52 protein-coding genes, 1 other RNA gene and 1 pseudogene are annotated in these 57,671 nt (G+C 50.2%); 38 read left to right on the top strand and 16 right to left on the bottom strand.

Annotation, left to right across the window (positions count from 1 at the left end; translation table 11 throughout):
* Window positions 1–102: 102 nt before the first annotated feature.
* The 3 genes from FAY32_RS03100 (at window position 103) to FAY32_RS03090 (ending at window position 2,068) form a co-directional block, all read left to right on the top strand.
* On the top strand, window positions 103–705 hold the full coding sequence (locus FAY32_RS03100; RefSeq protein ID WP_143462007.1) for a DJ-1/PfpI family protein: 603 nt from the start codon (window positions 103–105) through the stop codon (window positions 703–705).
* Between the two features lie 217 nt (window positions 706–922).
* Window positions 923–1,420, top strand: coding sequence for a hypothetical protein (locus FAY32_RS03095; protein ID WP_143462006.1), 498 nt, complete (start codon window positions 923–925; stop codon window positions 1,418–1,420).
* Between the two features lie 162 nt (window positions 1,421–1,582).
* The gene (locus tag FAY32_RS03090; protein WP_143462005.1) at window positions 1,583–2,068 is read left to right on the top strand and encodes a hypothetical protein; all 486 of its coding nucleotides are present in this window, start codon (window positions 1,583–1,585) and stop codon (window positions 2,066–2,068) included.
* A gap of 3 nt (window positions 2,069–2,071) precedes the next feature.
* Here the strand turns inward: FAY32_RS03090 and FAY32_RS03085 are convergent, their stop codons facing one another.
* Both FAY32_RS03085 and FAY32_RS03080 read right to left on the bottom strand, forming a co-directional pair.
* On the bottom strand, window positions 2,072–2,266 hold the full coding sequence (locus tag FAY32_RS03085) for a hypothetical protein (protein ID WP_143462004.1): 195 nt from the start codon (window positions 2,264–2,266) through the stop codon (window positions 2,072–2,074).
* Window positions 2,267–2,425: 159 nt separating this feature from the next.
* Window positions 2,426–2,704, bottom strand: a complete 279-nt coding sequence (locus tag FAY32_RS03080) for a hypothetical protein (RefSeq protein ID WP_143462003.1) — start codon at window positions 2,702–2,704, stop codon at window positions 2,426–2,428.
* A 326-nt stretch (window positions 2,705–3,030) separates the two neighbouring features.
* On the opposite strand from FAY32_RS03080, the gene FAY32_RS03075 reads away from it, so the two are divergent.
* Both FAY32_RS03075 and FAY32_RS03070 read left to right on the top strand, forming a co-directional pair.
* On the top strand, window positions 3,031–3,858 hold the full coding sequence (locus FAY32_RS03075; RefSeq protein ID WP_143462002.1) for a hypothetical protein: 828 nt from the start codon (window positions 3,031–3,033) through the stop codon (window positions 3,856–3,858).
* A 146-nt stretch (window positions 3,859–4,004) separates the two neighbouring features.
* Window positions 4,005–4,808 carry an aminoglycoside N(3)-acetyltransferase gene (locus FAY32_RS03070; RefSeq protein ID WP_143462001.1) on the top strand — a complete coding sequence of 268 codons (804 nt, stop codon included), beginning with the start codon at window positions 4,005–4,007 and terminating at the stop codon, window positions 4,806–4,808.
* A gap of 131 nt (window positions 4,809–4,939) precedes the next feature.
* Here the strand turns inward: FAY32_RS03070 and FAY32_RS03065 are convergent, their stop codons facing one another.
* Window positions 4,940–6,112, bottom strand: a complete 1,173-nt coding sequence (locus FAY32_RS03065) for an MFS transporter (RefSeq protein ID WP_143462000.1) — start codon at window positions 6,110–6,112, stop codon at window positions 4,940–4,942.
* 247 nt (window positions 6,113–6,359) lie between these two features.
* Between FAY32_RS03065 and FAY32_RS14785 the strand changes: the two genes are divergently transcribed.
* Entirely contained in the window at window positions 6,360–7,313 is a 954-nt protein-coding gene (locus FAY32_RS14785) for a hypothetical protein (RefSeq protein WP_191988138.1), read from the top strand.
* Between the two features lie 754 nt (window positions 7,314–8,067).
* Complete coding sequence (locus FAY32_RS03055; protein ID WP_143461999.1) at window positions 8,068–10,062, top strand: KUP/HAK/KT family potassium transporter; 1,995 nt, start codon at window positions 8,068–8,070, stop codon at window positions 10,060–10,062.
* 134 nt (window positions 10,063–10,196) lie between these two features.
* Here FAY32_RS03055 and yjeM read toward each other — a convergent pair whose 3' ends face one another.
* Both yjeM and FAY32_RS03045 read right to left on the bottom strand, forming a co-directional pair.
* Window positions 10,197–11,705: a glutamate/gamma-aminobutyrate family transporter YjeM gene (yjeM, locus tag FAY32_RS03050; RefSeq protein ID WP_143462135.1), complete on the bottom strand. Its 1,509-nt coding sequence runs from the start codon at window positions 11,703–11,705 to the stop codon at window positions 10,197–10,199.
* A 41-nt stretch (window positions 11,706–11,746) separates the two neighbouring features.
* Window positions 11,747–13,162 (bottom strand): C69 family dipeptidase, encoded by a 1,416-nt coding sequence (locus FAY32_RS03045; protein WP_143461998.1) that lies wholly within the window; start codon window positions 13,160–13,162, stop codon window positions 11,747–11,749.
* Between the two features lie 279 nt (window positions 13,163–13,441).
* On the opposite strand from FAY32_RS03045, the gene FAY32_RS03040 reads away from it, so the two are divergent.
* From FAY32_RS03040 to glpK, 3 genes are all read left to right on the top strand, one after another.
* Window positions 13,442–14,329 (top strand): YitT family protein, encoded by an 888-nt coding sequence (locus FAY32_RS03040; RefSeq protein ID WP_143462134.1) that lies wholly within the window; start codon window positions 13,442–13,444, stop codon window positions 14,327–14,329.
* A 72-nt stretch (window positions 14,330–14,401) separates the two neighbouring features.
* Window positions 14,402–14,590, top strand: a complete 189-nt coding sequence (locus FAY32_RS03035; RefSeq protein WP_048736130.1) for a 2-hydroxymuconate tautomerase — start codon at window positions 14,402–14,404, stop codon at window positions 14,588–14,590.
* A gap of 173 nt (window positions 14,591–14,763) precedes the next feature.
* Window positions 14,764–16,266, top strand: a complete 1,503-nt coding sequence (glpK, locus tag FAY32_RS03030; protein WP_143461997.1) for a glycerol kinase GlpK — start codon at window positions 14,764–14,766, stop codon at window positions 16,264–16,266.
* Window positions 16,267–16,366: 100 nt separating this feature from the next.
* On the opposite strand, the gene FAY32_RS03025 is transcribed toward glpK, so the two are convergent.
* Window positions 16,367–16,882: a hypothetical protein gene (locus FAY32_RS03025; protein WP_143461996.1), complete on the bottom strand. Its 516-nt coding sequence runs from the start codon at window positions 16,880–16,882 to the stop codon at window positions 16,367–16,369.
* A 141-nt stretch (window positions 16,883–17,023) separates the two neighbouring features.
* Between FAY32_RS03025 and FAY32_RS03020 the strand changes: the two genes are divergently transcribed.
* Window positions 17,024–18,178 (top strand): ArgE/DapE family deacylase, encoded by a 1,155-nt coding sequence (locus FAY32_RS03020; protein ID WP_143461995.1) that lies wholly within the window; start codon window positions 17,024–17,026, stop codon window positions 18,176–18,178.
* 56 nt (window positions 18,179–18,234) lie between these two features.
* Here FAY32_RS03020 and FAY32_RS03015 read toward each other — a convergent pair whose 3' ends face one another.
* Window positions 18,235–19,047 (bottom strand): Cof-type HAD-IIB family hydrolase, encoded by an 813-nt coding sequence (locus FAY32_RS03015; RefSeq protein WP_143461994.1) that lies wholly within the window; start codon window positions 19,045–19,047, stop codon window positions 18,235–18,237.
* Window positions 19,048–19,264: 217 nt separating this feature from the next.
* On the opposite strand from FAY32_RS03015, the gene FAY32_RS03010 reads away from it, so the two are divergent.
* The gene (locus FAY32_RS03010) at window positions 19,265–20,623 is read left to right on the top strand and encodes an RsmB/NOP family class I SAM-dependent RNA methyltransferase (RefSeq protein WP_143461993.1); all 1,359 of its coding nucleotides are present in this window, start codon (window positions 19,265–19,267) and stop codon (window positions 20,621–20,623) included.
* Window positions 20,624–20,722: 99 nt separating this feature from the next.
* Here the strand turns inward: FAY32_RS03010 and fni are convergent, their stop codons facing one another.
* From fni to mvk, 4 genes are read right to left on the bottom strand one after another with little or no spacing between them, the layout of a single operon-like run.
* Window positions 20,723–21,763, bottom strand: a complete 1,041-nt coding sequence (gene fni, locus FAY32_RS03005; protein WP_143461992.1) for a type 2 isopentenyl-diphosphate Delta-isomerase — start codon at window positions 21,761–21,763, stop codon at window positions 20,723–20,725.
* A 16-nt stretch (window positions 21,764–21,779) separates the two neighbouring features.
* The gene (locus FAY32_RS03000; RefSeq protein WP_143461991.1) at window positions 21,780–22,853 is read right to left on the bottom strand and encodes a phosphomevalonate kinase; all 1,074 of its coding nucleotides are present in this window, start codon (window positions 22,851–22,853) and stop codon (window positions 21,780–21,782) included.
* A gap of 48 nt (window positions 22,854–22,901) precedes the next feature.
* Window positions 22,902–23,876 carry a diphosphomevalonate decarboxylase gene (gene mvaD / locus FAY32_RS02995; protein WP_143461990.1) on the bottom strand — a complete coding sequence of 325 codons (975 nt, stop codon included), beginning with the start codon at window positions 23,874–23,876 and terminating at the stop codon, window positions 22,902–22,904.
* Window positions 23,873–24,820, bottom strand: a complete 948-nt coding sequence (gene mvk / locus FAY32_RS02990; protein ID WP_143461989.1) for a mevalonate kinase — start codon at window positions 24,818–24,820, stop codon at window positions 23,873–23,875. Before mvk ends, mvaD begins: the two co-directional genes overlap by 4 nt.
* Before the next feature lie 670 nt (window positions 24,821–25,490).
* Here mvk and FAY32_RS02985 point away from each other — a divergent pair.
* The 4 genes from FAY32_RS02985 (at window position 25,491) to FAY32_RS02970 (ending at window position 30,909) form a co-directional block, all read left to right on the top strand.
* Complete coding sequence (locus FAY32_RS02985; RefSeq protein ID WP_143461988.1) at window positions 25,491–28,331, top strand: helicase C-terminal domain-containing protein; 2,841 nt, start codon at window positions 25,491–25,493, stop codon at window positions 28,329–28,331.
* Window positions 28,332–28,379: 48 nt separating this feature from the next.
* Window positions 28,380–28,883, top strand: a complete 504-nt coding sequence (locus FAY32_RS02980; protein WP_143462133.1) for a cell wall elongation regulator TseB-like domain-containing protein — start codon at window positions 28,380–28,382, stop codon at window positions 28,881–28,883.
* A 24-nt stretch (window positions 28,884–28,907) separates the two neighbouring features.
* Window positions 28,908–30,083, top strand: coding sequence for a pyridoxal phosphate-dependent aminotransferase (locus FAY32_RS02975; RefSeq protein ID WP_143461987.1), 1,176 nt, complete (start codon window positions 28,908–28,910; stop codon window positions 30,081–30,083).
* Between the two features lie 121 nt (window positions 30,084–30,204).
* Window positions 30,205–30,909: a DnaD domain-containing protein gene (locus FAY32_RS02970; RefSeq protein ID WP_143461986.1), complete on the top strand. Its 705-nt coding sequence runs from the start codon at window positions 30,205–30,207 to the stop codon at window positions 30,907–30,909.
* Window positions 30,910–31,073: 164 nt separating this feature from the next.
* On the opposite strand, the gene FAY32_RS02965 is transcribed toward FAY32_RS02970, so the two are convergent.
* Both FAY32_RS02965 and recU read right to left on the bottom strand, forming a co-directional pair.
* Entirely contained in the window at window positions 31,074–33,383 is a 2,310-nt protein-coding gene (locus FAY32_RS02965) for a transglycosylase domain-containing protein (RefSeq protein WP_143461985.1), read from the bottom strand.
* Between the two features lie 52 nt (window positions 33,384–33,435).
* A complete protein-coding gene (gene recU / locus FAY32_RS02960; RefSeq protein ID WP_143461984.1) occupies window positions 33,436–34,038 on the bottom strand; it encodes a Holliday junction resolvase RecU in 603 nt (200 codons plus the stop codon).
* Window positions 34,039–34,918: 880 nt separating this feature from the next.
* On the opposite strand from recU, the gene FAY32_RS02955 reads away from it, so the two are divergent.
* From FAY32_RS02955 to FAY32_RS02910, 10 genes are all read left to right on the top strand, one after another.
* Window positions 34,919–35,488 (top strand): DUF1273 domain-containing protein, encoded by a 570-nt coding sequence (locus FAY32_RS02955; RefSeq protein WP_143461983.1) that lies wholly within the window; start codon window positions 34,919–34,921, stop codon window positions 35,486–35,488.
* Window positions 35,489–35,543: 55 nt separating this feature from the next.
* Window positions 35,544–35,897: a cell division regulator GpsB gene (gene gpsB / locus FAY32_RS02950; RefSeq protein ID WP_143461982.1), complete on the top strand. Its 354-nt coding sequence runs from the start codon at window positions 35,544–35,546 to the stop codon at window positions 35,895–35,897.
* 19 nt (window positions 35,898–35,916) lie between these two features.
* An RNA gene (rnpB, locus tag FAY32_RS02945) (RNase P RNA component class B) lies at window positions 35,917–36,296 on the top strand.
* 232 nt (window positions 36,297–36,528) lie between these two features.
* Entirely contained in the window at window positions 36,529–37,671 is a 1,143-nt protein-coding gene (locus FAY32_RS02940; protein WP_143461981.1) for a THUMP domain-containing class I SAM-dependent RNA methyltransferase, read from the top strand.
* A gap of 5 nt (window positions 37,672–37,676) precedes the next feature.
* A complete protein-coding gene (locus FAY32_RS02935; RefSeq protein WP_143461980.1) occupies window positions 37,677–38,051 on the top strand; it encodes an HIT family protein in 375 nt (124 codons plus the stop codon).
* Between the two features lie 404 nt (window positions 38,052–38,455).
* Entirely contained in the window at window positions 38,456–39,799 is a 1,344-nt protein-coding gene (locus FAY32_RS02930) for an ammonium transporter (protein WP_143461979.1), read from the top strand.
* A 114-nt stretch (window positions 39,800–39,913) separates the two neighbouring features.
* The gene (locus FAY32_RS02925) at window positions 39,914–40,105 is read left to right on the top strand and encodes a hypothetical protein (protein ID WP_143461978.1); all 192 of its coding nucleotides are present in this window, start codon (window positions 39,914–39,916) and stop codon (window positions 40,103–40,105) included.
* Window positions 40,106–40,267: 162 nt separating this feature from the next.
* Window positions 40,268–41,395 (top strand): acyltransferase family protein, encoded by a 1,128-nt coding sequence (locus FAY32_RS02920; protein WP_158727529.1) that lies wholly within the window; start codon window positions 40,268–40,270, stop codon window positions 41,393–41,395.
* Window positions 41,368–41,826, top strand: coding sequence for an 8-oxo-dGTP diphosphatase (locus FAY32_RS02915; protein WP_143461976.1), 459 nt, complete (start codon window positions 41,368–41,370; stop codon window positions 41,824–41,826). The genes FAY32_RS02920 and FAY32_RS02915 overlap by 28 nt, the downstream gene beginning before the upstream one ends.
* A gap of 118 nt (window positions 41,827–41,944) precedes the next feature.
* A complete protein-coding gene (locus FAY32_RS02910; protein WP_143461975.1) occupies window positions 41,945–42,289 on the top strand; it encodes a hypothetical protein in 345 nt (114 codons plus the stop codon).
* Between the two features lie 58 nt (window positions 42,290–42,347).
* Here FAY32_RS02910 and FAY32_RS02905 read toward each other — a convergent pair whose 3' ends face one another.
* Window positions 42,348–43,013 carry a CPBP family intramembrane glutamic endopeptidase gene (locus tag FAY32_RS02905; protein ID WP_143461974.1) on the bottom strand — a complete coding sequence of 222 codons (666 nt, stop codon included), beginning with the start codon at window positions 43,011–43,013 and terminating at the stop codon, window positions 42,348–42,350.
* A 214-nt stretch (window positions 43,014–43,227) separates the two neighbouring features.
* Here FAY32_RS02905 and FAY32_RS02900 point away from each other — a divergent pair, with 214 nt between their 5' ends.
* The 8 genes from FAY32_RS02900 to FAY32_RS02865 all read left to right on the top strand — a co-directional run bounded on the left by FAY32_RS02900 (window position 43,228) and on the right by FAY32_RS02865 (window position 51,310).
* A complete protein-coding gene (locus tag FAY32_RS02900) occupies window positions 43,228–43,758 on the top strand; it encodes a TetR/AcrR family transcriptional regulator (protein ID WP_143461973.1) in 531 nt (176 codons plus the stop codon).
* Between the two features lie 255 nt (window positions 43,759–44,013).
* Window positions 44,014–45,516: a carboxypeptidase M32 gene (locus tag FAY32_RS02895; protein ID WP_143461972.1), complete on the top strand. Its 1,503-nt coding sequence runs from the start codon at window positions 44,014–44,016 to the stop codon at window positions 45,514–45,516.
* Between the two features lie 102 nt (window positions 45,517–45,618).
* Window positions 45,619–46,221: a nitroreductase family protein gene (locus tag FAY32_RS02890; RefSeq protein WP_143461971.1), complete on the top strand. Its 603-nt coding sequence runs from the start codon at window positions 45,619–45,621 to the stop codon at window positions 46,219–46,221.
* Window positions 46,222–46,548: 327 nt separating this feature from the next.
* Window positions 46,549–47,679, top strand: a complete 1,131-nt coding sequence (locus tag FAY32_RS02885) for a helix-turn-helix domain-containing protein (protein ID WP_143461970.1) — start codon at window positions 46,549–46,551, stop codon at window positions 47,677–47,679.
* Window positions 47,672–47,881 (top strand): PLD nuclease N-terminal domain-containing protein, encoded by a 210-nt coding sequence (locus FAY32_RS02880; RefSeq protein ID WP_143461969.1) that lies wholly within the window; start codon window positions 47,672–47,674, stop codon window positions 47,879–47,881. The genes FAY32_RS02885 and FAY32_RS02880 overlap by 8 nt, the downstream gene beginning before the upstream one ends.
* Window positions 47,882–48,799 carry an ABC transporter ATP-binding protein gene (locus FAY32_RS02875; protein WP_143461968.1) on the top strand — a complete coding sequence of 306 codons (918 nt, stop codon included), beginning with the start codon at window positions 47,882–47,884 and terminating at the stop codon, window positions 48,797–48,799.
* Entirely contained in the window at window positions 48,784–49,548 is a 765-nt protein-coding gene (locus FAY32_RS02870; RefSeq protein ID WP_143461967.1) for an ABC transporter permease, read from the top strand. The genes FAY32_RS02875 and FAY32_RS02870 overlap by 16 nt, the downstream gene beginning before the upstream one ends.
* Before the next feature lie 637 nt (window positions 49,549–50,185).
* The gene (locus tag FAY32_RS02865; protein ID WP_143461966.1) at window positions 50,186–51,310 is read left to right on the top strand and encodes an NAD(P)/FAD-dependent oxidoreductase; all 1,125 of its coding nucleotides are present in this window, start codon (window positions 50,186–50,188) and stop codon (window positions 51,308–51,310) included.
* Here the strand turns inward: FAY32_RS02865 and FAY32_RS02860 are convergent.
* A complete protein-coding gene (locus FAY32_RS02860; protein ID WP_143461965.1) occupies window positions 51,286–51,693 on the bottom strand; it encodes a ribonuclease HI family protein in 408 nt (135 codons plus the stop codon). The two genes, FAY32_RS02865 and FAY32_RS02860, sit on opposite strands and share 25 nt — an antisense overlap.
* 39 nt (window positions 51,694–51,732) lie before the next feature.
* On the opposite strand from FAY32_RS02860, the gene FAY32_RS02855 reads away from it, so the two are divergent.
* Window positions 51,733–52,143 (top strand): EbsA family protein, encoded by a 411-nt coding sequence (locus FAY32_RS02855; RefSeq protein WP_143461964.1) that lies wholly within the window; start codon window positions 51,733–51,735, stop codon window positions 52,141–52,143.
* Between the two features lie 5 nt (window positions 52,144–52,148).
* On the top strand, window positions 52,149–53,804 hold the full coding sequence (locus FAY32_RS02850; protein WP_143461963.1) for a formate--tetrahydrofolate ligase: 1,656 nt from the start codon (window positions 52,149–52,151) through the stop codon (window positions 53,802–53,804).
* 238 nt (window positions 53,805–54,042) lie between these two features.
* On the opposite strand, the gene FAY32_RS02845 is transcribed toward FAY32_RS02850, so the two are convergent.
* Complete coding sequence (locus tag FAY32_RS02845) at window positions 54,043–54,819, bottom strand: MFS transporter (protein ID WP_143461962.1); 777 nt, start codon at window positions 54,817–54,819, stop codon at window positions 54,043–54,045.
* A gap of 204 nt (window positions 54,820–55,023) precedes the next feature.
* Between FAY32_RS02845 and FAY32_RS02840 the strand changes: the two genes are divergently transcribed.
* Together FAY32_RS02840 and FAY32_RS14855 are read left to right on the top strand one after the other, a co-directional pair.
* Complete coding sequence (locus tag FAY32_RS02840) at window positions 55,024–56,598, top strand: ATP-binding cassette domain-containing protein (RefSeq protein WP_143461961.1); 1,575 nt, start codon at window positions 55,024–55,026, stop codon at window positions 56,596–56,598.
* Between the two features lie 309 nt (window positions 56,599–56,907).
* Window positions 56,908–57,671: pseudogene (locus tag FAY32_RS14855) on the top strand (RNA-guided endonuclease TnpB family protein); the annotation flags it as partial.

Here is a 57,671-nt window from a genome sequence, read left to right as displayed (position 1 = left end):
GGTCGGTGGTTAATCGAATGGCGATGAATTTTTAAAAAAATTAAAAAAAGATGACAAAATTAATATTCGATGATAAAATTGGATGCAAAAGGAGGCGCGGCGATGAAACAAGCCTTAGTCATGCTATATCCTGGTTTTTGTAACTTTGAAATTGCGGCCTTAACCGAAATTCTAGCTTTTGAGGCGGATTGGACGGTGACCACGGTGGGGGCTGAACGGCAGGCCTATCGGGGAGAAGATGGCTTAGCCGTTTTAGCACAGCAGGACTTTACCCAGGCTGATTTATTGGCTGCTGATCTGCTGATCCTGCCGGGAATCGATGACTATCACGTTCCACTAAGTGACCCCAGAAACGTGGCCTTTTTGGCGCAGCTTAACACCGCGGGCAAGCGGCCAGTCATTGCCGCCATGTCCAGCTCACCAATTCTATTAGCGCAGGCGGGACTCTTAGCCGCTACGAAGTTTACGGGTGGAATCTTTGAGGAAACGTATGAGAAAAATCCGTTTATTCCGAAGCAGAATTTGGTCCGTCAGCCAGTCGTTACGGATAACGGGATCATTTCGTCGAGTTTCCAGTTCTTTCGCGAGTTTGCAATTACCGCAGCCCGTGCCTGTGGGATCAAGGTTGGGGATCGTTTCTTGGAACCAGCCCGGACCGATCGGCCATACACGGCAGAAGAACTGACTTATCATTTTGAAGGGTAACCAGCGCAAAGGACTTACCAGCGATGCAAGACTGGTGAGTCCTTTTTTAATGAGGTTGGGGTTGAAAATTAATAGCGTAATTGACAAAAAACAAGCTGAATTTTTTATGACCTGGTGGGTCCAATGACAAATTGTGTCGTCCTAACTTTGTATAATGATGACTGGGGAGATCATCTCCCAAAAGAAATCAAGTTTAGGGTTAGGGGTTAATGATGAGATGAAGATCAAAAATGTATTTTTAGCGACTCTGGTAGCGGCAACTGTTGGTGGCATTGCGGTAACGTTGCCTACTGAACCGGCTGCGGCGGCCAAGTATACGGCACTGAAGACTTTTCCGAAAGCCTATCGGGGGACCTGGTATACCAAAGAATATAAATCCAGACTCAATATCACTGCCAAAAAGTGGAAAGAAACAGATTCAAGCATGACAATGGTACTTAACTTACATACAATAAAGGCAAAGACGGGGACAAGCTCCTGGATTTACGCTGAAAAGTCCTCTAATGGTGATCTTTTCTACACTTTTTGGCCTGAAAAGAAGCATCCCAAGTTAAGTGACTTTTATGGCAACAGCTTCCATTATCGGATTGTAAACAAAACCTACAAAGGCAAGAAAATCAAAGCCCTTAAGGCGTACGGTGAGAATGATTCGTTTGCGGTTTTCTCTTACCGCACGAAGCAGCAGTCGAAACATCTTGAAAGCTATCACGGCTAAACGTTAAATACAGACTAGAACCAATTAGACCTAACCGAACATACACCGGTTAGGTCTTTTTTAGATGAGTCGTAAAAATTAAAGCTTGATGATATAATAACAAACCGATGATATAATGACATAAAATAAATAGCAATTAACTAGAGAAGGAAGGCACTTCCCATGACAAAGTGGCGAACAGTTGGGCACTATCTCCTAACACTACTCAAAGGCGTGGTCATCATGCTGATTTTGCTAACCTGGGATCTGAAGCGCACGCGGATGGGGTGGACGATTCCCGTCACCGACTTCACTAGCTGGGTATTTCTGAGCTGGTTGCTCTGTTATCCGGCACTGCGAACTAAGTATCAAAGCCTCTATAGTAAAAATGGCGAGCGGTTTGAGACCTACAAGCATCGCGCACTGACCATGCATCGTCAGGATATGGGCAACAATCATGTGAAGCGCCGGTGGACACTGAATGGCGTGACCGCCAATCCGTGGGAATATACGACCGGAACTACCCAGAGTACCGATGAAATTCTCAATCCAGTCCTGATATTTGCTGAACACTTGTGGGCGACTTTTTTGCTGATCCTATTTGGACCACTACTAGCCGTGTTGGCTGGGGTGATGAAGGTAGCGTCTTTACTACGGTCCAGTCGTTAGAAGTTAGTGGACTGTTTTGACCAAGGTCTTGTGTAAGAAGGCCGTAAGCGCTTGAATAGCAGGTGCCGCAGTCGTCAAGCACATGATTGAAGTATCCGTTCGAATGAAATTGGTGGGCAGGGGAACCAGATTGTACTGACCAGCTGGTAAAGCAAGCTGTGCGATTCGCTGAGTGGTGATCGTCGTGGCATCTCCCATTTGCGCGACGACCTGAAGCGCAGTAGTGCCAGACTAATTATAATAAGTCGTAAAATGAGCCTTAGCGGCAGACTTGCGCTAAGACTCATTTTAGGTTGCCGATGGTTAAGGATTTCGTCAAAAAAGGACCAAGCCGAATGCACTTGGTCCTGGTAGCGATTAAGCAGTTAACCCCACAATCAAAAGAATTGTAAAGGCCGCTTGCAAGACCAGAATGCTGTAGCTTTCTGGCTCGCGATAGAGGTGATTAAGGAGCATGCCGCTGATGGTGATGCACGTTGACACCGCAAAAATAATGGCTAAGACTGTTCCCATGGGCGTCATCACGTTTGCTGGTGCTTTCACAATTAAGGCCACCGCCACAATCAGAAAGGCGTAAAAGTCCACCATCCCGATTCGAAACATACCCTTAAGGCTTGGCCGTAAAACACGATTCATTTTCCCCGCTTCTTTCCTTGAAACTGTTGGCCACTAGGCTGAGCTACTCCGAGGTAGCAACCAACGTTAAATTTAGATGAGAATTGGCATCTATAATTAAAATTATACTGTTATGGATTAATTTTTCAAGGGCGAATTTAATTGATTACGTTCATTAGTGTCTAATGGATTGTTTATGATAACAATCAGTTAGACAAAAATTAAGTGAAATTACAGTCCATTTGTGAGTGGCCTGGGAACTTGGGCAGGTCAATCAACTTTCGATGGTGTTTAGCATGGCTGTTGTTCAACTAGGGCTAAAATGAACAACATAGGGGGCGGATTTGATGAATCTTAAAATTCGAGGCTTATTAATTGGTGGCATTATTTTGGGCAGTCTGGGCTGGAGTGAAATGACGGCGTCGGCGACGTTCATTCAGCCGGAATATTCGGCGCGGCGGTCAAACTTATTTCGACTAGTATGGCGAAAGCCAATGGGGAGTTACAGCTATACCTTTGAAACCGGTGGGATGTATTCTAAACATATTGGGACGCTCTATACTTGGAGCGTGGAAGCGGATACGAACATCTTCTACACGGATGCACATGAAGAACTTTACAAGAAGGACATTAAGAAGAATGTCATTTATTATCACGTTAAAACTGCAGATGGCAAGTACAGTGGCTGGATTTGGCGGAAGAATTTGAAACCCATCAAAGCACCCACAATTGCGGTGGCGCGGAACTTGACTGTGGACGATATGGATTGGTCGTTAGCGCTGAGGTATGATGATGTGACGACTGATGAGGTTCAGATGATGAAGCTATTTCCAAAGACAATTTACAATAACGATACGATGCAGGTTGGCCAGCAGCTTTTAGATAGTCGCAACAATCTAGATTTAAAAAAGTCTGACGCGAAGACTTTGGCTGCGGAAGGCCAGTACTTAACTAGTGAACAGGTTCCATTTTCTGCGTTTAAGGTGATCAGCTTTGTGGCTAAGGATCCTGAGAATGTGGCTTCGGTGGATGCTGCACTGACAGCGGCGGGGTATCCTGCAAAGAATCGGGCACAGTTTGCAGGCTGGCACATTGGCGGTGACTTGGTGGGTTCAGACGATGACAATGAAGGAACTTTTCCAGGTGAAGGCGTTGTGGTGTTGACTAAGTCGTAAGGTTACGCAGTTATAAGGCCCTGTAAACTGGCTACAGGGCCTTTTGAGTCCAATTAAGAACGGCTGATGGAACAAAATTTGTTTAAAACAAAATTAGAGTTATAATAGGTTTTATCATTTAATTTTAATGTAGGAGACGACTGATTATGAGTAAACCGTACGGCAGACAAGATTTTCTAAAACAACTACAACGTGCAGGCATCGTGGCGGGCGATAGCGTGATGGTCCACACGTCGCTGAAAGCCTTTGACTGGATCACGGGGGACGGTCGGGCAGTCATTACCGCACTTTGTCAGGCAGTGGGACCATCCGGAAATGTGGTGATGCCCAGCCAGACCCCGGAACTATCGGATCCCTCGCTGTGGACGGAAGGGCCGGAACCGGCGGAAAATTGGCAGCCGATTCGGGACCGAACCATGGGCTACAGCAAACGGTTGACACCCGCCATCGGTCAAAGCGATGTGGTCGAACTCTTCCGTAACTACCCAGATGTTGCGCGCTCAGATAACCCCCTAGATTCCTTTACGGCGTGGGGGAGTCGCGCCCAATGGCTGACGACGGACACCACTTACGATTTTCCGTTCGGCGATGACGGGGTGCTGGGCAAGTTGTACGCGCTCCACGCCAAATTAGTCTTGATTGGGACTGACTTTGAAACGAATACGGCACTACATTTGGCCGAGACTCGACTCAATCGAAACATCAAAGTCATCGAAGAGACCGCACCAGTTGAGACGGGTGACTTTTTACACCCACAAAAGAAAATGGTGACCTTTAAGAATGTCGAGCTAGAGACCTACGATTTTCTGAAATTGGAACGTGAGTTTACGGCACAAGGTACGGGGATGGTCAGTGTCGATTTACCTAAGGGCAAGCTACGAGTGATCGACATGCGGCAATGTGTCGACTTTGCTGAAAAGAAGTTTAAGACGTATACCTATACAAGTTAGACAGGTTGCTGGGTAGTGACGCCATGTTTCTAGATTGACTGTCGACGCACTTCATTGCACAGCTAAAAACAAGCAAGCCATGGTGTTCGCCACCAAACCCTGCTTGTTTTTAGCTGCAATTTGCGGAAAGCTCAATCCGGCTCGCTGACCTTGACCCGTGAGAACAGGGCCAGTGTGAGTAACGCACAACCCGCACCGAGCAGATAAACGCCACCAACGCCGAGGCGAGCTGAAAAGACACCGCCCAGAACCATCCCCAGTGGCAGAGCAAGATTTGTTCCAGCCAACATCGCGCCGTTGACCCGGCCCAGAATATTCTTGGGGGTCGTGGTTTGAAGCAGGGTAAAGACCGCGACATTGATGGTGCCGGCACCGAGCCCGATGAGAAGCCGCATAGCTAGGGTCATGAGCACATTTGGCAACCAAACCATGGCGATAACGGCGAAGCTAACGACGCTTAGTGACAAGATCATTTTTTGCTTTAAAGGAATTTTTAGAGCCGCCGCTGCGATGTTGCCCAGAATAACGCCGATCATAAGGGCAATCTGCATGATGCCGTAAACGGTGCTGGTACTGTGAAGGTTTTGACGGACCCAGACAACGTTTAGGCTCATAATGGGACCCAGCGCGAGATTGATGACCAATGCCAGAGAAATAATCGCCCGTAGCAGTGGAGTCCGTTTGATGTATTGCATGCCGGTATACCAGCGGTCCGAGTCATCGGCAGCTGGCGGGGTCAGCACCTCGTGATGTTGATGGTGAACAATTGAAACGCAAATCAGTGAGACGCCAAAGGTGAGGGCATTGACCCACATGAAGTCCGCAAGGGAGAGCCAGACGATGAGGGTGCTGCCGACCAGGAGACCAATCATTTCAGAAATCATGCCGAACCCTTGATTAAGTCCGTTGGCTTTGGCGAGGGCTTCCTTAGCTACGATTTGCGGAATTAAAGTGTTTTCAGCGGGACCAAAGAAGGTGCCGACGATTCGAGTGAAAAATAATATCAAAATGAACGGTATTAGGGTGATGGTACGGTGGCCGTAAATGACAGCGGCGGTGACCATAATGATAATTTGAAAAGTATCGACTAGCCGCATGACCTGAGTTTTGACGTATTTATCCGCGACAAAGCCGGTCACTAAGCTCATCAGGACTAGTAGGCTAAAAGCCCCCGAAATGATGCCGACTAAAAACGAACTCTTGGTCAGACTGTAAAGATACCAATCGATGGCGATACCAAATAGATTGTCACCCAGGTCGGACACCGTTTCACCGGCTAGCAGAATATAGAAGATGTGGTTCATAGACAGGACTCCTTGTGATTCGATTGGGGCTGAGTATAGGTCATCGTGAAGTTGACAGATGCGATTGGTGACTTGGTAAGTTCGGTGCGCTTGTTTGACGGATGGTCTAGATTGGCAGCTAAAGGTTAGTTGAGAAAAAGTTGCAACGCCACTTCGGCCAGAATTTTTCAGGATAGGTTAAACTGAATGTTATGGTAAGCATTGGTGAATAGTGATATTCTGGGTGGAGATAGGGGAGTTGACCACCATGAAAAAGATTAAATTTGTTCAAGGACTAATTGCTATGGGTGTTGGTGTTGCTATGTTGGGGAGTATACCTATTGCAGCATCGGCTAATAGCCAGTATTCAGCGACTAGATCTAATTCGGTTCGGTTAGTGTGGCGTAAAAGTATGGGGCAACATGCCTACACGGCAACAACGGGGGCTCGGTATTCGCAACATTTAGGCGTGCGTTACGGGAGTAATCAGGCGACTGCTCAGATGGTATGGTACACGGATGCGCATGAGAAATTGTATCAAAAGAACAAGGGAAATTCGGCAATTTACTACCACGTTAAGAGCGCAGATGGTACCCAACAAGGCTGGATTTGGCGGGGATATTTAAAGCCGACAAGTTCAAAGGTCGACGCGACTAGTAAAAAGACAAGTGCGGTTGCCGACAACAGTGTCACCTTGCAAAATGCAAAGACGTCTGCTGGCTATGCCAATGCTATTCAAACAGAGTCACAATATCGGTTAGCCAAGGCGGTCTGGACGCTTTTCCCAGGAACTAAAGTCAACTTGTGGTTGTCCCAACATGTTGCCAATTGCGACCAGACCGATATTTTAAAATCAAAGCCAATGACAGAGATGGATAAGATTTCGGTGAAGTCATTGAAAAACTTCTACGTTCAAAATGGCGTGATTGACCCCGCCGCAACGCAGTATTGGCTTTTGAGTGCCAGATCAAAAGCATTTGCCACGACACAGAATCAGCCAGTCAGCCAACGCATTAAGGTGATTAAACAAGCTATGGATAATGACGGCATGACGGCGGCCAAGCGAGCATCGTTCAATGGCTGGTACATTGGCATCAACGTAGCGGACTCAAGTCCAATCAATGGCAGCAATCCGAATACTGATCCGGAGAATCTCTATATGTGGACATATGGTGTCTTTCTGGCACCGGAAAGTAGTTTTCAGAGCGTTAACAATAGGTAGTGGTAAGCAAAATTCATTCAAGGAACTAGGCGCACAAAGTCTGAAAGTTGCGTAGTAATTAAAATAACCTTTGACAAATGAATAATCATCGTGTATAGTTATCTATTAGAGTTTAAGAGATGCTAATAACGTGATTCAGAGAGATTGGTTAGCAAGCCGGAGTTTCTTAGATTTTAAAATGGTCCGCCCGTTCAGAGGAACGGGGGGCCATTTTTTTATGCGGGAGAAGGGAAGACTTTTGACATTATTCAGGATGAAACGTTGGTTTTAATAGAATTGTTTACAGTAAATACATTATTCCTCTAATTTAGTTTATGGGTGATATTTTAAAGATTGTTAATTTGAAATTGCTGAGGTATGCTAAAGAAGCAAGTTAAATAAAAATGGACTATTCTGAAAAGTAGAACCCTGTTGTGACGGCGTTTCTTTAGTGTATTCCCCACAGGTGTGGGGGTGATCCTCAACCATTGTCGTTGCTGCTCAATTGTAATATGTATTCCTCACAGGTGTGAGGGTGACTTCAAAATCAAATTGATGGCTCAAATCGTAGCTGGGTGTTCCTTCCAGATATGCAGTTAAAAAATCATTTTGTTTCTTCAACCCTAGGTAGTGTCTGCCACAAAAACAGCAGGCACTATTTTTCGCCTTATCCGCTAATTCGGTTAGTGACTTACTCAATCACGGGTGGTTAGTTGGGGTTTTGGTGGAAAATGCCTATGATGGTCTCCAGTAGTAAGGGATGGGGGCTAGACTTATGAGAACCACGACGCGGGCATTGTCTGGTGTGGGGATGTTGATCACATTGGGGATTGTGTACGGGGATATTGGGACGTCACCGCTGTACGTCATGAACGCCATTATTGACCAAACGGGACGACAAACGTTAGCGGCGACACCGATCATGTTGGGCAGTATCTCGTTGATTTTTTGGACGTTGATGCTGATTACGACCGTGAAATATATTCTATTGGCCATGCGTGCCGATAACCGTAATGAGGGTGGCATTTTTGCCTTGTATGCATTAGTACGACCACACGCCAATTGGTTGATTGTACCAGCACTGATTGGTGGTGCAGCGCTCCTTGCTGATGGCACATTGACGCCAGCAGTGACGGTGACTTCGGCGATTGAGGGGTTAAAGGGGCAAACTTTGGGCCCCGTTCACTTTAGCAGTGCGCAAAGTTGGGTTCTGTTGGTCGTTACGGGTATTCTCCTGGGCCTTTTTTTAATTCAACGATTTGGGACGGAGCGTGTCGGCCGGTCGTTTGGTCCGTTGATGCTGTTGTGGTTTGGTTTTATTGGTCTTGTGGGTCTCATCAACCTGGTCCGCGTTCCGGGAATGCTACGGGCATTATCACCACTTTATGCGGTGCAATTTCTCTTTAGTCCAATCAATCATCAGGGCATCTTTATTCTGGGAAGTATCTTTCTGGCAACGACGGGGGCTGAGGCGTTGTATTCGGACATGGGACAGGTCGGTCGCCCCAACATCTACGGCACCTGGCCGTTCGTTTACGCCATGCTCATGCTCAGCTACCTGGGGCAAGGTGCCTGGGTGGTCCGCCACAGTGCCCAGCTAGCCACTACGCATCCGGTGAATCCATTCTATGCCATGGTTCCAGCAAGTTGGCAGTGGTTTGCCATTTTGATTGCGACGATTGCTGCCATTATTGCCTCACAGGCGCTGATCACCGGGTCGTACACGCTGGTTCACGAAGCCATGGGGCTGAAATTGTTGCCCCGACTGCGCATTAAATTTCCTGGAAACGTCAAGAGCCAGCTTTACATTACAACCGTTAACTGGTTACTGTGCGTGGTAACATTGAGCATCGTTTGGTATTTTCGGACGTCGAGCAACATGGAGGCAGCTTACGGTTTGGCAATTACGGTGACCATGTTGATGACAACGTTGCTGCTGCATGCCTTTCTGATTCAACGCCACCATCAACGCTTAGCCTGGCTCTATGTGATTAGTTTTGGTCTGCTGGAAGGTCTATTCTTGCTAGCCAGTCTGGCAAAATTTGTGCACGGTGGGTATGTGACCCTGTTGATCACATTAGTTATTTTGACAGTCATGGTCTTCTGGTACGCAGGTAATCGCCGCCGTGATGCGCACTTGGAGGCAACCGAGGATGTCTCGCTGTTGGACTTTGTGCCGCAGCTGGAACGATTGAGTGACGATGATCAGGTGCCAACGTTTGCGACAAACTTGGTCTACATCACGCCAGTCTCCAGCAATTACCAGATCAAGCGGGCCGTCATCTACTCCATCTTGGATCAGCAGCCGAAGCGTGCCCGGGTCTACTGGTTCGTCACGGTCAATGAGACGGACACGCCCAATGAGTGCGCCTACACGGTAAACACACTGGGGACTAGCAACGTGATGGATGTGCAACTCTATCTGGGGTTCAAAAAGCCACAGCGTCTGAACGTCTATTTGCGGCAGATCGTCAATGACCTGTTAAATGAGGGCGTATTGGTCGACCAGACACCGCGCTATTCCAGCATACCAGCCCGCCGCGTTGGTAATTTTAAATTCGTTATGTTGAATCAGCAGTTTCAAGACCTCGGTGTTCAGGGCGACTTGCCGCCATTGGATCGCTTACTGATTGGCGGTCGGCTCTTATTGCAGCGAATCACGTTGTCTCCCCAGCGCTGGTATGGATTGGAATTTAGCGATGTGGTCGAAGAAAAGGTGCCACTGTTTATTGGTCAGCAGCCGGATCGGACGTTACGCCGGCAACGATAAAAAATAGAAATACCCCAGCACCACCATCAACGTATGGCGGACTGGGGTATTTCTGCTGTCTGGCTAACAAAAAAAGGAAGCCCCAAAATTCAGGCTTCCTCTTAATCTGTAACTGACTAATTTAACAAATAAACCTAATTTTCGTTAGAAGCGACTTCTTCAGCCGAACGCTTTTGCGCGTTGTGGTAGAAGATCCAAGCAACGGCCCCGAAGAAAATTGGGCCGATAATCGTCCAGAAGGCGGTCATGTAGTCGTGTTCCATAATTGGTTCTAGGCAGGTGAACCCAATCCCACCAATCAGGATGACTAAGACAACTGTTACCACCGTATTCGTGAACGCCCGATTCTTGTAAACGACAAATGGCCGTTCCAAGTCTTGACGACGTTTAAAGAATGGAAATGCACCGATCAAGAACAGGTAAGGGAAGGAGGTGGAAACGTTCCCCATATCAGTTAAGATCAGATAGAATTTATTAGCTGCGGAACCCCCAAAGGCAACCAAGAAGATGAAGGCAGCGACCACGATGGCTTGTAGCCACATGGAGTAGGCTGGCATCCCAACTTTATTTAACTTCGTCATCTTCTTAGGCCATAGTTTTGGTGAGGAACCCAAGATGAAGGACTTTAATGGGGAGTAAACCAGCACAAAGAAGGACCCCAAGTAGGCCATGAACATACTCAATCCAGTTAGCCGAGCTAACCAGTGACCAATCGTTGCGGAAGTCACGGCACTTAAGCCCATGGCTTTTCCTAAGACCAATCCCAAGTTGTTCATCAAAACATAAGTAATATTACCTAAGTTGACTTGGTTCTTACCTAAGACGCTACTCCAATTGGTGCTGATTCCCCATAGGAAAATCGACAGGGAGTACATGATGGTGATCGCAATCGTCGAAATGATCAGTCCCTTGGGGAAAGTCTTTTCGGGTTTGTCCATACTGTCCGTAATTCCACCCATGGATTCCATACCGGCGTAAGCAAAGACCGCGTACGTCACGAAGGACATCAGCGCCATTGGTGACGAGAACTGGGGATTAGGTGAGGCGATAAAGCTGTGAATCCCGTTGATAGGCTCTGCTAATTGACCGTGGTTTAGGATGACAATCACAATGCTGGCGACGAAGAACAGCGCCGTCAGGAACATCACGAAGATTCCGCCCAATGAAGAAATCTTAGCAATAGAGCTCACACCGCGCGTTGCAAAGAACGTGACAGCCAAGATCCAGAAGATCCCGAGTAACCCAACCGTTTGGGTTGAACTCAACCCTAAGATTGACCAGGTCTGTGTTTGATCGCTTCCGGAAATTAAAGTGGAAAGTGGAATCCAAACTTTCGTTGAGGTCGATAACATCCAGATAATCCAGGATGATAGCCAGATAAAAGTCCCAATGAAGGCCCATTTTTCACCGATTGAACCGGCTAACCAGGAGTAAATGCCCCCCTTAGCCTCTTTAAAAGCTGACCCGTATTCTGCTAGCATCATGGCACTAGGCAAGAAGAATAATAAGGCAGCGAGAACGTACCAAATGATACTTGCATATCCCATTTGGTCATAGGCGACCGTCGTGTTGGCGAAGCCGTAAATGGCCGTAAAGATCATCAAGATTAAACTGAATAGTTTAATCTTTTTCTGGTTTTCCATTGTTTTATCTCCCATTTATTGGTGAAGTCATTCACCGTTGATTATAAATTGAGGTCTTGTTGATAATTTAAAGGTCCAAGATCGGTGGCCTGTGTAATCAAAGTTGCTGCCAACTCGCGGTAACGCCGAATTCCCAATGCAGCGTTTGCGGTGGCTTGTTGTGTTAAATAATGGCTAAGTTCTGGTCCCGTCAATTGTGCAGCCACCGCATCTGTGTGCTGGATAGACTGTTTAAAGGCAATCCGCAATTCCTTTTGCACGGCGCTCACAACTGGCCAAGCTTCGTGGTAGTGCGCATCTAATAAGACACTGACTAATTTGTAGACCCAATAGGCCGATTCTGCATCGTAAGTGGCAGCGCCCAAATGATAGGCAGCGGGCGTTTCATCGATACCAGCATAGAAGGGAACGTAGACACTTTGCGCGGCGACCCCCATCGCTAGCCACTGAATGCCGGCTAATGCGGGGTCCATGTTTGGCCGGAGCTGCAAGACGTGTGATTCTTGAGTCTTAGCCAGACTAATTGGCCGGAAACGGTGTTTTTGTTCGTCCGTGCCCGCACCGACAGGGTCATATGGCGTTTCCTCGAAGTGACTGCTCAAGAAGGCTTGGGCGTCATCCACAGCCAATAAATGGTCGGCGTACTGAATAAATGGTAGCGTGAAGGATTGGGGTTCCTGATGGACGTCAGGCGTCAACACATGCTGCCCGTACCAGACCCGTGGGGTGTTGTAGTAGAGGTCGGATTGATCCTGAGTGCCAAAAATTTCCCGCCAAATGAACCGATCGCTGTGCGGGTTCAAATGATTATCGGCAACGAATTCTTGTAAATGACGAGCGAACATGAAGTTAGTCGGATCGTTGAAATCAACGGCTTGAATGGCCATCTGATTCGCAATCACGGCGTAGCCATTGTCCGGAATCCGTTGGGCGACCCAATAGTGGCCAGCACCAGTTTCTAGGTACCAAGCTTCCTGTTGGTCGGCAAAGAGAATGCCGTTAGACTCGCTAGTTCCGTACAGTTCGACGAGTTGGCCAAGCCGCGCAACCCCTTCACGCGCAGTCTTCACGTAAGGCAAGACGACGGTGACCATGGCTTCTTCACCGATACCAGCCTTGACTAAAGGATCGGCACCTAATACCCGTTCATTAGAATAGGTACTTTCAGTTGCGCTCATCGCCACGCCATATTCGTTGAACCCGTCTTCCTCGAACAGACCGTACTTGTCGGTCCATTCAGGGGTCGCCGTATATTTCGCAGCGTGCGCGGGCAAGGGCATGGTAAAGCCGTTGTCGGTGCTGACGAATTGTTGCGGGGTGGTGGCTGTTTGAGCAGGGTGAACAACAAAATGTTTGGGCCAAGCAGCCTTGGCATCTTCGTTGCGGCCGATGATGACCGAACCATCCATGGTGGCCTTGGCCCCAATTAAAATGCTTGTACAAGCGGAATAGTTCATGGGAGCACTCCTTTCTCATTTTTTGAATAAAATTACAACTTCCATTCTAGCATGTTTGCTGGAATGGCGAACTCATTTCGGGACAACTTTAATTATTTTGTTTATTATTCTCATAAAAGTAAATATTTATACATCATTATGCGGAAAATAGTGTATCCTTAGCTAACAAGGTCACAGATAAAATGAACGCCAGTCGTGTACTTCCGCTAGTCATCGGTGGTCCGATGTGGTTAAATGATGAAAGCGGATTATTCGAGAAAGAGGCGAAAAATGAGAATTATGTTAGAAAATAAGCGTGAGGTGGGAAAACACCTCCTAATTATGATTGGGTCGGCGGCCATTACGGCGCTCGCCCTAAACGAATTCTTGGTACCAGGGAAGATTTTTAGTGCCGGCATTAACGGTATCTCACAGATTATCGCGACGCTGCTACAGATGGGCGGCATTCACCTGAGTACCGGGTGGTTTATCCTCCTGTTTAACGTTCCCATCGGGATTTTAGGGTGGTTCAAGGTTGGCCGCGGCTTTACGATCTATTCGATTTTCGTGGCGGTTTTGACATCCATCTTAGCCATTGTGATTCCGGTCAATAACATCTCGAATAACCCGTTGCTGGCAGCACTGTTTGGCGGGATTCTGACTGGTGTTGGGGTGGCTTACCCGCTGAAAAATGGGTTTTCGACCGGCGGAATGGATATCATTGCCGTGGTTCTTGAACAGACGACTGGGAGAACGATTGGCACGCTCATGATGATGATTAATTTTAGCATCGTCATCTTGGCAGGTTTCTTATTTGGCTGGCCGAGTGCTTTATACACGATCATTTCAATTTATGCAATGTCGCGGGTAGTTGATAGCATTCACACCGGTCATCAAAAGCTGACGGCCTTTATCGTCACGACACAGCAGGATGCCGTGATCAGTGAGTTAAATAAGACGTTGATTCGTGGGATTACGGTGATGCCCTCATTTGGTGCGTATACCCGCAAGGACAGTGTGGTTCTGATGACCGTTATTTCGCGGTATGAACTTTATGCATTAGAACACGCGGTCAAGAGTATCGACCCTAATGCCTTCGTGAACTTGGTCAGCACCGTGGACATTGAAGGAAACTTCTATAATGAGCGGGAACAGTTGAAGTTGAAGCAAACCACTGAACAAAAATAGGTAGGGGAATTGCCCCAACTGGTAGGAACCGGTATAATAACACTATTCACATAGAGAAGGGATCGAATTTAAATGCCAATTGTCAACATTGATTTAATCGCTGGTCGTTCACAAGACCAACTCAAAGCCTTAGTCCAAGACGTGACCGCTGCAGTGACCAAGAATACGGGTGCCCCAGCTGAACACGTCCACGTCATCTTACGCGAAATGCAACCCAACCGTTACGGTGTGGCCGGCGTTTTGAAGAGCGACGAAAAGTAAATTTTACAGAAAAACTTATAAACCGCCACCAACCCGACTATTTCGCCGTTGGTGGCGGTTTCATTTATAAAAAGAATTGGCGTAGCCGTCACTTTTAGGTATACTAGTAACAAGTGCGACATCACGGCAGAATGTGGCCGTTGCTAACGAACGAATGAATGGAGAGTCGAACGATGAATGATCAACAATACATGATGGCAATTGACGAAGGGACGACGAGTACCCGGGCTATTTTATTCGACCGGCACGGCCAAATTGCGGGACAGGCACAACGGGAGTTTCACCAGTATTTCCCGCAACCAGGTTGGGTCGAACATGACGCCAACGAAATTTGGAACGCGGTGCAATCCGTCATTTCCGATGCCCTGATTGATTCGGATGTTCAACCGTACAAGGTTCGGGGAATCGGAATTACCAATCAACGGGAAACCACAATCATCTGGGACAAGAAGACCGGCGAACCCATTTATCACGCGGTGGTTTGGCAATCCAAGCAGACTAGTGAGATTGCCGATCAATTAAAGGCCGATGGCTACGCGGATGCCATTCACGAGAAGACCGGGTTGGTCATTGACTCCTACTTCTCCGCAACCAAGATTCGCTGGATCTTGGATCACGTGCCGGGGGCCCAAGAACGCGCAGAACAGGGCGAATTGCTCTTTGGGACCATCGACACTTGGATTCTCTGGAAGCTGACGGGTGGCCGAGTTCACGCGACCGACTACACTAATGCCAGCCGGACCATGCTGTACAACATTCATGATTTAAAATGGGATCACGATATTCTGGACTGGTTGAATATTCCAGCCGCCTTGTTGCCAGAAGTGCATTCCTCATCCGAAATTTACGGCTACACCGCGGGTTACACGTTCTCCGGGGTTCAAGTACCAATTGCCGGCATTGCTGGTGACCAACAGGCCGCCTTGTTTGGACAGACGGCCTTTGACAAAGGGATGATCAAGAATACCTACGGGACTGGGGCCTTTATCGTGATGAATACCGGTGAAGAACCTACGTTATCCCATAATGGATTGCTGACCACGATTGCCTATGGCCTCAATAATAAGGTAACCTATGCGTTGGAAGGATCAATCTTCGTGGCTGGTTCCGCCGTCCAGTGGTTACGTGACGGGATGCGTTTCTTCGAGCATGCCAGTGAATCGGAAAAAATGGCCGTTGATGCACAAACGACCGGTGACGTCTACGTGGTGCCCGCCTTTACCGGGCTGGGTGCACCGTACTGGAACCAGGAGACGCGGGGCGCTGTCTTTGGACTGACCCGTGGAACGACGCGTGAGCAGTTCATTCGGGCCACAATCGAAGCAATTGCCTACCAGACGCGAGACGTGGTCGATACCATGACCGAAGAGACCGGGCTGGACTTACAATCGCTGAGTGTTGACGGGGGCGCTGCCAACAACAATTTCTTAATGCAGTTCCAAGCTGATATCTTGAACACACCGATCAAACGGGCAGCCATCAACGAAACAACGGCCTTGGGTGCGGCTTACCTCGCCGGCCTCGCCGTTGGTTTCTGGCCCGACATGGCAACGATTCGGCAGATGCACGAGTCGCGTGACGAATTCATTCCGCAGATGGATGAAGCGAAGCGCCAGCACTGTTACGCCGGCTGGCAAGCGGCCATCAAGGCAACGCAGGCCTTCCATCAAGAATAACTCAAGTGTAACTGACAAAAATCCCTTAGCACATGCTAGGGGATTTTTTATTAGGACTGTATTGAAGCTGACCGTGTTCCGTTTGCGTTGGGACTAAAGTTTATTTGGCCAGCAGGTCTTGAATTGCCGCGTATTTGGGTTGCCAGTCAATCTCGTGGTAACTGAGACAGGGCTGCTGGAGAAGATGGGTCAGTAGGTCATGTTGATTTGGCTTATTCAGGAAAAAGTAGGCACGGGGCGCTGTAAATTTAGGGTCGATTTGTCGAAGCTGTGCGCGCGAGAGTTGGGGGAAGGTAGCCACAGCCTTAATGGGTAACGCCACGCCTTGGTCGGCCAGATAGGTGGTCAGATTAGTTGCCGGGTCGCCCTGAAGTCGCGCCCCAATCTGAATCAGGTCTGGGGTTGGCCGGGTGATGGGGGAATCAAAGGTTAAGAATAGCTGTAAGCCACCAGCTGGGCCGGTCGTGTAGACGAAGGCTTGGAATGGGTGTTGGAAGAACCGCCGGCGGTATTCGATAATCTTACGTCCAGCCAGAATATCTGCTGTTGGTTGGGGGTGCAGTGACATGAGCAAAGTGGGAAGCTGTGGATTGTCGTAAGCTTGAATTCGGGTCATTGACAAAATCTCCTTTACGAGTAAGTAGAGTGGGCGAATTGAAGGTAAGGTATTTGGCGGATACTAATGATATATATAGGGATGATACGTGAAGCCCCTTACAAACTGCAGTATACTATGTCCTAAAAGGAGGAATCAATGATGGCAGTCTTTACGGATCAGCAGAAAGTTGAGCTATTACGTGATTTAGTGGCGATTCATTCGGTCAACGGTAACGAAATTGAGGTGGCCCAATACTTGCAAAAGTTGTTGGGACAACACCATATTCAGGCGAAACTAATTCCCCTCAGTGAGGGACGAACCAATTTGCTCGCTGAAATTGGTCAAGGAGACCCCGTTTTAGGTGTTTCCGGCCATCTAGATGTCGTGGATCCAGGCGACACAGATCAGTGGCACAGTGATCCTTTTAAGCTGACTGAACGTGATGGTCGGTTATATGGTCGGGGCGCCAACGACATGAAGTCCGGATTAGCCGCCCTGGTGATTGCCTTGATCGAATTGCATGCGGCAGGTCAACCGCAGCATGGCCGGATTCGACTCATGGCGACTGTGGGGGAAGAAGTTGGTGAGCTTGGGTCGGCTGCGTTCTTTGAGCAGGGCGCCATGGACGATGTTGATGCGCTACTGATCGGTGAGCCCACCGGCTATCATATTTTTTACGCGCACAAGGGATCCATGGACATTCGGCTGTCGTCTCAAGGTCAGGCGGCACACAGTTCGATGCCAGAGCTAGGTGCTAATGCCATTGATCCATTGCTGGCCATCTTAACGCAAGCCAATACGGCTTTTCGGGACAGCGACCGAGCCAATGACTTACTGGGTCAGTTAACCTTTAATACGACCGTTATCCATGGTGGCGAACAGGTCAATTCGATTCCCGCGACCGCTACGGCCGAAATGAACGTGCGGACGATTCCTGAATTTGATAACGCTGCCGTCATCGCGACACTCCAAAATCTGGTTGATCAGCAGAATGATCAGGGGGCCCAGGTGACCATGGACGTTTTCATGTCCCAATGGCCAGTGGAAGAACCACAAGATACGCCTTTGAGTAACTTGGCCGCTAGCGTTGGCGAGTCCTTCGCCGGGGAACCAATTTCTAAACTTGCGTTACCGGCTGTGACGGATGCGTCAAACTTATTGAAGAAAAAGGGTCACGAGTTCCCATTTGTCGTCTTTGGTCCTGGTAATGAATCTGCCCACCAAATCGATGAATATGTTGATCGAAAGATGTTCTTAGACTTTACGATGCTGTACCAGAAACTGTTTGTCACTTACCTGCAGCAGGAAAATTAATCTGAAAAAAATGCCGATAATCCTCAAGTTTCCTGAGGGCTATCGGCATTCGTCGTTTATTCAGCTAATTTCAAATAATCTTGCAGGTAACTAGCCAAGCCGTCATGGTCATTGTCCAACGGCGTAATATCGTTAGCTAACCCTTTGATGGTTGGCGTAGCGTTTTGCATGGCAACGCCCCAACCGGCATAGTCGATCATAGCGGAGTCATTATGCTCGTCCCCAAAGGCCACGATATTTTTACGTTCGACGTGGAAATGGTGGGCGAGGACCTCAACCCCGGTGGCCTTTTGCACGCCCTTGACGCCAAGTTCAACGACGGAATTTGGACCACCCCAAGGCGCTGCATCGACAATATCGCCGAAGTTGTGCTTGAGGTAGCTCAACAAGTGTTCTTGATGGCTGCGTTCAACGGCAACCGTCAAACTGGTGGGGTTTTCCTGCAATGTTTTTTGATTAAGAATCTGATTGCTCTGCAGAACAGGTGGGAAGAAGCCGACTTCGACGGGGTGGTCACGGACGGCAAGGAACATATGCTTACCTTCCGCCGCAATCATGTCGATACCAAGTTCCTCACGGTGTTGCAGGAGGTCGTACGCAACTTCCTTATTGATGGTGTATTGGTATTCGTCTTGCCAGTGATGGTGGGGGATGTGCCCCAGGCTACCGTTGAAATTAATCATCGGCCCGTCCAGGTTCAACTCGTCGTAAATACCTTCGGAAATTCGGTTGGGTCGCCCCGTTACAATACTGACAATGTGACCAGCTTGTCGAGCTTGAGCCAACACCGCTTTGGTTTTAGGAGAGAGTTGGGCGGCCGAGTTCAGGGTCGTCCCATCCAGATCGATGGCAATTAATTTTCGTTCCATAGAGAACACCTCACAATTTTATTTATGGTTTAAGTTTTCTGAAAAGAAGCTAGCCTGTATAATTTACCATAGTTACGGTGAAAATGCGACTATTCCCCTTTACCGGGTAGAGACTCCTTATAAAAACGCGTATAATAAACGAGGCAAAACGGGGATAACTCGCTATAAATGTAAGATACAAATAATTAATTGTAACTAACAAGATGGAGGAATAACGGTGAATTTACCTGATGACTTTATAACCAAGTATCGACGCTTATTAGGGGCAGAAGCGGATGATTTTTTGGCCAGTTTTGATACGCCCAGTACTGCTGGCTATCGGGTCAATCCCGCCCATCATGATTTACCAGCAACCATAACGGAGACGCCGGCGGTGCCTTATGCGAAATTTGGCCATTACGGAACGGTCAGTGGACGAAGCCTGATGCACCAAAGTGGCGCCGTTTATAGCCAGGAACCGAGTGCAATGTTCGTCGGAGCCACGGCTGCACCACAAGCTGGTGAACGGGTCTTGGACCTCTGTGCGGCACCGGGTGGGAAGACAACGCATCTGGCCAGTTACCTGCGCGGGACCGGCTTGCTGGTCACTAACGAGATCAATCGGAAACGGGTAAAGGTTCTAGCTGAAAATGTAGAACGGTTCGGCGTCAAGGCGGCCATCATCTTAAACGATTCGCCCGACCGCCTCAGTCCCGTCTTTCCCGATTACTTTGATAAGGTCCTGGTTGATGCACCATGTTCTGGTGAGGGCATGTTTCGGAAAGATCCAGACGCGATGTCTTACTGGTCATTAGATTACGTTGCCGACTGTGCGACGCGCCAACGGGAAATCCTGACGGAAGCCGTTAAAATGGTGAAGCCGGGAGGACAACTGATCTATTCGACCTGCACGTTTGCCCCTGAGGAAGATGAACAAATGATGGCGTGGGTTCTGAAAACATTCCCTGACTTTCATTTAGTTCCCGTTACTAAGGCTGGGGGGGTCGTGGATGCTCGGCCGGAATGGGCAGATGGTAATCCAGAACTCGCCAAGGCAGCCCGATTATTCCCGCACCTGATGCAAGGGGAAGGCCACTTTGTTGCAAAGTTGCAACGTGATGCCGGCGAGGCACAGCCGCCACGGCGACAGGCTAAATTAGGGACACCGTTAACTAGCGACCAGCGAAAACTGTGGCAGGACTTTGCGCAGGCCGTGCTGGGACATGCGGTTGCCGGGCAACTGATTACCGTTAAGGATCAGCTCTTTGCTGTCCCCGACGAGTTGCCCGACTTAAAGAAGGCCCATCTCTTTCGGCCAGGGTTACATCTGGGCACGTTTAAGAAGAATCGGTTTGAGCCAGCCTACGCCTTAGCCTTAGCTAGTGCGGATGAGCCAGCGAGCCAGGCACTGGCTATCACTGATGAGCAGTGGCGCGCTTGGGTTCACGGTGAAACGTTGACGTTAGCCACGGCACCGGCCAAGGGGTGGTACCTGTTGACCTGTGATCACCAGCCAGTTGGGTTTGGGAAAGTCGTGGGTCAGACCGTGAAGAATTTCTTCCCTAAGGGGTTGCGGTTCACGGTTTATGATGATTAGAAACGATTGTTACTAGCAAGAAGTTGTTATAATAAGGTTAGTTAATCTAAAAACGCCATCGGAAAAATCAATTCCGGTGGCGTTTTTTTAATTTTTCATTTAATAAGTGAGGTGTCGTTGGCGGCAGTAGCTCTCTAATTCTGGAGAAAGCAACAACCGTTGTTGCTTTAAGTCCGCCAAGTTGTAGCACCCAAGTAAAGTCATGATGCGCCGGAGACCCGTTTGCCATTCGCGCAACATCGCGGTGGTGCGCGCTTCATCGGTCCTGATCAGACTGTGGAGAATTTGACCGGCACTACCGACGAGATTGGCGCCGAGTGCCAGCGCTTTGGCCGCATCCAACGGCTGACGAATCCCCCCAGTAGCAACGACTTGAAGTTGGGGAACAGCATGGGCTTCCAGTAGGGATTCTACTGTTGACTGGCCCCAACCATCGAGATAACGCAGCTCTTTTTCGGGCCGGCGGAAGTTTTCGATTTGTACGAAGTTCGTTCCGCCACGGCCACTCAGGTCAACGTAGCGAACGCCGACCTGAGCCAATTGCTGCAGTGTTTCACGGGCCATGCCAAAGCCGACTTCCTTCACGATGACCGGGACGCTGACACCCGCAACAACTTCACCAATGCTGTCGAGCCAGTGGAAGTCACGGTCACCCTCGGGCATGACGAGTTCTTGAGCCACGTTGACGTGAAGCTCTAAGGCGTCGGCAGCCAGCATGTCAATGACCCGTTGGGCTTGGGCGACGGTGTGTCCGGCCCCCATGTTGGCAAAAACGATGCCGTCGGGATTGTTTTCTCGCAATGGCGTGAAGGTGGCAATGGCTGCATCGTCTTGCAACGCAATGCTTTGTGAGCCAGTTGCCACAGGCATCCCCGTAGCCGCCGCGATGCGACCTAAGGCGGCATTAACTTTACCCGTGCGGGGACTGCCACCGGTCATGGCTTCAATCAGCAGGGGGACCGGTAACGTTAAGGGGCCCAGGTGCGTCTGCAGATCCACGTCTCCGACACTCATTTCCGGTAAACTTTGGTGAACGAAACGGAGCTGGTCGAATTGACTAGTGGCGTCTGGTGTATAAAATTTTTCGGCGAGGGACAGATGTTCGTCCTTGCGGTGAGCGTGACGTGATAGGTCCTCCATGGTAACGGCTCCTTAATTATTCGATGACGTGATGGACGTTTAACTTAAGTGGTTCGATGCCGCGAGCTTCCCATTCATGCAGTAAGTGCGCTAGGTCCTTGGCGGCGTTGATGATGACGATCCCACAGTCACCACCACCGGCACCGGAAGACTTGGCAGCCCCACCAATGTGAACGGCGATGTCGCACATGGTTTTCAGCAGTTCCGTTTCAATCGTCACGTGACTCAGGCAGGCCAAACGATTCAGCAACTGCCGATTCACGTTGATTTCCTTTTGAATGGCATCTAGGTCTTGATCATGAAAGCCTTGAATCATCCGTTGCAGACATTCGCGACTTTCACGGAGAAATGCGTGGTAATCCTGACGACGGGTAGCTTTGAAGAGTGCAATCTTGTCCACTAAATGTGAAGTCGATGCGGGGGTCCCGGTCCAACCGATCATTAGGCGGAGGGGTTCCGGCGGGGTCAAAAGTTCGATCTGCAGGCCGGGCCACTCCGTTTGTAAGAGTTGGGTGAGGCTCAGTTCACGCCGAGCGGAGGCCAACCAATCCCGGTCAAAGGCCTGATAGGCGATCCAACCGCCGTAAACGGAAGCGGCGATGTCGCCTAACGAGCCATTACCTTGAACGTCCAAGTGGGCGATCGCAGATAATTTGAATAGGCGGTCCTTGCTCATGGGAATATCGTAAAACTGACAGAGGGCCTTGACGGTGGCAACGGTCACGGCGGCTGAAGAGCCCAATCCGTATTTTTTCCCGTCGGCACTATCCAGGTCACTGTTGACGTTTAAGTGATAGATGGTGAGGGGCTTACCCAATGACTGCGCGTACTGTTCCGTCAAACGAATGGCGGACAAAATGTAGTGGAAGGGATTGTCCCGGTTGTCAAAGACGAGCTCTGATCCCTGGCGTTGCCAGTAGAGGGAGTTCTCTTGGTATTGTTTGGAGGCGATGCGACCGTAGTCTTGACTGGGGGTAATTGAAACGGTCACAAATTGGTTCAGTGCAACGATGATCGCCGGATATCCCGGTTCGACCACGGCGTATTCGCCAGCAATATAGAGTTTTCCGGGTGCTTTCGCGGAAATCAAAAAATCAGGTCCCTTCTGTAACGACTAAATAAGTAATTTTTTTAAAGATTAGCTAAATTGAATGCCCGGTCCAGGATGCGCCACGATCACGTTTTGCGCCCCGAACTGTTGGGCGAAATGTTGGGTGATGGTCGGTAGGTCAGCGACTTGACAGAAGACTTTGACGTTCGGCCCAGCATCGAGTGTGTAGTAGCAGGCAATGCCAGCTTCACGGAGCCGCTGAACGGTCTGCATGGCAACTAAGGTGTCGCCGTTGAAGTAACTGTACGGTGGCTGCGCACTCAGTGTGAGCGCGTGCATGCGCATCGCGTTGGCTTCTAAGATTTCACCGGTCGTGGTAAAATCGTGCGCACGGATAGCGGGTTTAATAGCCGCCAAGTCGTGGGCAACGACGTCTTTCCAAGCGGCGTAGTACGGCGAGGTGGTCACGCTATTTTGCATCCCCTGCCGTGAACTGACTTTCTTGCGGCGCGCGTCTAAGACCAACGCGACCATGGCAATCGGCCAATCGACGGTCTCTTCAAAAGGGATAGCAAATGAGCTCGCGTCATCGTGACCGGCCTGCCATTCGACAAAGCCACCGAAAATGGAGCGGGTGGCCGAACCGGAGCCCCGGCGTGCTAGCCGGGATAACGCCGTTCGGTCAAGGTCAAGACCAGCAGCCCGACTAGCGGCTCCTGCCAACGCTGCAAACGCTGAGGCTGAAGAGGCCAGACCAGCGGCGGTTGGCACGTGGTTGATGGACGTTACCCGCGCAAAAGAGGTGCGCTGGGTCTGTTCGCGCACCAGGTTAAGAATCTTATGTACTTTTTGACCAGCTATCGGGGAAAGTAGGTGGTGGTTGACCGTAATTTCATCTGCGGCCAGGTGCTCGTCAAATTGGACTGTGGTGTCCGTATAGAACTGATCCAAGGTGAGCGACAAGCTACTCGTTTGGGGGATGATAAGGTCAGTGTCGGCCTTGCCCCAGTATTTCACGAGGGCGATGTTGGTATGTGCACGTGCGGTGACCGCTGGGTTCATTGGTGTTCCTCCTCGAGATTAAAGGCTTCCGTCCACGTATCAGTGGCACCGGCTGCAAGTAGACTATTTTTAACGCGTTCGGTCGTGGCGAGATCAGGGCACAGGGCAATTAGACAGCCTCCCATACCGCCCCCCGTTAGTTTAGCGCCGAGGGCCCCCGCTGTGAGCGCGACCTGTATGAGCTGATTGAGTTCAGTCGAACTGACGCCTAAACCAGCTAGTTGTTGCTGGGAATCGTTTAAGATGTGGCCCAACTGCGGGAGATCAGGGGTCGCGAGGGCTTGCCGCGCCGCCGTGCTGAGTCGGCCCAGTTTACTGATCCGGGCATCCGTTTCTTGAGGAAAGGCCGTTTTACGGCGGGCAACGGCGGCAACTGCTTTACCCGTTTGCCCTTTGATTCCGCTGTCTGCGATGACCAGATAACCTTGCAGGGTAAATGGAATCTGAAGGGTCTCCTGGTGGGGAACGAACCAGATGGGGACGTCGGAACTCGCCGTGGCGGCGTCTAAGCCACTGGGATTGCCATGGGTGATCTTTTCAGCAATGTCGACCGTCGCTAGAAGCAGGTCACGGGTCAGTGGTCGCTGAAAGTAGGCATACATGGCGCGCGTAATGGCCACGGCCACGGCCGCAGACGACCCCATACCGCGTTCAGCGGGGAGGTCACTGGTAATCGCCATGTGAAAGGCGGTATCTTGTGCATCAAAGCGCGTCAATAGTGCCTGAATCAACGCGGCCACGCCAGCTAAGTTTTGGCCCATTTGAACGACCGGACCATCAAAGTAACGACTGGACAGGGTTTGACCGTGAGTCGTTTGGCTCATGACGACCGTCGTGGTGACCGAGGGCAGGGGCAGGGCAATGGCGGGTTGTCCAAATACCACGCTGTGTTCCCCAATGAGAATGATCTTCGCGTTGCTTTTCCCAATTGTGGTTCTACCCAAGATATCTCGCTCACTTTCTCCATCGATTTTATTTTACCAGAATATCATACTCTACTGACTGCGCTTACGCTAGTTTTGCTCATCAAAATCCCCAAATCGGCGAAAAATTAAGTCTTTCTATAGAAAGTACACCGAAAAATATTAGCCATGATAATTGGCTAGGGTGCGCTGTTGATAAAGCGGACGTTAGCGGCTGACTAACAAGGATTAGGATTACTAGACTAGCTAGCGGTGGCCTACCTGCGATGGTGAGAACAGGCTTAGCCGCACTTAGCCAGTGTTGTTTCTTCCGACCAGTCACTCCAAGGACCTTAGATGACTTGGCCTTGTCATATTACACGTTTCAGAAGAATTTGAACAGGGTTGTGTCAAACTCTAGGTGAATTAAGACGGTGAGCTGCTTCTGAGAAATGCTGCGTGATGGCCCGAGTTAGCGCTAACAAGTTGATGATCAAATAATTTCACGAGCGTTTCGTCTGAGTGCGCCAACCTTAGTAGCAGAGCTAGTCTCTCCTAATTTTATGTTACCAGCCAAGTAAGGCTGTTAGAAAAGGCGTGGCCCAACTCGAAACTCTTAATGGGAGAAACTCTAGCGTAGCGTTGGCCGGCCAAGTGGTGTATCATAGTGCCAGTTATTATCGCAAATTGTGCAGAAATTGGTGAGCATACTATGGATAAAGACACGGTTTATGCGGTGGTCGATATTGAGACTACCGGAACCAGTGTGACAGATGGCGACCGCATTATCCAAGTCGGGTGCGTCTTCGTCCAACATAACCAGATCATTAATCACTTTGAAACGGACGTCAATCCGTTGCGGGAGATTCCAGCAGCGATTTCTCGGTTGACGGGCATCACGAATCAACGGGTGCGGCATGCCCCCTTATTTGACGACGTGGCGGGCACCCTCTACAGCTTACTGACCAATACGGTCTTTGTGGCCCACAATGTCAATTTTGACTTGCCGTTCATTAACGCCGAATTTTCGCGAGTCGGTTATCCCGAGTTAACGATTGCGGCGGTCGATACGGTCTCTTTGAGTCAGATTTTACTGCCGACCGCGCCCAGCTTTCGGCTACGCGACCTCAGCGGGTATTTTAATATTGAACATGACAATCCGCATTCCGCTGACAGCGACGCCAGTGCGACCGCCGAATTGTTTATCTTCCTGTTCCGGCGACTGCGGGCCTTACCCGTAGTGACCTTGCAACAGATGATCGACCTGCATCCGGATTTACCGCTACAGACGGCTGATCTGTTCAACGAAGCCCAGCAACTCAACGCGGCTAATCCGCGAAAGCTGCCGGACTATTTGTACATCAAAAATGGGTTAGCTTTACGGCAGGCAGCCCCCTTGCCAGCTGGCACCTTAGCAACGCCTAGTAAGTATCCCAAGACCAAAAAGCAGAAGCAAAAGTTGATGCCGGATAATCTAGAGTGGCGGCCTGAACAGGCAAAAATGATGAATTACATCTACAACAACTACGCGGCGGCCGACCAGCATCCGGTCAAACAGATGATTGTGGAAGCACCGACGGGAATCGGGAAGAGTCTGGGTTACGTGTTACCGATGGCTTATTTGAGTCAGACGGGGAAGTCCGTGGTCATTAGCACTGCAACGACCCTCTTGCAAGAACAACTGTTGGATCAAACGATTCCGTTGCTCAAACAGATTGTGCCCTTTACGGTTAATGCCGTGCTGGTCAAGGGGAGTCAACATTATTTAGACTTGCAGCGGTTCGCAACGACCCTTAAGGTGGCCGAGACGTCTAAGCAGACGCAGCTCCTTAAACTTCGTTTGTTAGTCTGGTTAACGATGACCACGACCGGGGATCTCGACGAGTTACATTTGGCAACGTACCGTGCGCCATACTTTCAAGAGATTATTCACGAGGGCACAGTTACCGCAGACAGTCCCTTCTATGAGGACGACTTCTTACGGCGGCGAGACCAGCGAATGGAACAGGCCCAATTTATCATCGTGAACCACGCCTACCTCAGCGAACACGCCTTAGCTTTGGGCGAACGACTCGACCATCCTTATCTGGTAGTCGACGAGGCTCAGCATTTGCCAGACAGCACGCTGAAACAACGCCGCACGCAGGTTAAATTCTCCCAGCTGATCAACGAACTTCATCACGTGGAACGCGACATCAGCCGCGAAATTGGGCCGAGTCTGCTGAGCTTATTCAGTGGGGATGCTGCGGCAATCACGACGCTCCACCGCATCTTAGCGGCTAGTGAGACGTTAGAGACGCAGCTGAACCAATTGATCAAGCAGCTTTTCCTGCGCTTCTTGGCGAATAAACGGGTCAACAATCACAATCAGATTATTGAGGAATTGATTCCCGCAGCGGACCTTGCTGCCGAACTGCAACGGGGAACGGCGGTCGAAACGGCGACACGGGCGACCAACGAGTTGTTGGCGGCACTGGGCGACTTACGCCAACGCTACGATCAACAGCAAGATCGGTTTGCAGCTTCGCAACGTTACTTGTTCGAGCAGGTCGATACGCGGATTCACCTTTTTGATGACCAGATGAGTCGTCTCCTGATGATTCTTAAGCAGGTCAGCAATCAGGCGCCAGCCAGTCTCTTTTGGTTGACGATCAATCATTTGGGTGATCGCAACAGTCTCCAATTGGCAAGTGGCTTGCTGGCAACTGAGGGCTTCTTGCGCCATCATTTGTATGCCGGGTACCAACCGGTCTTGCTGACGGGAGCCACGCTGTTTTCTTCTGGACGGTCGCAGTACGTTCTGGATCAGTTTGATCTGGACCGTGATGACACGGTGACCCACCGGATGCGGTCGAGCTTTGACTATGGCCAACAAGCCGAACTGTTTATCAGTGATACCGGGCCCAATTTGACCCGGGTATCACCTGAGGACTACGTGACGTACCTAACGGCAGCGATTACGCAGATGGCCGGAGCCGTGAATAAGCAGACGCTGGTCCTGTTCAACTCACTCAGTGTGATCGAACAAGTTTATCAACAGCTGACGCAACAGCCAGAATTTGCCCAGCGCGAGATCTTTGCCCAAGGTATCAGTGGTAGTCGCGAACGGATTGCAAAACGATTTGCGACTAGTCACGGTGCTATCCTATTGGGAGCAGCTAGTTTCTGGGAGGGCATCGATCTTCCGGCTGAACAGCTGGAACTATTGATTGTGACACGCTTGCCGTTCGATTCACCAGATCGAGTATTCGTTAAGGCCAACTATGCCCGTTTAGAGGCGGCCGGCAAGAATCCATTTTACAATGCAGCCCTGCCAGCGGCGACGCTGAAATTGCGGCAAGGCATCGGCCGGTTGATTCGGACACCGAACGACCGCGGCGCCATTGTCTTACTGGATCAACGGGTGCTGGAACGTCAGTATGGGCAAAGCATCCTGCGGGCGTTGCCGGACGATCTACCCAAGATTACTGGGGACGTGAGTGTCATTGCCCAAGGTTTAATTAATTTTTTTGAAAAAAGCCCGGACAACTCGGTGACCCCTCCCGAAGTTTGATATAATTGACAAAGATTGAAATTTGACAAGGGAGTACGATGTAAATTGATGAGACAACAATATCAGCAGCGTCGCCGGCCACGTCACTGGGTTCTACTGAGTATCTTACTCGTGATCCTGGTCCTGCTGCTGAGTGGCGGTTATGTGATCAGTAAGGCGAGCAAGCCACTGAGTCAGATGCAGACGCACGCCGAGACCGTGGCGAAGAAGTCTGGCCATTTGACCAGTACCAGCGACTTTTACTGGACCAATCTCAATACGACTTACTATACGGTTGCGGGTAAAAACAAGGCGCAACAGGCCGTCTACGCAATTGTTCCCAAGTCGGGCAATAACGTGACGGTGTTGAAACAAAGCGAGGGTCTGTCGCGCAACACGGTACTTGAACAGGTCTGGAAGCGAAATCCGAAAAAGGTGCTTGCTGCAGCATTGAGCATTTTTAACGGCAAGCCAGCTTGGCAGGTCAGTTACCTGAACCAATCCGGTAAACTCTGCTACCTGACTTTCCAATACAGCAATGGAAAAATCTTGCAACAGATTGCTAACATCTAATCGCAACCGAGAGGAGGACTCACCATGCAATTATCACAACGCGCGCGTGCTGTGCGCCCCTCAGCTACGTTAAAGACGGGTCAGCAGGCTGCCCAGCTACGGGCTCAGGGCGTTGACGTGATCAACCTTAGCGTTGGTCAACCGGATTATGCGACGCCAACAGCGATTCGTGAGGCTGCGGTCACGGCGATTCGCGCCAATCAAGTCAACAGTTATACGGCAACGGCCGGAACCCTGGCGCTGCGTCAGGCAATCGTTCAGCGACTTCAAGCGACACAAGGGGTGGCAGTCACTACGGATCAAGTCGTGGTGACGACCGGCGCGAAAATGGCGTTATATGCGTTATTTCAGATTTTAATTGACCCTGGCGATGAAGTCTTGCTTCCAGCGCCGTACTGGGTCAGCTATGCCGAACAGGTTAAGTTGGCTGGTGGTCGGCCGATTGAGGTCGCCCCAACGGCATCACTGAAGGTCACGCCAGAACAGTTAGACGCTGCGGTGACCCCGGCCACCAGGGCAATCGTCCTGAACTCACCCCAGAATCCCAGCGGCTTGGTCTACACGGCTGATGAGCTGCGGGCAATTGGAAACTGGGCCGTGGCACACGACCTAGTTATTGTCGCGGATGAAATCTATGGCGAATTGGTTTACGACGGTCCGGTACCCGTACCGTCGATGCTGACGTTGGGTGCCGATATCGTGGCCCATACCATTCTAGTTAATGGCGTTTCCAAGACGTACGCCATGACTGGTTGGCGAATTGGCTACGCTGTGGGTCCGGCCGAGGTGATGACGGCGTTAAAAAATGGGTTGTCACACATGACGGGAAACGCGGCGGCGGTGAGCCAGGCGGCAGCGTTAGCGGCACTGACTGGTGACCAAACACCGGTGGTCGAGATGAAGAACGGGTTTAAACAGCGCTTAGACGTGGTTTATCCCTTGTTAGCAGCCATCCCGGGGTTCAAACTCAATGCCAAGCCGCAGGGCGCTTTCTACCTATTTCCTGATGTGACGGAAGCTATGGCGTTGAAAGGCTATACCACGACCGATGAATTTGTGACTGCGTTGTTAAATGAGGCGCACTTGGCAGTTGTGACCGGCGAGGCCTTTGGACTACCAGGTCATATCCGCTTGAGCTATGCGACGGACCTGACGACGTTGCGCGTTGCGTTGGCCCGACTAAAGAAATTCATGGGATGAATCAATTAAAATAACAATGACTTAACGACCGGACCGCAAGTAGGTTCCGGTCGTTTCGTTTCGTCAGGGCTCAGGGAACGTGTTAGACTAATGAGGACTTGAAAAATAAGGAGGCCAACGCATGGCAGAGTTTATGATGCGCTATATTCAGGCTGGTCAAACCAGTGTTGCCAATTACTTGCTCGACCATTTTCGTGAGGTGGGGATGACCACGGATCAGCTGCTGGTCTATCTGCAACTGAGACGGCAGATGGACCGTGGTGAACAGCTGCCGGAAGCGGAGAGTATTGCGAAATGCTTGGGCTGGGACAAACAGCGCGTTTACCAGTTGCTCCACGAGATGATTGCCGCCAAGCTAATGGTGATCACCAGCGTGACGAACGCGCAGGGGCAAAAGGCGGATACGTATGATTTTAGCTTGTTAACGGAAAAGCTAAGCCAACTAGATGTGCAGACAGTTCAAAAAGAGGTCAAGCAGGCGGCTACCAATGATCGGTCAACGGTCTTTAATCAAATCGAAACGGAATTTGGTCGGCCACTGTCACCACTAGAAATGGAAAGCATTAGCCAGTGGTTGGACGAGGACCACTACCGTCCAGAGCTCATTCAGTTGGCGTTGAAGGAAGCGGTCTTGAGTCAGGCGTACAGCCTAAAGTACATGGATCGCATCCTATTGAGCTGGGAAAAGAAGAACTTAAAGACGGCCGCGCAAGTACAACGGGAAAAGGAACGCCAAGAACCGCGCCGGTCAGCGACTGGTGATCATTCTAATCAGCCGAACCCGCAGATTCCAGATATCCCCATTTTTAAATTGACGGATAACTAGGCTGAGCCGCAAGCTACGTTTGGCAATTGGTCAGGAGACGGAACTGGAGACGGTTTCCTGAGCCATAGACGATGGCTTTAGAACTTAACTTTCGACCGAACTAAAAAAGCCACCCGTAAGCAGTCAAACTGACTGTTTACGGGTGGCTTTTTATGGCTCATAGGTTAGCTATTAGCATCTTTATTGTTATCAGGTGTTTGCGTGGTGGAACTCGCAGACGAAGTGGTCGTGGAGCTACTGTCCGTATTGTCGTCGTTACCGTTACCACCAGGGGTTTGTTCCGTACTAGAAGATTCCTTGCTGGTGCTGGATTCGGTCGTAGAGGAACTGACCTTAGACGAACTAGAACTCGTCGTGACCTGACTGTTACTACTGTAGGCGGAGGAACTGGTCGTGTTAGTCGAGCCATATTGGCTGGTGGACGTCGTGTCCGCAACCGTTCCGGCATGTCCCGTAATGTAGTATTCCTTGTTGTTATTCTGCGTGGTTTCCGTTACAGTACTTGGTTTAGTCCAGTCGGTATTCGGTGCGTTCTGCGCGAGATAACTCATCTCGTACTTGTAGATTTCCTGAGCAATCTTGGTTTCCGCTTCACTCACGTAGTGGCCGGTCTGGAACTGCTTGTCGTAACCGGTCCAAACGGAGACGGCGTAACTCTTGGTGTATCCCGTGAACCAGGAGTCCATCGTTGCGCCATCCGGGACCTTGTCCGCGTAATCGTCTGGGTAGGAGTCCGTCCCGGTCTTCCCAGCTTGGTACAGGCCAGAAATAGCAGCGGAACGACCAGAACCATTTTCATTGGTCATGACGTCTTTCATCATGTCGGTCAGCATAAAGGCTGTTGCAGCGGACATGGCCCGCTTACCCGTTGACGAGTAGTTGTGGGCCTTGCCGTCCTGAGTGACCACCTTGGAGACCAGGTAAGGCTTGTAGTAGGTCCCACCGTTCGCAAAGGCGGCATAAGCAGCGGCCTCTTGTTCAGTTGAGATGTACAACCCAATCCCATTTTGCAGGGTCAGCGTCTTGTCGAAGGTCATCCCCAAGCCCTTCAAGAAGGTTGTGGCTTTACTAATGCCGACATTTTGTAAGGTCCGAATTGCGGGAATGTTCCGTGATTCGTAGAGGGCCTTACGCATGGTGATGGTCCCTTGGTACTGCTTATCCCAGTCGTAAAGCTTCTTATCGGTCCCAGGGTAGGTAAAGGCAGTATCCTTAACGGGTTCGTAGGTTGGATAGTTGAGATATTCAATGGCCGGACCGTAATCCATTAAGGGTTTTGCCGTTGACGCACTCGACCGCCCGGTTTGAACGGCCCGATTCAGACCAAATGTCACGTTACCGGTCTTTCGACCGCCGATCATGGCAACGACCTTCCCGTTGTTTGGGTTGACGATGGTCGACCCAACTTGGAATTTGTCAGAAGGATAAGCAATGTAGGCACTGGTATTGGCAATGTTATAGAGCTTCTGTTGGGCATCCATATTCAGGTTGGTGTAAACCTTTAAGCCTCCGGTCGTGGTGTTATACCCCTTGGCCTTCAACTCGGAGTACACCTGCTTGAGGTAGGCGTCGATGACCTTAGTCGTCTTAGCACTTGTAGAAGCCGTTGTCTGATGAATGGAAGATAAGCCATTCTTGATGCTAACGGCCTCGGCTTGTTGGGCCTGTGCGGCCGTGATGACCTTGTTCTTAGCCATGGCGTTTAAGACCAGGTCCCGGCGCTTCTTAGCGGTGGCGGGGTAGGTCGTTGGATCGTAGTTAGTTGGCGATTGCGGCATCCCAGCTAACAGGGCCAATTGTGGTAAGGAAAGGTTCTGCAGAGAACTGCCGTAATAGTATTGCGCGGCAGTTTGCATCCCGTAGACACCATTGCCCATGTAAACTTTGTTGATGTAGTATTCCAAGATTTGATCTTTGGAGTATTTATGGTCGACTTGAAGGGCTAACCAGGCTTCTTGGGCTTTCCGCCGTAGTGTTCGGTCGGAAGCCGCTGTTGAGAAGACAGAGAGCTTGACGAGTTGTTGCGTCAAGGTACTCCCCCCTTGCATCCCCAGCGAAGAGCCGGACACGTTAGCGAAGGCGGCACCTAGAATTCGGATAGGGTCGACCCCGTTATTTTGATAGAAACGCCGGTCTTCAGTGGAAACGACGGCGGCCTTTAACGTGTCAGGAATGTTCTTGGACTTCACGTAAGTCCGGTTTTGGGCACCTAGTCGAGAGATGACGTTGTTATTAGCATCATAGACTCGGGTGGAAGCGTCGGAAGACAGTGCGCTCTGCGTAATCTTGGGAGCACTCTGTGCGTAGAAAAAGAAAAGGCCGGCGCCAGCCACGATGGCAAAAACACCAATGGCGACGATGATAAATAGGATTCGGCGAAATAGACGCCAGCCGTGATGCGGACGTTGGGGGCCCGATTGATGGTCGGCGTTGCGGCTCATCCGGGTCTCACGGGTTGAATTGTTACTAGACATGGTAATCTCCTTTGCGTTTAAACGTGTTCGCTTCTACTTAGGTTACATCATTTTAGAGAAGCTGATCCACGGCTTTGAGATATGGAATTGGGGGTTGCAGGCCAACGGGAATCTTGATGCCATGAGCCGCAATTTCCGAATAGGGGATGGATTTGCGACCACCGGTGGTTTGCTCGTCCCAAAAAGTAAAGAGGTCCTGCGCTGGGTAGAGGAAGACCTCTTGGCGTTCGACAAACTTAATAATGGCAAAACAGATTCCGCCTTGAGCCGTGCAAGCACGCATGTGGTCGATCTGGTGTTGATGGAAGTTCTTTAGCGGAAATGAGCCCTTGTTACGGGTCTCTTTGGCGTCAAAGTCCAAGTAACGGCCCTGGTAGACACCATTGTAGTCAGTTGTGGAAGCGGTACTGAAGTAGGCTTCCTTGATAACAGCGGCACTCCGCTTGGGATAATCGACCTTAACGATCCGAATGGGGGTCGGCTTCTTGTGCACGACGGCCATCCCGTTGGTTTCATAGTAAGTATTACTTTCGTTCAGTTCCTCTTCTAGCGTCATGCCACGCTTACCATAGTTCGTGTAGGTGCTAGGGAACCGGGGCCCTGTCTTTGCTGTTGGTGCTTGATAGGCATTCCCATTGGGATACCGAATAGTCATCGACTCCTCACACTCCTTCGCTTGAAAACCGCAGCTTTCAGTTTGTGGCCCAGTTATTGACATTATACCAAGCTGACTCCGAAATAAAAACTCCTAAAACCGGTTGAGACGGTGATTTTGCTTGAATTTAAACGGAATTTAAGTAAAGGTTGAACGTTAGGGAACGGCGGTCATGCCTGACATCGTCAGTGTTGCGCGATCCCAATGTTACTGACATTGGCCAAATGACCGTCTTATCCTGCGTCAATTTTGGACCGAAAGCTGGTGAAACGAGCTTGACCGGTTGACCCCTGCAGAAGCTCACCCAACTGTGAGCGCCGCTGAGTACAGAGAAGCTAACAAGGGCGCCTGCACAGGCAACTGGGCATTATCAGCGTTAAACGTAGGAAATGTCTGGATAAGACGTTAACGTTCTTGCTAAGTGGGAGAATTTCCGGATGGTTAAATAATTTTCTCATTGGTGATGTTTGACCTGTAATTTATTTGCTCAACGGCGGTTTTTTCGCTAAACTAGAAACAGACAGTCGCTTTGACCTGGTTGTTCAGTGCGTCTGGCAGCTAGCTTTTAAGTTTGTTTAGCGATCGGTCGAATTGCGACAGTAACGTTCTATAGTAGAATTTCTGTTAATGACTGAAATAACCAGGTTTATTTGATTCGAGTGGTGACTGTTTCTTCCATATGGAGATGGAGCTAGACCTGGAAAATAAAATAGTGCGTACATAGCCCGTTCATTCGTGAAAGCGGCATTGGTTGGTGGCTACCATGAGTGTATTGAAGCCATGGCGGATATTTAGCCATACTTGCACCGAAAGAGCCGATAACTCACATCAGCAGGTCTAAGCGGTGAATGATCCAGGGGAAAAAGAGGGAGGTGGCCGATTGAGTCGGTTATGGTTAACGGGTTACCGGAGTTACGAATTGGGCACCTTTGGCAATCAGGACCCGAAGCTACTGGTAATTAAAGATACATTGAAAAAATTATTGATCGGTAAAGTGGAAAATGGCACGGACTGGCTCATTACGGGAGGCCAACTGGGCGTCGAACAGTGGGCTGCCGAAGTGGGAATAGCGTTAAAAACGGATTACCCCGAGCTGAAGGTGGCCGTGATGACGCCCTTTGCCGAGTTTGGCAACAACTGGAATGAAGCCAATCAGGCGCAATATGCCGCGGTGACCAGTCACGTTGATTTTCACCAGTCGGTTAGTGAGCAACCTTATCATGGGCCCCAACAGTTAAGAAACTATCAAGAATTTATGCTGACCCATACGGATGAAGCCGTCATGGTTTATGATTTAGAAGTCGAAGGAAAACCGAAATATGATTACGAGGCCGTAAAGCGTTACCAAGAGCGCCACGCGTACCCTTTGACGTTGGTTGACATGGATTGGTTACAAGAAAGTGCCAACGAATATCAAGAAAATTTAAATAATGGTTCCCAATTCGAGTAAAAACTGGTATTATAGATATCGCCGGTTTGATTACGATAACGAGGTGTAATGATCAATGGAAAACGTTAATTTTACTCCCAAGGAAATTTTACAAAAGCAATTTCGTCAGAAAATGCGCGGTTACGATCCTGATGACGTTGACAGCTTCTTAGACAACGTCATTAAGGATTACGACACCTTTGTAAAGGAGAATCAACGGCTTCAAGAAGAAAACGAACGGTTATTGGCCAAGGTTGACGAACTCACAAAGCAAGTGCAAGTGGGCGGCAGTCAACCGGCAGCTTCAACAACCAGCTCAGCAACTTCAAATGTTACCAACATGGACATTTTGAAGCGGCTATCCAATTTGGAACGGCACGTTTTCGGTTCACAATTAGATAATGATCCAAACGAGTCACATCGTTTGTAGAATTATAAAGACTGGTGTAAATCCTGAGTAATCGCGGTCGGCTTATGTTGGCTGAGGAAAGTCCATGCTCGCACAGACTGAGATGTCTGTAGTGTTCGTGCTCGGTGAAAAAATAAGCCGGGGGACGTTAGCAATAACGTTACGGCGGGAAAAAACGGCTAAGGCTTCGGCTATGCCTGAGTATCCCTGAAAAGTGCCACAGTGACGATACGTCTAAGGAAACTTAGGCGGTGGAACGCGGTAAACCCCTCGAGCGGGCAACCCAAACTTTTGGTAGGGGCGCTTCACATATGGAAATGAACGAAATGTGGGGGGAGAGGAAACTCTCGAGATAGATGATTACTGCCACTTGGTCGTTTGCCTGAAACGATTGAGCGGTACAAAACATGGCTTACAGGGATTTACACCATGTCAGGTGGGTGGGAGCTTGCTCCCACCTTTTTTTGTAGCTATAATTGGGTTAATTGCCTACGACTGGTATGCCGAGATCAACATGGCATTTCGTCACATCGGTCATTCAAGAATTCAGTTGCACCGTCTCCTGCGAACACCTTGAAGAAGGATTACGCACAGTTTGACGGAAGTGTTGATCAGTATGAGTAAATAAACTTTTTTAACCAAGGAGGACTTTATGAAGAAATTTCATTTATACGCAGCAACCGCTAGTGGAATCGAAGCCATTGCGGGCCGCGAATTACGCGATCTGGGGTACGAAACGCAGGTCGAAAATGGGCGGGTCCGGTTTGATGGGACCATCGAAGACATTTTAAGGGCCAACCTCTGGCTTCGGACGGCCGACCGGGTGCGAATCATTGTGGCCGAGTTTGATGCCGTGACCTTTGATGAACTGTTTGAAGCCACCAAAGCCGTTGCTTGGGACGAACTGCTGCCAATGGACGCCGCATTCCCCGTTGAGGGCCGCTCAAAGAAGTCACAGCTACATAGTGTGCCGGATGCGCAGGCCATCGTAAAGAAAGCCGTCGCAACGAAGCTGGCAGCCGTCTATCATCGGCGAACACGGATGCCTGAAACTGGAGCGACCTATCCATTGGAAGTCATGATCGATAAGGATCACGTGATGCTGACGTTAGATACGACCGGATCGAGTCTGTTTAAACGGGGCTACCGGGTCGGCAAGGGGAATGCACCACTGAAGGAAAATATGGCGGCAGCCCTGATTGCACTGACTAACTGGCATAAGGATATGCCATTCTGGGATCCCGTCTGTGGGTCCGGGACGATTCCTATCGAAGCAGCCATGATCGGCCGTAATCTGGCCCCGGGGTTCAACCGAGACTTTACTTGTGAAAGCTGGGATTGGGTACCGCAAGAATTGAGCGATAAGGTTCGTGATGAAGCGGACGCCAAGGCAGACTACGACACACCATTGCAGATCTTCGGTTCCGATATTGATGAGAACATGGTCGCAATTGCGAAGCGAAATGCCCAAGAAGCGGGTCTGTCACAAGACGTGACCTTCACGCAATTAGCTGTGCAAGACTTTAAGACGGATCTCGAAGATGGGGTCATCGTTGCCAACCCACCTTATGGGGAACGGTTGAGTGATCAAGCCAGCGTGCGAGAGCTTTACAAACAGATGGGCCAGGTCTTCAAACCACTGACGGATTGGTCGAAGTACATTCTGACGGCCGACTTGGAATTTGAACATTTCTATGGTCAAAAGGCCACGAAGACACGAAAGCTGTACAATGGGGCGTTGCGGACCGACTATTTCCAATTCTGGGGAAAACGCAAGCCACGTCATAAGGGGTAAATCGAATGATTAAAGCAGATTGTATTTTTTGTCAAAAAGACGAGCTGGTTTTAGAAAATGAGCTGGCTAAAGCGTTCTGGGACTTGCATCCCGTGCGTGAAGGTCATCTGCTGATCGTGCCCAAACAGCACTATACCACGTACTTTGATGTGCCGGCGGAAACACGACAGGCGATGGACGCTTTGACATTTGTCGCTAAGGCGTTCCTAGACAAAAAGTTTCATCCGGCCGGCTATAACATTGGCATCAATGTGAATGCGGCGGCTGGGCAGACCATTCAGCACGCGCACATTCATCTGATTCCACGTTATGAAGGCGATGTAAAGGATCCACGCGGGGGCATTCGCAAGATGATTCCCCGGGCCGTGCGTAAGTGGTAAATGAGTTAGAAATGATGAAAGCCAGTTTTGGGATTTTGACGGTTGTCGAAGTCTTGAGACTGGCTTTTTGGGGCTCTAAAATAGCTGTTGTTGATAATCGATCTATTCGACTAAAGGTTGAAAGCTCCAAAGTGCGGCTCATGTCTGTTCTAACAACAATAGAAAGTGGGCCACAAAGCAGGATGGGTACTTAGCGGGACCTTAGCTGGTAAACGATGGTTAACGTCATAAAATCTAACATTAAAGTAGACAGAATACGCGAACCACGTGAGTTAGCAGTTAGCACGTCCTTTTGTTCGTTAAATTACCCGGCAAACAGCCCCCTTTTATCGGCTTGATGCTGTTTTTTCTGAAAACTGGTGTTATAATTTCTAACATCAAAGGCAAAAGAGAGGGCGTCGCTGATGAATCTTGCAAACACGGCATTTGTCATTATCGCGAGCATTTTGGTTTTATTCATGACTCCGGGACTGGCTTTCTTCTATGGGGGCCTGGTGTCCGAAAAAAACGTCGTCAACACGATGTTGTCAGTCTTCATTATGACGGGAGTTGCCATCTTACTCTGGGTATTTCTAGGTTATACGTTGGCTTTTTCGGGGAATATCGGTGGAATTGTGGGGAATTTGAACCATGCATTTATGGCCGGCATTAAGTTGACGAGCTTGACGGCTACGCAGATTCCGGTCGGTGTTTATTCCCTGTTTCAAATGATGTTTGCCATCATTACACCGGCGTTATTCGTTGGTGCCGTGGTCGGCCGAATTCGTTTCAAGTTTCTCCTGATTTTTCTGGTTTTGTGGTCCATCTTCATTTATTACCCGATGGTTCATTTGGTCTGGAGTCCCGCTGGCTGGTTAGCGAAATTGGGCGTGCTGGATTTTGCCGGCGGAACGGTTGTCCACATTAATGCAGGGGTCACGGCGCTGGTGCTGTCGGCTTGGTTAGGACCACGATTGGCAAAGAGCACGCCAACCCAACACTACAATCTACCGTGGGTCTTGCTGGGGACGGCTATTTTATGGATCGGCTGGTACGGGTTCAATGCAGGGAGCGCTCTAGCGGTCAACGGGGTTGCTATGCAAGCGGCCCTTACCAGCACCGTAGCAACTGCAACGGCCATGGTTGTCTGGATGTTTTTGGATATTTGGACGACAGGTAAGCCAACCTTGGTCGGGGTCTGCACCGGGACACTCTGTGGACTGGTTGCCATTACGCCAGCGGCTGGCTACGTGACCATCATGGGTTCCGTGGCGATTGGTGCCCTGGCAACGCTAGCGAGTTACGGGTTTATTCAGCTGTTGAAGCCGCGGTTAGGCGTGGACGATGCGTTGGATGCCTTCGGCTGTCACGGGGTGAGTGGAATCGTCGGCAGTATCTTGACCGGAGTCTTCGCGACCAAGGCCGTGAACCCGACGATTACTGAAAATGGGTTGGCTTATGGCGGTGGTTGGCACCTGCTGGGCACGCAACTACTAGCGACTGGTTTTACGATTGTGTTGGTCGCCGTGATGGGTAGCGCCTTGATTCTAATTTTACGGCGATTGACACCGATGCGCGTGGATGCGACTGAAGAGCGCTTGGGCTTGGATCAAGGCGAACACGGCGAACAGGCCGACTACACGGTGGGGCTGAGCGAACGGTTAGCTGATTATCAGCCCGATCAGGAACGCTATGCATCAGAATTCAAAGGTCAATTGCAACGGCTACAGCACCCGACTGTGCAGTCGCCGAATGGCAATGACAAGTAAAGGTAGCAACTTTCTTAAGTTTGGTCAAGATGATTGTCGCCAGTCATTTTTTCTGGTAAGCTACGGTTGTGGTTAGGGGCCACAAAGTTTAACTTTAGTTTGGGGGAGATTAAAATGACGAAAGACAAGATTACTTTAATCGTCTTGGTTGTTCTGGCAGTGGGATTATTGAGCTTAGTACTCATGCTAATGAAGTCGGTGCTGTGGGTAGCCTTTCCACTGGTATTCGCAGCCCTCGGTCTAGCCTGCTACAGCATTGAAAACTGGTTAGAAAAATCATCTAAAAAGAATGAGCGTGAAGCTTAAGCAATAGGCAAAATAAAGGCGGCCAGCGAGCCGTCTTTTTGTTTGCAGTCAATTTAGATGCTCAAATCGTGACGAGTCTCGCTGAACGTCGGGGAACTCATTGTCAGAAACGGCACTTTACAGGCGGTCGACCAGCTTGCTAAAATGAGAAGGGTAAAGGCGATGAGAGAGACGAAAACACGGGAGAATCAACTGACGGATGTCGGCGACTATCTAAAGGCGTTTGCTTGCACAGCGGTCATGGGACAGACGGTGTTGAGCTTAGGACTGACGACCGCCGCGGGCCAAGCACAACGGGTGCCCCTTGCCTGGCTCTATGCCGCCATTAAGTTTACGGCGCCGGCGTTTATTTGTGGTATTCTCTTTTCCACGATGCGGCTGACACGGCCACAACCGCCACTTCACCGGTACTATCGCCAGCAGTGGCATGCGTTGGGGGTGCCGACGCTGTGGTGGACACTAGCCTATTTGCTGATCTTACCCGGCGTTCAACAGCACCGACCAGCGCACACGGTCAGCCAATTTCTCTGGCAACTGGTGAACGGCAATGCGGCGCCACATCTCTGGTACAATGCGATGATGCTCCAGATTGTGTTACTGATGCCCATCTGGTGGGGATGCCGTCGCTGGGCCACGACGGCTAAACGGCGGTGCCTCTTGTTAGGGACTACCGCACTAGTCTATGCATTGGGCATGTGGGCGTATATGAATTGGATCTACACGACAACGCGTTACACTCGCTGGTACTTGGTGGACCGAGTCTTCGTGGGGTTCATCCCGTATGCGGTTTTGGGAATCACATTGTATCTGGCTTGGCCGCGTGTTCGACAATGGCGATGGCTAGCGATGCCGTGTCTACTCTTAGGTGGCCTGTCGCTCAGCTGGCAGGCCCGCCAACTGTTACGGTTACGACCGTTATCCTTCACACGTAGCAGCTACTATTTGCCGGCAAACGTTCTATACGCGTTGAGTGCCATTGGGCTGATCACGAGTCTGGCTATTTGGCAGCTTCGGCAGCACTCACGTTGGTTGCCAGTGATTCATTGGGTGGCGACCTATGCCTACCGGGCGTACTTAGCGAATGTTTTTTGGCTGACGCTGATTTGGCTCGCGTTTGGTCGACAACTGACAAGTCAGCACTTGGGCTGGGGCTTATGGCTGTGTTACATCCTGACGTGGGCCTGGTCATTCACGGCGACCTATTTGCTACATGTAGCTTGGCAGAAAATAAAAATAGTAATCCTAAATTGGAGGAAAAGAAAATGTCGCGAACGCAACCAGTCGAATTAGTGGCGATGATTATGGTGACTGATCCACAGACGCACCGGGTTTTAGTGGAAGATAAAGTCAACGTGCCGTGGAAGGCAGGACATAGTTTTCCCGGTGGCCACGTCGAAGTTGGGGAGACCTGTGCATCAGCAGCAATTCGGGAAGTTTATGAAGAAACAGGCCTTCGGTTAAAGTCGGTGAGTTTTTGTGGGACTTGCGAATGGTTTGATGCGTCTCGGGAACACCGCAAATTGGGATTGCTCTACCGTAGCTCGGCGTTTACGGGTGACTTGAAGGCTAGTGATGAGGGGCAGATCAGCTGGCTACCACTGAGCGAGATGACGGCGGAAAAAAGTGCGGCGTCGATGCCGACCCTGCTACGCGTTTTTAATCATGAAGTTGCGGCGGTCACTAGCGACGAGTGGAATGGCGACTTACACGTTGACCATTAAACCGGTAATATGAACGGACCTCAGAAAAAATAAAGGGTCGTTCAGTTGAAACTATTGTAAGCGATTACACAATCGGTTAAACTAAAGGTGTAAAGAATAGGTAAAGGAAGCGATAATCGTGAAATCCACTGTGCAAACGCAACGCTGGTACGGTTACTTCTTTATCGGGCTCAGTATCGTAGCTCTAGGATTAACCGGACTATTGGCGTTACCGGTCATTGACCGGGCCCTATTGCTAACCACGGCTTTAACCCTGTTGGTCTACGGGTTAACTTATCAGCAGCATCTTCGTCGGGCTATTTGGCGGGTGCTACTGGTCGTCAGTCTGCTGGTTGGGGCGGTCGATCTTGTCTTGGCCGTCACGGTCGCACCGGAATTGGTCACGGCACTGTTTAGTTTCTTCCTGCCGTTTGCCTTTTTAAGTGTTCTCCTGGGCTATCTAAAACGCCGAACCTTAGCTTAAACAACTAAAAATGGTGCCACCTCCATATCAGGAAGTGGCACCATTTTTTTGCTGGTTTCTAACCAAAGAGGGTGACCAGAATATCCCAGGTCATGTGCACGATGATGCCGGGCCACAACGACCGACTAGTCTTATACAACCAGCCAAATAGGAGCCCTAAAACAAAGACAGAGGCTAAGTTGCTCAGCCAAGCGCCGACACTCATCGTAGGGACAGTCGTCAGATAACGGGGAATGTGCATGCTGGCAAATCCTAAAGCCTGAATCACGTTGGCAGTTGTAAATGAGGTCTTCTTTAACAAGGCATTTAGAAAATAGCCCCGTGTCACAAATTCCTCGGCAATGCCCACGACTAAGAAATACCGGCCCCAGTACTGGGGAATAAAGGTTCGGTTGACCCGTAATCCATGGTGTAGCAGCCAAAATTGTAAACCTAAGTACAAGATAATGACGAGCCAGACAAGATAGCCGGCTGTGAAATGCCAATTGGGTCGCCATTGCTCACGATTGGTTAGGCTTAGTGTTCCGTGTGGGGCTTGATGAATGAACCACCAGCCGGCCCCAACCCAGATCGTTAATTTAATGGCGTCAAGTAGGATCTCTTGTGACCATCCATGAAAATGGTGACTGATGGGAATATTTAGAGTGGCTTGAACCAGTAACCAGACGAACCAAAAACCAATGAATTGCCAGGTGAGTCGACGCGTTGAAATACTATTGGACACAGAAAATTCCTCTTTTCTCGAAAAATTAAAGTTACTTTTATTGTAAAACTTTCAGTAGGAAAGGGGGGTAAAGATAGTGTAAGGAATCGACAAAGTTTTGAGATGTAAGCGATGAATACAATCTTATGTTATCACTGTTTACTTTAAAAGTAATCAGTGATAACATAAGGACGTAATTAGCGATAACATAGGAACCAAGAGGAGGCCAGCGTTCATGAAAAAGCAACCCTATCATCGTAAGAACTTAGCTGCTGCAATTCAGCAGCGAGCCCATCAGCAATTAGAGGAAGCGGGCGTTGATCAGTTGTCATTGCGTCAAATTGCTCGTTTTCTAGCGGTCACCCCTGCGGCCGTTTATCGTCACTTTCCAGATAAGGCCAGTTTACTGGCGGCCCTGCGAACGGAATTTCAAGAGGAACTGGCGGCCACGCTTCGAGCAGGTGTGCTGGATTCTCCCAATGCCACGGCCATGCTTCAGCGAATGGTGACCAACCTGCTGACTTATGCGCAAGATCATCCTCAGGTCATTGCATTTCTTCTGCAGAAACCGCTGGTAGCGCCACAAAGTCTCCAAACGGTCGTGACCTTACTGGTCGCCCAGCAACAGGCAACACTGCCAGCTGAACAGGTGACACCACCGATTTGGACGTTTCTGCTGGGAACACTCTTACAACTGCCGACCCAACCGGTAACTGCAGAAACCGTTACGGTCCAGTTGATGCGGTTATTGCAGACGTCAAAGTAACGTAAACCGCACCATTTAAGTGACGAGGCTGTAGCGACTGGATATGGTGTGCACCAATCTGAGCAACAGGAGGCGGAATCCTTGGCAGCCGTCCTGCGCCCATTTTCGTCTAAGTTAACGGTGCGACCGCTTACCAATACTGGGATGAGGCAAACGGTGTATCTTGGCACCCCCAATAGCCCCAGGTCGAAGACTCACGGGTGTTTTGGTCAGAGACGTGCTAGACTAAGTGCAACCCACATTGGAGGCGTTTGTATGGAGACTGAAGCAGACTTTCTAGCACTGGTCAAACAGATCAGCTTGTTGGACAGCAACTTGGCATTGATTGAATGGGATTCACGCACGTATTTACCCCGGGATGCCGGGAGCTTTCGTAGCGAGTTAACGGGCATGATCGGTGAGCAGGAGTTGGCCTTGCGGACGGGGCAAAAGATGGGCCGGATGATCGCCGACTTTACGGCCCATCCCGATGCGCTAGATACAAAGGGCCAGCAGGTTTTTCGGCTGGTCAAACGGGATTACGAGTTAAATCACGATATTCCGGCGGCGGACTATGCCGACTATCAACGGGTCGTTGCCGATGCCCAGCAGGTTTGGGAGACGGCGCGTGAAGCCCAGGACTTTAGTCGCTTACAGCCGTATTTGGAAAAAATCGTGGCCTACAAGCGCCAGTTCATTCCGTACTGGCGGCAGGGGCAAGCTACGCCATACGATGTCTTATTGGATCAGTATGAGCCGGGGATGACGGTTGCCCAGCTGGACCCTATCATGGCAACCCTCAAAGCGGGGATCGCCAAGATTCGACAAACCATTCAGGAACGGGGGACGCAGCCGCGGGTGGACTTCATGCACCGCGCCGTCCCAGAAGAGGTGCAAGAGAAGGTCGTTCGCAAGATCGTTCAGCGTCTGGGCTATTCCTTTGCCAAGGGTGATCTATCACGGAGTACCCATCCGTTCACGGTGCCGCTGAACAGAAATGATGCGCGAATCACTAACCGTTATGCTAGTCACGATTTCCAAATGTCTCTGCTGGGGGGGATTCACGAAGCGGGGCACGGGCTGTACATGCAAAACTTCGACCCCAACTTTGATAACACGCCGCTGGCCGATGCGCCTTCAATGGGCCTGCACGAGTCACAATCACTATTTAATGAGATCTTTATTGGCCGCAATGCTGCTTTTTGGCGGGGCGAGTATCCACGCTTCCAGCAGGCGACCGGTGACATCTTTAGTGACATTGACGAGCCGACCTTTTACCGGGGCTTCATGTTTACCCAGCCCACATTGATTCGAACGGAAGCCGATCCACTGACCTATCCGCTACATATCGTGGTCCGGTATGAGTTGGAGAAGGCCTTGTTTAATGGTGAAACGACGGTCGCTGAATTACCAGCCCTGTGGCGAGAAAAGTATCAGGCTTACCTTGGCATCACGCCAGCCAATGACACGGAAGGTATTCTGCAAGATATTTATTGGCCAGGTGGTGATTTTGGCTACTTCCCGACGTATCTGCTGGGTCAGCTCTACGCGGCACAGTTCTACCACGCGATGAGTCGGGAATTACCGACTAACGCAATTTTAGCCAGCGGGGATTATCAGAAAATTACCGATTGGCGGATTCAAAACATCCATCGATTGGGAGCCACATTAACACCGACACAGCTGGTGCAACAGGTGACAGGAGAACCGCTCAATCCGCAGTATTGGGTGAATTGGATGACTGCCACGTATGAACAGGCCTATCAAGTCAATCACTAAACACTTTACTTTCAAAAAGTAAGTGATAAACTGGTATTACGGTTTTAATGAAACAAGCAACTTACCCATGAACGGGAAAATTAAAGTGAGGTTATTTAAACGATGGAAACGAAATTTATTGAACTCTCTAAACAACGACGAACGATTTACAATTTAGGACGCAACGTCAAGCTGTCAACCGACGACTTAACTAAGCTGATTCAGGAAAGTATCAAGCAGGCTCCAACGTCTTTTAACAACCAGACGCAACGTGCCGTGATTTTATTTGGTAAGTCCCATGAAAAGCTTTGGGACATCGTCATCGATCGCCTGAAGCAAGAGGTTCCCGATGAAGCTGCCTTTGCCAAGACCACGGCGAAGATCAACGCGTTCAAGGCCGCTTTTGGGACGGTACTGTTCTATACGGAAACTAAGACGGTCAAGGAATTTGAAGAGAACTTCCCCCTGTACGCTGCCAACTTCCAGGACTGGTCTGAACAATCCCAAGGTGGGACCCAACAAGCTGTTTGGACGGCCTTGGCCGAAAACGGCATCGGGGCTAACCTGCAACATTACAATCCACTGATCGATGATGAAGTTCGGGCGGCCTTTAACATTCCCGGTAGCTGGAAGCTCCGCGGTGAAATGGACTTTGGTTCCATCGAAAGCCCAGCCGGCGACAAGGATTACATGGCTGACGACGACCGTTTCTTGGTTTTTAAGTAACCAGCAGATAGGTCAGCGTGGTTGCTTGCGCAGGGGCGTGATGGCGCTTATTCAGATACAAATAACCATATCAAAAGCACTGTGGCAGTTGTCACGGTGCTTTTTTTTGTATCATCGGCGTGGTGGTTGGCGAACCAGAGACCACCCCAATTTTCACGCAAAGCACGCGAACTGGGTCTCAAGGAGAGACTAAATTTGATTGATCTCACGGTCATTTGGATATAAGTTGCTTGAAGGTTAACATTTTCAGCCGGAAGTTAACGACCTATCGCTACAAGAAACTTTGTCAACCAGATATAATGGAGATAACGACTAGGGGGGATTAAAATGAGTCTGAACTTAGGGCCAGTCATTCTACAGAAGCGGAAGGCCAAGGGCATCACACAGCAACAATTGGCCGATTTTATTGGGGTCTCCAAGGCGTCCGTGTCAAAGTGGGAGACCGGTCAATCCTATCCGGACATTACCCTGTTGCCACTGCTAGCGGCGTATTTCAACATTTCAATCGACACGCTAATGGCGTACAGCAGTCAGTTGACGACCGAACAAATTCGCGAGTTGTATACGTCACTGGTCGCCCGCTTTGACACGCAGCCCGCTACCACCGTTTTAGCGGCCATCGAAGACGTTATTCACCGCTATTATTCATGCGCACCACTGATCTTGGAGATGGGACAACTCCTGCTGAATCATGGCGATCTGTTGCCGGGCACGACAGCAGCCGAGAAATTAACGCGATATTTGACGCGTGCTCAGGAGCTGTTCGCCCACGTCACGGAGCTCAGTACGGACCTGGTCCTCCTGGAGAAGGCGCGTGATTTCTCGGCGTACTGTTCACTCCTGTTGCAGCGGCCAGATGATGTGTTGACAGCGCTGGGCCGGTTCGTTCCGGCGTATTTTCCCAGTGAGAGTTTGATTGCCTGGGCCTATCATTTGAAGGGCGACGAGCAGCGAGCGGTTGCGACGACTCAAAGTGCGCTCTATCAGTACGTGACGGTCATGGCTAGCCAGTTGACCAACTACTTGCAACTAGTGGTGGCCCAACCGGAAAAGTTTCAGGCGACCTATGCACGTGGTCAGGCCTTCATTGACACTTTTGATCTGGCCAAATTGAATCCGGCATCCGTCATCAATTTTCAAGTTTCGTCGGCGGTGGGTTACGCACAACAGCAAGACACAGCTGCGGTCCATACGTGTTTGACAGCGTACGTTACTTGCTTGGTGGCGGTTAAGTTTCCCCTGCGGCTACACGGGGATGGCTACTTTGATGCCATTGATGAGTGGCTGAATCAAACGGACTTGGGCCACGCCTTGCCCCGTGATGAGCACCACCTGCAGACGGATTTCGTGACGGTGGTGCTGGATAATCCGCTACTCAAACCGTACTTAGCGACCGCTGAGTTTCAACCGATCGTTCAGCAATTGGCACAGATAAAGGAGCGTTTAAGCCATGCATAATTCCGACTTATTTTTTAATAATTTACCGTTAGTCGTGCCGCTGATGTTACTAGAGTTGGGGCTGCTGGTGGCGGCTTTGGTCAGCTTGTATCGCCGAAAAACGGTTCGCCATGGCAACCGGCTGATTTGGACATTAGCGATTGTACTGGTCCAACCGTTCGGCGCCATTGCGTACTTCATCTTCGGCCGGGAGGTGGACTGAGTGGCCATCTTAGAGCTTCAGCGCGTTACCAAGCAGTTTGGTGATCAGCGGGTGTTAAAGGGTCTCGACTTAACGGTGCCAACGGGTTCGATTTTTGGCTTTGTCGGCGAAAATGGGGCGGGTAAGACAACGACCATGAAACTGATCTTGGGGTTGGATACGCTAGACAGTGGTCAAATTACCGTGGCGGGGCAACCCGTACGATATGGCCAGACCGTTACCAATCAGGTCGTGGGCTATTTGCCAGACGTGCCGGCGTACTACGGCTACATGACGCCTACGGAATACCTGACCTTGTGTGGTCGGCTGACAGGGATGCACCAACCGGACCTGGCCCAGCGAATTACGCAAATGCTAAAGACGGTCGACTTACCGCAAAATAGGCACCGCATTCACGGCTTTTCGCGGGGGATGAAGCAACGCCTAGGGATTGCACAGGCGTTGCTGAATCGGCCGCAGTTGCTGATCTGTGACGAGCCAACGTCGGCATTAGACCCGAATGGCCGTAGCGAATTTTTAGATTTATTGGCGAGTTTACGCGGCGAGATGACCATTTTATTTTCCACGCACATTCTGACCGATGTGGAACGAATCAGTGATCAGGTGGGCATCTTGCATGATGGTGTTTTACAGGTTCAGGGCGATTTGGCGGCATTGAAACGGCAGTATGCGCAGTCACAGGTCCAATTGAAATTTGCGTCACCAACGATTGCTAAGCAGGCCGTGGCCGCGATAGCAAGACCAGCGGTCCAAACAGGCGTTCACGTGACGGTACCGTTTCAAGATGACTACGGGACAATGGTTGAAGCCACGCTAAGGGCACTGTTAGCGGCCAACGTGGTGCCTTTGGCCGTTGACCGGCAGGAGACCAGCTTGGAGGACATTTTCCGGGAGGTGACAGCATGCAGGCAACAATGACCTTTTGGCATAAGGAATGGTTGGCGGCTTGGCGGAACTACCACGTTTTGATCCTGGCAGTTGTTTTTGTGATCTTCGGGATTGAGGCACCACTGATGGCGAAGTTGATGCCTGACCTGATGAAATTAGCGTTGGGCAATCAGTTGCCAATCAAGCTGCCACAGCCGACCAGTAGTGACTCGTGGCAGCAATTTTACAAGAATACGTCACAGATAGGGATCTTCTTACTGGCCTTGATTTTCAGTGGTTCGGTCAGTCAGGAGGTCAGTAGTGGGACGTTGGTCAATTTGGTGACGAAGGGGCTCCCACGGTACGCGGTGATCATGGCCAAGTACCTGGTGGCCGTCGTCCAATGGGTAATCGCTATCGGCGGGTCATTTTTGATCACGTGGGGCTACACCGCCTACTATTTCCCAGATGACAAGAGTCCGCACGTCTGGCTGGCGATTTGGCCGGTCCTACTCTTTGGCCTATTCTTCATAGCGGTGGTCTTGCTGGGGTCTACACTGATCAATAGCAACTACGCGGGCTTTCTGGTGGCCGCACTGGTTTTTGCTGGGCTAGCATTATTAAATTATGTAAAGGCGGTCAAACGGTGGAATCCGCTTGCACTGGTGACGGACAATCTTGATTTGGTCCGCGGTACGGAAAAGATCACCCACATTTTACCGGCATGCGGGGTCACGGTCGTTGCGGCACTGGTGATCCTAGGGGTAACGATTTGGACGTTTAACCGAAAACGATTGTGAAAATTGTGGGCGCAACTTAAAAAGAGTGAGCCATCAGGTGGTTAGTTTGCGAGCATTAACGTGAGAACAGGGGTTATGCCTGGTCTTGGCACAAGTCCTGTTCTCGGGTTAAGCGCAACAAACCGCCTGGTGGCGCACGTTTCAACACGATAATGGCAAAAAATAAAATCAGTTTTTAGTAAACCCCCAAGGTTGGATTTTCTGTCCAACCTTGGGGGTTCATTTCATTTTCAGAAAAAGATCCTTTCTGAAAATGCTGATTTTTGAGTTATATCCCAGACACTTCATTTATTTTCAGAGACGACAAGTTGAAAGATAAAATTCAGGCTTCATCCCGGTATTGGTAAACATTCACGCTTCTAAATTAGTCTAAATTGGTGTCCGCCGGCTACCAGAAATTCTGCCGGCTACGGGGACACTTCAGGCAGCAGGTGACATTTTCAACTAGTTGTCGAGAAAAAACGTGAGAATAACGACTTTTGAATCTAAACGGCAGCCCCCATTTTAGCTAGTCGGTTTTGCGTTGGGTGTCGTGGGAGAAGTTATGCTAAAATGAAAAGGTAACCACGGGCGCTGTACAGGTCAATTGTTTAGCCGTCAACACCCGCTTTAGTACTTCTATATCAGGAGGTAAAATATGCAAAAAAGAATTGCCATCATTGGTGGCGGTATCGTTGGCGCAACCGCTGCTTATTATTTGAGTACGTTGCCAGGTGCCCAACAGGTTAAGGTCACGTTGTTTGATGACGGGGTCGGTCAGGCCAGCAAGGCCGCAGCCGGGATCATTTCGCCCTGGTTATCCAAGCGACGCAATCAGCGCTGGTACCACTTAGCCAAGGCAGGGGCCGATCTATACCCCGAATTGATTCATGACGCCCAATTAGGGACCGAAGTTTACCAGCAAACGGGAACCATCGTGACGCGTGAAGTGCCGACCGACTTAGAAGTGCTGTATCAGTTGGCACAGCAACGGCGCCAAGACGCAGCAACCATGGGCGAAGTCACCACATTGACGGCTGCCGAGGTTCAAGCAAAGGTGCCGCTGCTAGGAAATGTGCAACCCGGTGTTTTCATCAGTGGTGGGGCCAGAGTTGACGGTGCCGCTTTGGTCAATGATCTGCTCGACCGGGTCAGTGCCAAGAACTTAACGGTTCGTCATGAACGCGTGACGTTAACCCCTAAGGGTGAAGTCGTTACGTCACTGGGAGCACGCCAATTTGACCGAGTCATCGTTGCGGCGGGTGCCTGGTTGAAGGACCTCCTTGTCCCATTAGGCGTCGTTGCGGACGTTCGGGCACAGAAGGGCCAACTGATTGAGTTAGCCGTTAAGGACTATCCGCTGCAAGAAAATATGCCCGTGGTCATGCCCGAGGGCGAACGGGATTTCGTGCCATTTGGTCACGGTAAATTGATCGTGGGGGCTACTCACGAGGATGACGGAAAGTTCAATCTGACCGTTGATCCAACGGTCACGGCCGACTTACTGGGAAGTGCCCAGCGGCTGATGCCAGAGCTCACCGCCGATAGCTTGGCGGGTGTCCGGGTCGGCACACGAGCCTATACCAGTGACTTCGCCCCATTCTTTGGGCCGCTGCCAGAAAACGAGACGTTCCTAGTGGCTTCTGGGCTCGGGTCGTCCGGGCTGACGACGGGACCACAGATCGGTCGGCTGTTGGCTGGCTCAGCACTCTATGGCGGGACCCCCGACTGGAGCGAATACGAATTACCGTTGACGACTTATTTGGCGCCTTCCGCGAAGTGAAGGGCCTGATTGGCGAGCGTATGGGCGCCCTGATTCTGCTTTTCGGGGACCCACTGGGTGAGAACCAATTGAAAGGGTGCTTGCGCAGCTAACAAATCATCGACTAATTTTTGGTAATGTTTCGCATAATGTTTGGCCAAACTATCGCTAACGATTTGGCTGTCGGTATAAAATAGAACCGTAGCTTGTTGCGCTTGGTCACCAACCAATGCGGCTAATTTCTCAAACCCCAAGCGGGCGATCTCAAATTCGGCCGTGTGGTTGGTGGTGGCGTGCAAAGCGGTCTTTAACTGGGTCTGCTGGTGGTCGTGAACAATCAAGATGCCCCCAGCACTTAACCCACTTTGGGGCTGTGTTGCGGCGTCCGTATACAAAGAATACACAAAAAATCACTCCAATTCATTCGTGAGGTGTTGTAAGTAATGATAACCCAGGAACGACGTTTTTTGTATCAACCGAACCCAATTAGTAGTGTGATCAACTGGAGCTGGACGTTCATGGTCTTGATGTTGGGGGCCATCTTCTGGCTGGAGATCACGCATTTTAATTGGTATACGCTGGGGCTCTTCGTGGTCTTTGCCTTCCTATGCTGGCTAGAGATCCACTACAGAAACATTACCATGGCCGATGGTGTTCTGACCGTCAGTACGGTCTTGAACCATCGCCATTTAGTGATTCCATTGGATCAGGTCCGCAGCGTGAACTTGGCCCGTTACCGGCTGGGAATCGTCGCACAGGGGAAGATTTACCAGTTTCTATTGCCGCGGAACTCAGCCATCGAACTGGCCAGTTTAATTCAAGATGCGATGACGGCAAATGCTAAGGAGGAGTAAGTTTATTGAACGATATTGAAATTTCACAAGCAACGAAGTTAGAACCGATTGAAAAGATTGCAGCTAAACTGGGACTGACCCCAGATCAGATCGAGCCATACGGCCATACCAAGGCCAAAATCGACCTGCCACTGGCACAACCACGGCCCCAAGGAAAATTAGTCCTGGTCACATCGATCAACCCCACCCCAGCCGGTGAGGGAAAGTCGACCGTTGTTGTGGGATTAGGGGATGCGATGAACCGCTTAGGCCATCAGACCGTACTGGCCTTACGGGAACCTTCACTGGGACCCGTTATGGGCCTAAAGGGTGGTGCGACCGGTGGCGGATACGCCCAAGTGGTACCAATGGAAGACATCAACCTGCATTTTACGGGTGACATGCATGCCCTGACCGAAGCTCACGATACCTTAGCCGCATTGATCGACAACCATATTCAACAGGGGAACGCCTTGAACTTAGATCCCCGACAGATCGTTTGGAAACGAGTCTTAGACATCAATGACCGGGCCTTACGACAGACCGTTATCGGCTTAGGTGGTCGGACGTCTGGTGTGCCTCGTCAGGATGGGTTTGACATCACCGTGGCCAGCGAACTCATGGCCGTGCTGTGCCTGAGTGAAGACTTGACCGACTTGAAGCGCCGGGTCAACCGGATCTTGATTGGCTACAATTACGACCGCGAACCCGTCACGGTCGGTGACTTGAAGGTCGGCGGCGCGATTACGTTGCTGTTAAAAGACGCCATCAAGCCCAACTTGGTCCAGACGTTGGAACATAATCCCGCGATTATTCATGGGGGACCATTTGCCAACATCGCTCACGGTTGTAACTCGGTCTTAGCGACCCAAACGGCGCTACAATTGGGGGACTATACCGTGACCGAAGCCGGTTTCGGTGCCGACCTGGGTGGCGAGAAGTTTATGGACATCAAGACGCCGGTATTGGGTAAGACGCCGGACGCCGTGGTCATCGTGGCCACGATTCGGGCCCTCAAGTACAACGGTGGGGTCAAGCGTGCCGACCTTGAACAGGAAAACGTGGCCGCCTTACAACAGGGCAGTGCCAACCTGAAACGGCACATTGCCAGCATGCAACAGTACGGTGTGCCGGTCGTTGTGGCAATCAACCGCTTCACCAGTGATACTGATGCCGAGATTGCGGCACTGACGGCTGAAGTAGCTGCTTTAGACGTCCCCGTTGCCACCACGACCGTTTGGGCCGATGGTGGTGCCGGTGCGGCTGATCTGGCCGAAAAGGTGGTTGCAGCAACTAAGCAACCGAGTCACTTCACACGCTTGACGCCGGAACATACCGACTTAGTTACTCAGATGACGGCCATCACGCAGAAGATCTACGGTGGGGCCAAGGTCGAGCTGTCGGCCAAGGCACAACGGCAACTGAAGACCTTCGCGAAATATGGCTGGGATAAGCTCCCCGTCTGCATGGCCAAGACACAGTACTCCTTGACGGACGATGCCCATGCTCTGGGAGCACCCAAGGACTTCACGATTCACGTGCGCGAGTTTGCCCCGCGCTTGGGTGCTGGCTTCGTTGTGGCCATGACGGGAAACGTCTTGACCATGCCGGGCTTACCTAAACATCCGGCGGCGCTAGATATGGATATTGACGCTGACGGTAAGATCACAGGCTTGTTCTAAAGCCGCAATCAATACTGAAATAACCGAAAAGGTCGTTGCGAGGATTTCTCGTAGCGGCCTTTTTAATGGCGTGGTTGCCCCGGCTACGTGAGTGAATAGATTCAAGCTATTAAAATAGTCGCCGCTAGTCGCAATCAAAGGGTTGCTTAGCGGCGGCTATATTTTTACTGGTTAAGGTGGTGATTACTGACAGGTTAACCGGCGATCTTGACGCCAGTTTTTGTGCAACTCAGTCAGGTTATCGGTCCAACGCCGGTGAAATTTTTCGTGAGGCGATGATTCCGCCAGCGATGGCGAGGTAGGTCACACTGGCGAGGAGCGTAAACGTGCGCATCCCCAGCGCATCAATGATCAAGGGGATGCCTAACAGGCCGATTGGTTGGCTGAGGTTGATGAGGGCGTAGTAGCTATTGGCCACGGTGGCGAGGTCGGCTTCCGGCACTTGCCGCTGCAGAATGGTCTTATTCGAGATGTTGAAAAATGGTAGGGCGCTCCCGAGTAAAATGACGCCAAGTAAGGATCCCAATAGCCATGTCGATTCGCCGAACAGGAAGAACGCAATCGGAATCTCCACCAGAGAAAGTTGAATAAAGGTGTGCAACTTCACGATCTTTGCCAGCCAACGATACAGGACGGATCCCAGTAGAAAGCCAATGGAAAATGCTGAGGTCATGAGGCCGGTCGCCTTGGTGTTGTGAAGGACCATGGTGGCAAGCTGGGAAAAATAAACGTCGTTGGGTGCCAGTAAGATATTGAAGAGTAAGGCCGTCGTGAGTACGGGAATCAGTGCCGGAAATTGCTGAAAGAGCTGGTGGACGTAGCTAAAACCGTTCCAAGCCGACCCGGAAAACTTGGTGGGCGCAGATGGTTTCATGACCGTGTCCTCGTGGAGACCGATCAGGAGGCCGAAGACGATCAGGTAGGACAATAAGTCCGCTACAAACAGTGTGGCCAAGGGCAGGACGGTCATGAGGGCGGTCACCAAAACACCAGAGAGCAGGTTGGCACTCATCATGGCCGTACTGAAAATTTAAGTTGAGCTGACGATAGCACAAACCTAAAGTAAAGGGATGACCGCGTCCTGAGTTGTCACGATGACTTAACGAGCCATTAGCTTAGTTCAGTTATCGAATAAAACGGGGAGGTAAGTTATAGGTTGAGATAGAAAACGTGTATGGTGAGCGATAACATTGGCAGAGCTTAGGCAGGGGGAGTCTACATGAAATTTGTGAATAAGCGTTTGATGGGGTTAGCAATTTTAATGGCCGTCTTGTTGGGACTAGAAACGCCCTTCAATGCCGCCACGTATGCGTTTATCTTCACCATTATTGGGGGTAAACACCTCGCTTGGCTAGTCCCATTCGTGGCCATCGTGATTGGGGGGTATTTAATCTTCACGTTGCTCACGTATTGGAACACTAAGGTGGTCAATCATAACGTGGTTGTCATCAATCAGCGGTTGAAGGCGGCTCTTTTGCGGAGCTTGCTCCGAGAGCGGACCGTCGATACCAAGGATTTTGTGGCAACGAACCTGTCCTTTTTTATGAATGATTTGAAACTGTTGGAGGACAATTATATTCGACAACTGTTTACGTTGATCAGTCTGGCGGTCGCCGCGGTCGTGACGTTGATCTACTCGTTGAAAAATAACGTTGTGCTTACGTTGGTGTTTTTGGCTTTTATGGTGATTCCAGCGGCGGTTCCCGGTCGATTTGGCAAGCGAATCGGCGCCCAAACGGAACGCTGGTCGCTACGCAATAATCACTGGTCGGGGATGTTAAAGGACGTGTTGACCGGGGCCCTTACGATTCGCCAGTACCGCGCAATCAGTGGCGTTGAAGAGAAGACGATTCCCGCAATTCAAGCCGTTGAGCAGGCTAACGCGGGGGTCAAAAACACGATTGCCCTGTCTAATGCTGTGGCGGAGGGACTCTTTTATTTCTGCACGTACATTCCGATTGGCATTGGGATCTACGCTGCAGTTATCGGGCGCATCAGTTTGGCTCAATTCGTGGCGATCCAGTACTCATCTAACATGATCATCAACAGTGCCCGCGGGGTGATCAGTAGCTTCAATATATTAAACAGTACGACCAAAATCCGGGATCATATTCGGCAGACGTTACGGCCGATTGCGGCCCCCCAAGCCACGACGATGACCTTTCACACCTTAACGCTCGCTCAGGTCTCGTTTAAGCGCGAGACGACCCCAATTCTCAACGAGATTACGTTGGCGGTCGACCGTGGCGAAAACATCTTGATTCAAGGCGAATCTGGCAGTGGGAAGACCACGTTACTGCGATTGATTGACGGTGCGCTGCAACCGGCGAGTGGTCAGGTGAAGATCAATGGCCAAGCTGTGACCGACTACGCGGGGATGAGTACGGTCAACCAAACGCCCATCGTCTTTAATGACTCCCTACGGTTTAATGTGACCTTGGGACTAGAATTTACGGAAGCGGCGGTTCTGCAAGCATGTCGTCGGGCCGGCCTGACTGAGCTCATTGCCAAGGATGGCGTGGACTATCAGATCGGTGAGGGTGGTCAGAACCTCTCTGGCGGGCAGATCAAGCGACTGGAGATTGCCCGGGCCATCTTATTTGACCGTGACCTGATCTTCATCGACGAAGGCACGGCTTCACTAGATGAAAAGACATCGATTGCGATTCATCAAACCATCTTGCGGCTGAACAAAACAGTTATTGAGGTCGACCACCACATTCCAGCGACGGTGCTGCCGTTGTTCGACCACGTGTACACGCTAGCGGCAGGTGCGCTGACGTTGGTTAGGTGACCACGTCAGTGCACGGTAGTGGTCAGAGAGATTCTCAACCAGGACGAACCAGACGCTCGCCATTGCAGGGTGGTGCCACTCAGTTTAAGCACGCTGATTAGTCGCGTGCCCACCAAGACGGTCTCATTGCCGATCATAGTGGCCGCCGGTCGTGAAGTGAAACCACGTCATTTTATATAACCTCAGCAGAAAACCTTTGATTTCAATCAAAAGATGAATGCGAAAGCTTAATTATTTCTAAAACGTACGTTCCCCTGCCTGGCAATTAAAATATGCTATACTGAATCCAATCTTCAGGGGAGGTACATGATGACAATATTAGGTCGAACAGCAAAAATCAGACTCTATCCTAGCGAAATTCAAGCCATTCAACTTGCAAATGAAAGCCAAGAATATCAGCAATTAGCCAACGTTGTTAGTGAATGGGTCTTTAACCACGACTTCCCAATGAACTATTTAAAAATCAATCATGCCCTGTATAAAAAGATCCGTCAAGAATCTCCTTTGAACAGTCAAATGATCCAGTCAGTTTTCCGGACCGTTGTCGCTCGTTACAAGACTGTCTTAGAGCAGATGAGACAACATCCTTTCCGTTACCAAGATGAGACTAAGAAATGGATTCAAACTCCCAAGGACCTAACCTGGTTGTTCAAGCCTATCCATTTTTCGCGGCCCCAAGCAGATTTGGTCCGCCAAAGCAATTATTCTTTTGTCAACGGACTGACCGAAATTTCACTCACGACCTTGGGTAAAAGAACCAAGATGAGCTTTACCAGCAAAGGCTTTGAACAATACTTTCAGAGTGGCTGGAAGTTTGGGACAGCCAAGCTAGTCCATTCTCAAGGCAAATGGTATTTACATATTGGGGTTACGAAAGAAGTCGCTGATTTTGAGCCAACACGCCAGTCCAAGATCGTCGGCATTGACCGTGGGTTGCGTTTCTTAGCAACGGTTCATGATCACCTGGGGAAAACACGATTCTTTGATGGCAAGAAAGCTTTACGTAAACGCGAGAAGTTCTTAGAGACGCGAAGACAGTTACAAAGCAAAGGGACCAAATCTGCTAAGAAAAG

Source organism: Levilactobacillus enshiensis (assembly GCF_007115095.1).
GTDB classification, from domain to species: domain Bacteria; phylum Bacillota; class Bacilli; order Lactobacillales; family Lactobacillaceae; genus Levilactobacillus; species Levilactobacillus enshiensis.
Note: the sequence above shows the minus strand (reverse complement) of the source record. Positions and strands in the feature narration are given on the sequence as shown.

Coding starts and splice junctions, on each gene's coding strand:
- FAY32_RS02925 (WP_143461978.1), top strand. CDS start 39,914: ATGACGAAAGACAAGATTACTTTAATCGTCTTGGTTGTTCTGGCAGTG.
- FAY32_RS02845 (WP_143461962.1), bottom strand. CDS start 54,819: ATGATGAGTGCCAACCTGCTCTCTGGTGTTTTGGTGACCGCCCTCATG.
- FAY32_RS02975 (WP_143461987.1), top strand. CDS start 28,908: ATGCAATTATCACAACGCGCGCGTGCTGTGCGCCCCTCAGCTACGTTA.
- FAY32_RS03070 (WP_143462001.1), top strand. CDS start 4,005: ATGAGTAAACCGTACGGCAGACAAGATTTTCTAAAACAACTACAACGT.
- FAY32_RS02985 (WP_143461988.1), top strand. CDS start 25,491: ATGGATAAAGACACGGTTTATGCGGTGGTCGATATTGAGACTACCGGA.
- recU (WP_143461984.1), bottom strand. CDS start 34,038: ATGACTATTCGGTATCCCAATGGGAATGCCTATCAAGCACCAACAGCA.
- FAY32_RS03055 (WP_143461999.1), top strand. CDS start 8,068: ATGAGAACCACGACGCGGGCATTGTCTGGTGTGGGGATGTTGATCACA.
- FAY32_RS02930 (WP_143461979.1), top strand. CDS start 38,456: ATGAATCTTGCAAACACGGCATTTGTCATTATCGCGAGCATTTTGGTT.
- FAY32_RS03075 (WP_143462002.1), top strand. CDS start 3,031: ATGAATCTTAAAATTCGAGGCTTATTAATTGGTGGCATTATTTTGGGC.
- FAY32_RS02920 (WP_158727529.1), top strand. CDS start 40,268: ATGAGAGAGACGAAAACACGGGAGAATCAACTGACGGATGTCGGCGAC.
- FAY32_RS03045 (WP_143461998.1), bottom strand. CDS start 13,162: ATGAACTATTCCGCTTGTACAAGCATTTTAATTGGGGCCAAGGCCACC.
- FAY32_RS02940 (WP_143461981.1), top strand. CDS start 36,529: ATGAAGAAATTTCATTTATACGCAGCAACCGCTAGTGGAATCGAAGCC.
- FAY32_RS02965 (WP_143461985.1), bottom strand. CDS start 33,383: ATGTCTAGTAACAATTCAACCCGTGAGACCCGGATGAGCCGCAACGCC.
- FAY32_RS02885 (WP_143461970.1), top strand. CDS start 46,549: ATGAGTCTGAACTTAGGGCCAGTCATTCTACAGAAGCGGAAGGCCAAG.
- yjeM (WP_143462135.1), bottom strand. CDS start 11,705: ATGGAAAACCAGAAAAAGATTAAACTATTCAGTTTAATCTTGATGATC.
- FAY32_RS03020 (WP_143461995.1), top strand. CDS start 17,024: ATGGCAGTCTTTACGGATCAGCAGAAAGTTGAGCTATTACGTGATTTA.
- FAY32_RS02865 (WP_143461966.1), top strand. CDS start 50,186: ATGCAAAAAAGAATTGCCATCATTGGTGGCGGTATCGTTGGCGCAACC.
- FAY32_RS14785 (WP_191988138.1), top strand. CDS start 6,360: ATGAAAAAGATTAAATTTGTTCAAGGACTAATTGCTATGGGTGTTGGT.
- mvaD (WP_143461990.1), bottom strand. CDS start 23,876: ATGAACCCAGCGGTCACCGCACGTGCACATACCAACATCGCCCTCGTG.
- FAY32_RS03040 (WP_143462134.1), top strand. CDS start 13,442: ATGTTAGAAAATAAGCGTGAGGTGGGAAAACACCTCCTAATTATGATT.
- FAY32_RS03100 (WP_143462007.1), top strand. CDS start 103: ATGAAACAAGCCTTAGTCATGCTATATCCTGGTTTTTGTAACTTTGAA.
- FAY32_RS02935 (WP_143461980.1), top strand. CDS start 37,677: ATGATTAAAGCAGATTGTATTTTTTGTCAAAAAGACGAGCTGGTTTTA.
- FAY32_RS02880 (WP_143461969.1), top strand. CDS start 47,672: ATGCATAATTCCGACTTATTTTTTAATAATTTACCGTTAGTCGTGCCG.
- FAY32_RS02855 (WP_143461964.1), top strand. CDS start 51,733: ATGATAACCCAGGAACGACGTTTTTTGTATCAACCGAACCCAATTAGT.
- FAY32_RS02840 (WP_143461961.1), top strand. CDS start 55,024: ATGAAATTTGTGAATAAGCGTTTGATGGGGTTAGCAATTTTAATGGCC.
- FAY32_RS03095 (WP_143462006.1), top strand. CDS start 923: ATGAAGATCAAAAATGTATTTTTAGCGACTCTGGTAGCGGCAACTGTT.
- FAY32_RS03035 (WP_048736130.1), top strand. CDS start 14,402: ATGCCAATTGTCAACATTGATTTAATCGCTGGTCGTTCACAAGACCAA.
- FAY32_RS02895 (WP_143461972.1), top strand. CDS start 44,014: ATGGAGACTGAAGCAGACTTTCTAGCACTGGTCAAACAGATCAGCTTG.
- FAY32_RS03080 (WP_143462003.1), bottom strand. CDS start 2,704: ATGAATCGTGTTTTACGGCCAAGCCTTAAGGGTATGTTTCGAATCGGG.
- FAY32_RS03065 (WP_143462000.1), bottom strand. CDS start 6,112: ATGAACCACATCTTCTATATTCTGCTAGCCGGTGAAACGGTGTCCGAC.
- FAY32_RS02890 (WP_143461971.1), top strand. CDS start 45,619: ATGGAAACGAAATTTATTGAACTCTCTAAACAACGACGAACGATTTAC.
- FAY32_RS02970 (WP_143461986.1), top strand. CDS start 30,205: ATGGCAGAGTTTATGATGCGCTATATTCAGGCTGGTCAAACCAGTGTT.
- FAY32_RS02870 (WP_143461967.1), top strand. CDS start 48,784: ATGCAGGCAACAATGACCTTTTGGCATAAGGAATGGTTGGCGGCTTGG.
- fni (WP_143461992.1), bottom strand. CDS start 21,763: ATGGAGGACCTATCACGTCACGCTCACCGCAAGGACGAACATCTGTCC.
- FAY32_RS02900 (WP_143461973.1), top strand. CDS start 43,228: ATGAAAAAGCAACCCTATCATCGTAAGAACTTAGCTGCTGCAATTCAG.
- glpK (WP_143461997.1), top strand. CDS start 14,764: ATGAATGATCAACAATACATGATGGCAATTGACGAAGGGACGACGAGT.
- FAY32_RS03090 (WP_143462005.1), top strand. CDS start 1,583: ATGACAAAGTGGCGAACAGTTGGGCACTATCTCCTAACACTACTCAAA.
- gpsB (WP_143461982.1), top strand. CDS start 35,544: ATGGAAAACGTTAATTTTACTCCCAAGGAAATTTTACAAAAGCAATTT.
- FAY32_RS03015 (WP_143461994.1), bottom strand. CDS start 19,047: ATGGAACGAAAATTAATTGCCATCGATCTGGATGGGACGACCCTGAAC.
- FAY32_RS03025 (WP_143461996.1), bottom strand. CDS start 16,882: ATGACCCGAATTCAAGCTTACGACAATCCACAGCTTCCCACTTTGCTC.
- FAY32_RS02915 (WP_143461976.1), top strand. CDS start 41,368: ATGTCGCGAACGCAACCAGTCGAATTAGTGGCGATGATTATGGTGACT.
- FAY32_RS02980 (WP_143462133.1), top strand. CDS start 28,380: ATGAGACAACAATATCAGCAGCGTCGCCGGCCACGTCACTGGGTTCTA.
- FAY32_RS03085 (WP_143462004.1), bottom strand. CDS start 2,266: ATGGGAGATGCCACGACGATCACCACTCAGCGAATCGCACAGCTTGCT.